We start from the raw sequence: 57,400 nt of genomic DNA, 5'->3' as shown, positions 1-57,400 counted from the left end.
AGCGTTCGTCCTCTGCGGCCAGGATCGCCTGCTTCAGTGACGCCGGCACGTCCTCAATCTTCACGACCGAGCGGCGCTCCTCGCCAAACTCGCCCAGTAGATATCCATCCGACGTGTATACTCGCAGCGGCACCTTGGGACGGTAGTCGGTCAGAACATCAAGCGGGGGAAGGTTCGGCCAGGCCAACGCGGAAACCGCCGCGAGCGTGGCCGCGCCGGCGATGATCAGTCCGATCAGGCCGGCAATCGGGTAAAAAACCCAGCGCATCTAGAATCCAAAAATGGGGAACGGGGAGGGGATTATACGATCCGGGGTCGAGGCCCTCCAATGCCGTTTGTCAAGCCCGCCGCTTTACAGTGCAACAGCTTGTTGCTAGCATCTCACAAGCTTATTCAGTATTGGCGCATAACATGAAGAAATTTAAGGATTTTCTTTGTGATTGATTTCTCCCTGTTTCGACCAAAGACGCGCCAGCTTGTCGGGCTCGATATTTCATCTTCATCAGTGAAGATGCTCGAGCTTGTGGGGGGCGACAAGGATTCCTACCGGATCGAACGGTACGCCATCGAACCCCTGCCGCGCGACGCCGTTGTCGACGGCAATATCGCCAATCTCGAGGGCGTCAGCGAAGCGATCCGTCGTGCATTGCGCCGTATGGGCGGCGGCATCAAGAATGCCGCGGTGGCCCTCCCAGCGTCGGCGGTCATCACCAAGAAGATGATCCTGCAAGGCGGCTTGCGCGACCAGGAGATGGAGCTTCAGGTCGAGTCCGAGGCGAGCCAATACATCCCGTTTGCGCTCGAAGAGGTCAATCTCGATTTTCAGGTCGTCGGTCCCGCTCCCGGTAGCCCGGAGGAAGTCGAAGTTCTGATCGCTGCGTCGCGCAAGGAAAAGGTCGAAGACCGTGTGGCCGTCGCCGAGTCTGCCGGACTGAAGGCCGTCGTGATGGACGTCGAGTCCTTCGCGGCCGAAGCGGCGTTCGAACTCGTTGCCCAGCGCCTGCCGGGCGGCAGCGCCAACAAGATCGTGGCGGTTATCGATGTCGGCGCCAACGTCATGAACGTCAGCGTCTTGCGCAACGGCCAGCAGCTGTATGCGCGCGAGCAGGCGTTCGGCGGCAACCAGCTGACGCAGGAGATCGCGCGCCAGTACGGCATGAGCGTCGAGGATGCCGAAGCCGCGAAGCGCGGCGGCGGCCTCCCGGAAGACTACGAGCGCGACCTGCTGCGTCCCTTCATGGACAGCCTGGCACTCGAAGTCTCACGCGCGCTGCAGTTCTTCTTCACTTCGACGCAGTACAACCAGGTCGACCATATCGTCCTTGCCGGCGGCTGTGCCGTGATGCCCGGTCTGTCCGACGTCGTGGGCGGTCGCACCCAGGTGCCCACCGTTGTCGCCAATCCTTTTGCCGGCATGGCGCTGTCGTCGCGTGTCAGGCCGAAAAACCTCCTGGCCGATGCTCCGTCGCTGATGGTCGCGTGTGGCTTGGCCTTGCGGAGATTCGATTCATGATTCGAATCAATCTATTGCCTCACCGGGAATTGAAGCGCCGCGAACGGCGCCAGCAATTCTTCGTTATATCCGGTGCCATGGCCCTCGTCGGTGTCGTGATCGGTGTCGCCGTACATGGCGTCTATGCTGGATATATCGAGCATCAAGAGCGCCGGAACGCTTTTCTGAAAACCGAAATCACCAAGGTCGATTCACAGATCGCCGAGATCAAGCGGCTCCGCGAACAGATCGACGCTTTGCTCGCCCGTAAACAGGTCATCGAGTCGCTGCAGGAAACCCGTTCGCAGTCGGTGCAGATCTTGAACGAGCTCGCCAAACGGGTACCCGACGGTATCTACCTCAAGTCGATCAAGCAGACCGGGCAGAAGGTCGCACTGGCCGGCTATGCCCAATCCAATTCGCGCGTATCGACGCTCATGCGGGCGCTGGATGAATCGCCATTCCTGCAGCAGCCGGGGTTGGTCGAAGTCAAAGCGGCCACGCTCAATAATCGCCGAGTCAGCGAATTCGCATTGAACGTGAATATCGAACGGCCGAAGGCCGAAGATATGGCGGGGGCAAAAAAATGAAGCTGGGCAAATCAAGCAACATCGATTTTGCGCAGCTTGCGCAGGACTTCAAGGGGCTCGATCCAAATGACCCGGGCGCCTGGCCTTTGGCGCCGCGAATCGCGGTGTTCATCGCTCTGCTCGTGGCGGTCGTAGCCTTGGCTTGGTGGTTCGACTGGAGCGACCGGGCCGTGGTCCTCGAGCAACGCCAGGCAGAAGAGGAGCAGCTGCGCCAGGACTGGCTCACCAAGAAGAAATTGGCGGTCAATCTTGAAGCCTACAAGATGCAGCTGGAGGAAATCGACAGACAGTTCGGTGCGCTGCTGAAACAGCTGCCGAATAAGGCAGAAATGGACTCGTTGCTCGCCGACATCAACCAGGCGGGACTCGGTCGCGGGTTGCAGTTCGATCTGTTCAAGCCCGGAACCGAAGGGGTGAAGGATTTCTACGCGGAGATGCCGATTGATGTCAAGATTTCCGGGCGATATGCCGATTTCGGGGCTTTCGCTGAGGATGTGGCCGGGATGCCGCGGATCGTTACATTGAGCGACTTGGCCATCGAAGGGCAGAAGGACGGCACGCTCAAGATGGACGCGAAGGCAATCACGTATCGCTATCTTGACGAAGAAGAATTGGCCCGGAAGCGGCAGCAAGAAAAGGCTGCGAAGGCCGCGAAGGGAGGCAAGTGATCACGTCATGAAGCGCCTTCTTATAATCATGTTTGCCCTTTTGCTGGGTGCCTGCTCGAGCGACCAGGAAGATATCGAAGCCTGGATGCATGAGCAGGAAAAGGGGATGGCAGGCTCGGTGAAGCCCTTGCCCGAAATGAAACCGTACGTGGCGGCGAAGTATGACGGCTCCGTGGGCTCGGATCCGTTCCAGGCGACCAGAATCGAGCCCGAAACGAAGACTGCCAGCCGGGGCGGACCGGATCTTGATCGTCGCAGGGAGCCCCTGGAGGCGTTTCCGCTCGAGTCCCTGCAATTGGTCGGCGTCATGATGCAGAACAAGAAAGTCCACGCGTTGGTGCGAGCGGACAAGAATCTGTATCAGGTTCGTGTCGGAAATTACATGGGGCAAAATTTCGGTCTTGTGACCGCGATCTCAGATTCCGAAGTCACCGTCAAGGAACTCGTCGAAGATCTGAACGGCGATTGGGTTGAGCGCAACAGCAAGCTGCTGTTGCAGGAGGCAAAAAAATGAGAAGTGCAAGCTTGATTGCGCTGCTTTTCGCAGCGATCACCCTGACGGTGCCGGCCTCCGCGGCGCTGGCGCAAAGCAACGCGACTGCCAGCAAGGAGGCGAACAACCGGATCGAGAATCTGGAGGTATCCCAGCGGGGCGGGACCGTCTATCTCAAGCTGACGCTCAAGGAGCCGCTGGCGAATCCTCCCGCCGGTTTCAGCGTCGCCAATCCGGCTCGCATCGCCTTCGATTTTCCGGGTACCGCCAACGGCCTCGGTCGGAGTCAGCAGGACATCGGTCAGGGGGACGTGCGCAGCGCGAACATCGTGCAGGCGGGGGATAGAACGCGTCTCGTCCTGAATATGACGAGAGTGTCGCCCTTCGAGTCACGTGTAGATGGGCGCGACGTCATCATCACGCTTGCTCCGGCCGGACGCGACGTTGCCGACACGACGCAAGTGTCGCAAGCCATGGCCAATTTCGCCGCACCCAAGTCGCCCGGGGTCGCTGCAGCGGGAGCCATTCGCGACATCAACTTCCGTCGCGGCAAGGACGGAGAAGGGCGTGTGGTCGTGCAGTTGGCGAATCCTGAAACCGGGATCGATATTCGCCAGCAGGGCGGGAATCTCGTCGTCGAATTCCTCAAGGCATCGCTTCCCGAGCATCTCCAGCGCCGCTCCGATGTCACTGACTTCGCCACGCCAGTCACTTCGTTTAGTGCCCATGCTCAGGGCGAGAACGTCCGGCTTGTGGTGACGCCAAATGGGAAATGGGAGCACAACGCCTATCAGAGCGATTCGCAATTCGTACTGGAAGTGCGCCGAGTCGTCGAAGATCCGAACAAGCTCGTCCAAGGCACACGTGGCAAATTCGGCGGAGAGAAGCTGTCACTGAATTTCCAGAACATCGACGTGCGCTCGGTGCTGCAAGTCATTGCGGACTTCACGAACTTCAACATCATCACGAGCGATTCGGTACAGGGCAACCTGACCCTGCGCCTGAAGGATGTGCCGTGGGACCAAGCGCTGGACATCATCCTCCAGTCGAAGGGCCTCGACATGCGCAAGTCGGGCAACGTGATCTGGATTGCCCCGGCGGAAGAGCTGGCGACGCGTGAAAAATTGCAGTTGGAAGCCAAGGCGCAGATCGGGGATCTGGAGCCCCTGCAGACAGAAAGCTTCCAGATCAACTACCACAACGCGAAGGAAATCTTCGAGTTCCTCAAGAGCAAAGACCAGACCGTTCTGTCGAAGCGTGGCAGCGTCGTCGTGGATGAGCGTTCCAACCGTCTGTTCGTTACCGATGTCTCGACTCGGCTTGCGGCAGTGGCCAACCTGATTAAGGAAATCGACATCGTGCCGCGCCAGGTGATGATCGAAGCCCGGGTGGTCGAGGCGAACAAGGACTTTGCGCGTGATCTTGGAGTCAGGCTAGGTTATGGTGCATCCGGGGCGCTTAGCTTCGGAAAGGGCGGGCGAATTGGCCTTGGATCTAGCGAGTTTGCCACCGTTAGTAGCGACGGAAAAATTACGACCGATGCTGGCCAGATGATCAATTCAACCATTCACCGAATTGGTGAGTCGGCGACGAGCGGTGGAAGCTTCCTGCCAACGACACCGTACGGGTCGCTTAACTTGACGCTTTTCAACTCAAGCTTGACGCGCTTCCTGAACCTCGAACTGGCTGCCCTTGAATCGGATGGCCGTGGTCGAGTCGTGTCAAGTCCGCGCATCCTGACGGCAAACCAAGTTGAAGCGACGATCAAGCAGGGCCAGGAAATTCCTTACGTGACGCCGTCCAGCGGCACCGAGCCGCCGACCGTGAAGTTCAAGGACGCCGTGCTGATGTTGAAGGTACGCCCGCAGATTACGCCGGACGGGCGGGTGCAGTTGAAGGTTGAGGTTAACAAGGACCGTGCGGACTTCAGCCGCAGCATCAACGGCAACCCGCCGATCGACAAGAAGAGTGTCACAACAGAAGTAATGGTCGAAAATGGTGGTACTGTTGTGATCGGTGGAGTGTTCGAAGAGGAAGAAACCGCAAACGTGGACCGCGTTCCAGTACTCGGCGAGTTGCCGTTCATCGGTGCGTTGTTCCGCTCGACGAATACGAGTAGTGCCCGTCGCGAACTGCTGGTCTTCCTCACCCCCAAGATCGTTTCGGAGGCACTGACCCTCAAGTGAGGCGCGTGCCGCCCGCTTGAACTGCTGTTTGAGTACAGCGAAAAGTAACGGATGCTTGTTTGGTGTTAGTGATTCTGGTTGGCATGATGGGTGCCGGGAAGACCACGGTTGGCCGTGAGTATGCCCGGCGTCATCATTTGCGTTTTGTCGATTGCGACCACGAAATCGAGGCGCGCACGGGAGTCAAGGTCCCGACCATTTTCGAAATCGAAGGTGAGGCCGGGTTTCGTCGGCGTGAAAGCCAGCTGATCGACGAGCTGACCCAGGAGTCGGGGCTCGTTCTCGCCACTGGCGGCGGTGCAGTGTTGAACCCGGATAATCGCGCGGTGATGTCCGAGCGGGGCATCGTGGTGTACCTGAACGTGCCCACCCAGATTCTTTGGGAGCGCACGCGCAACGACCGAAATCGTCCCCTGCTGCAGGTTGCGAATCCGCGTGAGCGGATCGAGACACTCTACCGCGAGCGCGATCCCCTTTACCGGGCGGTTGCCCATGTGATCGTCGACGGAGGGCGCGGCAATCCTGGTGGGATGATTCGCCTGATCGACAAGGCGATTGAAAATTGCAAGAAGACAAATGCGCACACTGAATGTCGCCCTCGGTAGCCGGTCCTACCCGATCCAGATTGGCCGGGATGTCCTCGCCGATACCTCGCTGATCTTGCCGTTCCTGAAGACCAAGCGAGTCGCGATCGTCACGAACGACGTCGTCGGACCGCTTTATCTGAAGCGCTTGGAAGAGGCGCTGGATGCGGCGAACGTTCGGACTTCGGTCGCGGTGCTTCCCGACGGGGAGGCGCACAAGGACTGGCAGACGCTCAATCTGATCTTCGACAAGCTACTCGCCGAACGCTGCGAACGTTCGACAACGCTGATCGCACTGGGGGGCGGTGTGGTCGGGGACATGGCAGGATTTGCCGCGGCGACCTATCAGCGCGGGATGCCGTTCATCCAGATTCCTACGACCTTGTTGTCCCAGGTCGACTCCTCGGTCGGGGGCAAGACCGCGATCAATCATCCGCTCGGCAAGAACATGATCGGTGCGTTCTATCAGCCGAAGCTCGTACTCGCCGATATCCGGACGCTCGACACCTTGCCGGATCGGGAGTTGCGGGCAGGACTGGCCGAAGTGATCAAGTATGGCCTGATTCGCGATCCGGCGTTCTTCGAGTGGCTGGAAGGAAATCTGGAAAAGCTGCTGCAGCGGGATGCGGACGCACTCGCTTTTGCGGTCGAGCGCTCGTGCGCGAACAAGGCTGAGGTCGTGGCCGCGGACGAGACCGAGCAGGGCGAGCGCGCCCTGTTGAATCTCGGGCACACCTTCGGCCATGCGATCGAGACCGGCATGGGTTACGGGAACTGGCTGCACGGCGAGGCGGTCGCAGCCGGGACGATGATGGCGGCAGAACTGTCACGTTTGCTGGGTTGGCTGTCATCCGCCGACGTTGCGCGCATCGAGGCCCTGTTTGCTCGTGCGGGACTTCCGGTGGTGGGCGCGAAGATGCCCGTGGAGCAGTACCTCGATCTCATGGCGCATGACAAGAAGGTCGAAGCTGGGCGGTTGCGGCTCGTGCTCTTGAGGCAGATCGGGCGCGCAGTCATCCACGGGGGCTCGGCAGCTCCCATGATCGCCAGTGCGATCACGGCACGCATCTGAGCATCTCAGCGAGGCCGGATTCGCGCAGGACTTGGCCGACGGACCAGCATGCACTCGGCCAGTTATCGGCGCATTTGAGAAGGCAGTGCATCTTGTTCTGAGCATAGGGGACAGGTAATGACCACATCCGCTGCCAGGGCCGTCAGCGACGTCAATTCACGTGGGCGGATTCATCCTGAGCCGTCTCCCGGCATCAGGACCGAGTTCCAGCGCGACCGCGACCGAATCGTTCATTCGACCGCCTTTCGGCGCCTCGAATACAAGACCCAGGTCTTCGTCAATCACGAGGGCGACCTGTTTCGTACCCGTCTGACGCACAGCATCGAAGTGGCGCAGATCTCGCGCGGGATCGCCCGTGCCCTTGGGTTGAACGAAGACCTCGTTGAAGCCGTCGCGCTTGCGCATGACCTGGGTCACACGCCCTTCGGGCACGCGGGGCAGGAGGCGCTCAATGGGTGCATGAAGGCCTATGGTGGGTTCGAGCACAATTTGCAGTCCCTCCGGACGGTCGATGTGCTCGAGGAGCACTATGCGGCGTTCGATGGACTGAACCTCTGCTATGAGACTCGTGAAGGCATCCTGAAGCATTGTTCGCGGGAGAACGCCACACAACTCGGCGAACTTGGAAAGCGCTTCCTCGAGGGAACGCAGCCTTCGCTTGAGGCCCAACTGACCAATCTCGCCGACGAGATCGCCTACAACAATCACGACGTGGACGACGGCCTGCGATCGGGGCTGGTGTCGCTCGAGCAACTCGATGATGTGGCCGTATTTCGCGACGCGCGCCAGGAGGTGGATGCGCTGTGGCCCGGTTTGGGCGGGCGGCGGCTGATCCACGAGACGAACCGACGCATGATCAACGAGATGGCGCTCGATCTGATAGCGACGACGCGCGCCAATATTGCCGCCGCCGGAATCGAGACGCTGGCGGACGTGCATCGCGCGCCGCGACTCGTCGCGTATTCGGAAGCCATGCAGCCGCGGCTGCGCGAGCTGAAGGCCTTCTTGCGCCACAACCTTTATTACCACTATCAGGTCTTGCGCATGACGGACAAGGCGCGCCGGATCATCGAGGACCTGTTCGGCGCCTTCATGAACGACCCTCGCCTGCTTCCTCCGCAGTATCAGTTGCGGGCCAAGACCGACACGCCGCGGGCGATCGCCGACTACATCGCGGGGATGACCGACCGCTACGCGATGAGGGAGCATCGGCGCCTCTTCGCCGTCGGTGAAATCTACTGAGGCATCATAGGCTTACCGCAGCGCAAAAAACTCTTGAATCGGCGGTTTTGCACGGGTATATTCTGAGATCCGCCCAAAAGGTAGCAATGGCCCTGCGCGCGCGCAACGGCCGGACAGAGCCGGAGCGCGTGCGCGCCCGGCTTTTTTGACGCCCGCACAATCTTGGTGCGTCTTGAGCAAAGCGGCGCTCCCGTCGCCCGATCAACGCCGATGTGTGTCGGCAAACGTGTTGTGTCGAGGAAGAACGAGATGGATCTCCCCCAAAAGCAGGGTCTGTATGACCCGTCCAATGAACATGACGCCTGTGGGGTAGGCTTTGTCGCCCACATCAAGGGCGTCAAGAGTCATGACATCATCAGCCAGGGGCTTGAGATTCTGAAGAATCTCGACCACCGGGGCGCGGTCGGTGCCGACGAACTCCAGGGCGATGGCGCCGGCCTGCTGATGCAGATTCCCGACGCCCTCTATCGCGAGGAGCTGGTCAAGCAAGGCATCAATCTGCCGCCGGCGGGCGAGTATGGCGTGGGCATGGTGTTCCTGCCGAAGGAACATGCTTCGCGTCTGGCCTGTGAAGAGGAAATCGGCCGCGCCGTGCGCGCCGAAGGTCAGGTCGTGCTGGGCTGGCGCGACGTGCCGGTGAGCCGCGAGATGCCGATGTCGCCCGCCGTGCGCGCGACCGAGCCGGTGATCCGCCAGGTCTTCATCGGCCGCGGTCCGAACATCATGGTGACCGACGCGCTCGAGCGCAAGCTCTACATCATCCGCCGTCGTGCTGCCAACGCGATCAACGCGCTGCACCTGAAGCACGGCCGCGAGTTCTATATGGCGTCGATGTCGGCGCGCACGATCACCTACAAGGGCCTGCTGCTGGCGCCGCAGGTGGGCGAGTACTACCTCGATCTCGCCGACCCGCGTGCCGTCTCCGCGCTCGCCCTCGTGCACCAGCGTTTCTCGACGAACACCTTCCCGAAGTGGAACCTCGCGCACCCGTTCCGCTACATCGCCCACAACGGCGAAATCAACACGCTGCGCGGCAATTACAACTGGATGCGCGCCCGCGAGAAGGGCGTCTCGTCGCCGCTGCTCGGCGACGATCTTCAGAAGATCTGGCCGCTGATCTACCCCGGCCAGTCGGACTCGGCTGCCTTCGACAACGCGCTCGAACTGCTGGTGATGAGCGGCTATTCGCTCGCCCACGCGATGATGATGATGATTCCGGAAGCCTGGGAATCGCACACGCTGATGGACGAGAAGCGCCGCGCCTTCTACGAATACCATGCGGCGATGATGGAGCCGTGGGACGGGCCGGCTGCCGTGGCCTTCACCGACGGCCGCCAGATCGGCGCGACGCTCGACCGTAACGGCCTGCGTCCCGCCCGCTACATCGTCACCGACGACGACCTCGTCGTGATGGCGTCCGAATCCGGCGTGCTCCCGATCCCCGACAGCAAGATCGTCAAGAAGTGGCGTCTGCAGCCGGGCAAGATGTTCATGATCGACATGGAGCAGGGGCGCATCATCGACGATCGCGAGCTGAAGGAATCGCTCGCGACGGCGAAGCCCTACCGTGAGTGGATCCGCCGCATCAACATCAAGTTCGACGAACTGTCGGCGCCGGTCGATGCCGATTACGTCGAGCCTTCCGCGTCGCTGCTCGACCGTCAGCAGGTCTTCGGCTATACGCAGGAAGACATCAAGTTCATCCTCGAGCCGATGGGCAAGGCGGGCGAGGAGGCGACCGGCTCGATGGGCAACGATTCGCCGCTCGCCGTGCTGTCGGGCAAGGAAAAGCCGCTCTACAACTATTTCCGTCAGCTCTTCGCGCAGGTCACGAACCCGCCGATCGACCCGATCCGCGAACAGCTCGTGATGTCGCTCGTGTCCTTCATCGGGCCGCGTCCGAACCTGCTCGAGATCAACGAGATCAACCCCCCGTACCGCCTGGAAGTCACCCAGCCGGTGCTGGACTTCGCCGACATGGCGAAGATCCGCAACATCGCGCGCTATGCCGACAGCCGCTTCCGCTCGGCCGAACTGGATGCCTGCTACCCCGTCTCCTGGGGCAAGGAAGGCGTCGAGGCCCGCCTCGCTACGCTGTGCGCCGAGGCCGAAGATGCGGTGCTGCAGGGCTACAACATCCTGATCGTGTCCGACCGCAAGGTCGATGCCGACAACGTCGCGATTCCGGCGCTGCTGGCGACCTCGGCCGTGCATCAACATCTGGTGTCGAAGGGCCTGCGTACGCGTGCAGGTCTCGTCGTCGAGACGGGTACGGCACGTGAAATCCATCACTTCGCGGTGCTTGCTGGTTACGGCGCGGAGGCGGTTCATCCGTACCTCGCGATGGAGACGCTGCACGAGCTGTCGGGTGGCGGCGAGGCTGGTGAGAAGGCGGTCAAGCACTTCGTCAAGGCGGTCGGCAAGGGCCTCATGAAGGTCATGTCCAAGATGGGTATCTCGACCTACATGTCCTACATGGGCGCGCAGATCTTCGAGGCCGTCGGCCTGAAGCAGGCGCTGTGCGACAAGTACTTTACCGGCACGACCAGTCAGGTCGAAGGCCTCAGCGTGTTCGACGTGATGGAAGAAGCCATCCGCCTGCACCGCAAGGCCTTCAGCAACGACCCGGTGCTGGTCGACATGCTCGATGCGGGCGGCGAATACGCCTTCCGCGTGCGCGGCGAAGAGCACATGTGGACGCCGGACGCGATCGCGAAGCTGCAACATGCGACGCGTTCGGGCAAGGCCGATACGTACAAGGAATACGCGAAGCTGATCAATGACCAGACCAAGCGCCACATGACGCTGCGCGGTCTGTTCGAGATCAAGCTCGCCGGTCCCCCGGTCCCGCTCGACGAAGTCGAGTCGGCGAAGGAGATCGTGAAGCGTTTCGCCACCGGTGCGATGTCGCTCGGCTCGATCTCGACCGAGGCGCATACGACGCTCGCCGTCGCGATGAACCGCATCGGCGGCAAGTCGAACACCGGCGAAGGCGGCGAAGACCCGATGCGCTTCAAGCCGATCACGCAGGCGATGCGCCTGTCGCAGATCGTCGGCGAGAACCGCATCGCGCGCGACCTCGAACTGAAGGCGGGCGACAGCCTGCGTTCGGCGATCAAGCAGGTGGCGTCGGGCCGCTTCGGCGTCACGACCGAGTACTTGGTCAACGCCGACCAGATCCAGATCAAGATGGCCCAGGGCGCGAAGCCCGGCGAGGGCGGTCAGTTGCCCGGCCACAAGGTGTCCGAATACATCGGCTTCCTGCGTCACTCGGTGCCGGGCGTCGGGCTGATCTCGCCGCCGCCGCACCATGACATCTACTCGATCGAAGACTTGGCGCAGCTGATCCACGACCTGAAGAATGCCAATCCGGTCGCCTCGATCTCGGTCAAGCTGGTATCGGAAATCGGCGTCGGCACGGTGGCCGCGGGCGTCGCGAAGGCGAAGGCCGATCACGTCGTGATCGCCGGCCACGACGGCGGCACCGGTGCTTCGCCGTGGTCGTCGATCAAGCACGCCGGCAGCCCGTGGGAGTTGGGTCTCGCCGAGACGCAGCAGACTCTGGCGCTGAACAACCTGCGCGGCCGTATCCGCGTGCAGGTCGACGGCCAGATGAAGACCGGCCGTGACGTCGTGATCGGTGCGCTGCTCGGCGCCGACGAGTTCGGCTTCGCGACCGCGCCGCTGGTCGTCGAAGGCTGCATCATGATGCGCAAGTGTCACCTGAACACCTGCCCGGTCGGCGTCGCGACGCAGGATCCGGAGCTGCGCAAGCGCTTCAGCGGTCAGCCCGAGCACGTCGTGAACTACTTCTTCTTCGTCGCCGACGAAGTGCGCGAGCTGATGGCGCAGATGGGTATCCGCAAGTTCGAGGACCTGATCGGCCGTCCGGAACTGCTCGACATGAAGAAGGGCATCGAGCATTGGAAGGCGCGCGGCCTCGACTACAGCCGCATCTTCCATCGTCCGGCGGTGGCCGCCAACCTGCCGCGCCACCACGTTGCGACGCAGGATCACGGTCTCGAGAAGGCGCTCGACAACCAGCTGATCGACCTGGCGAAGCCGGCGCTCGAGCGGGGCGAGGCGGTGCGTATCGACCTGCCGGTGCGCAACATCAACCGTACAGTCGGCGCGATGCTGTCCGGCTCGGTGGCGGCGAAGTACGGCCACAGCGGACTGCCCGACGACACGATCCATGTCGCGCTGACCGGCACTGCGGGCCAGAGCTTCGCGGCTTTCCTGGCGCGCGGCGTGACGATGGAACTGGTCGGCGAAGGCAATGACTACGTCGGCAAGGGCCTGTCGGGTGGGCGCGTGATCGTGCGTCCGCAAGCGGCGTTCCGCGGCCAGACGACCGAAAACATCATCATCGGCAACACCGTGCTGTACGGTGCGATCGAGGGTGAAGCCTATTTCGCCGGCGTCGCGGGCGAGCGCTTCGCGGTGCGTAACTCGGGTGCGACGGCCGTCGTCGAAGGTGTGGGCGACCACGGTTGCGAATACATGACGGGCGGGACGATCGTCGTGCTGGGCGAAACCGGGCGCAACTTCGCGGCGGGCATGTCGGGCGGTGTCGCGTACGTGTTCGACGAGGACGGCAGCTTCGACAAGCGCTGCAACATGGCGCAGGTCGCGCTGGAGCCGCTGCCCGACGAGATCGAAGCGCGCAAGGGCTCGGAGTCCGGCGACGAGCTGGAGTGGCCGGAGCGTGTCGACATCAACCACCTGGAGATGGGCGACGAGCTCATCCTGAAGGGGCTGATCGAGCGTCACCTGCGCTACACGGGCAGCACGCGTGCCCGCGAGATCATCGAGAACTGGAGCACCTGGCGTACGAAGTTCGTCAAGGTGATGCCGCATGAATACCGCCGCGCGCTGGCCGAGCTGGCTGCGCTGAAGCAGAAGCAACTGGAGGCCGCATAAAAATGGGCAAGCCCACTGGATTTCTTGAGTACCAGCGTCTGTCGGAGGCCTATGCGCCGGTCGCGGAGCGTCTCAAGACTTACAAGGAGTTCGTGCTGCGCCTGACCGACGAGCAGGCGGCGGTGCAAGGGGCGCGCTGCATGGATTGCGGCATCCCCTTTTGCAACAACGGCTGCCCGGTCAACAACATCATTCCGGACTGGAATGATCTGGTGTTCCGCGGCCAGTGGCGTCAGGCGCTTGAGACGCTGCATTCGACGAACAACTTCCCCGAGTTCACGGGCCGTATCTGTCCGGCGCCATGTGAAGCGGCCTGTACGCTGAACATCAATTCGGATGCGGTCGGTATTAAGTCGATCGAACACGCGATCATCGATAAGGCCTGGGAAGAGGGCTGGGTGCAGCCGCGTCCCGCCGCGGTTAAGACCGGCAAGAAGGTCGCGGTGGTCGGTTCCGGTCCTGCGGGTCTCGCCACGGCGCAGCAGCTGGCCCGTGCCGGCCATGACGTCACCGTGTTCGAGAAGAGCAGCCGTATCGGTGGCCTGCTGCGCTACGGCATTCCCGACTTCAAGATGGAGAAGGGGCTGATCGACCGTCGCGTGGCGCAGATGGAAGCCGAAGGCGTGAGCTTCCGCACCGGCGTGCTGGTGGGCTCGGAGACGGTGCCGGCCGGCATCGTCAACGACGCGAAGGAATTCATCAGTGCCGAGGCGCTGAAGAAGGACTTCGATGCGGTGGTTCTTGCCGCCGGTTCGGAAGTGCCGCGCGATCTGCCGGTGCCGGGCCGTGAGCTTGCAGGCGTGCATTTCGCGCTGGAATTCCTGATTCCGCAGAACAAGGCGAACGCCGGCGACGGCCCGAACCCGATCTCGGCGGAAGGTAAGCATGTCGTCGTCATCGGCGGCGGCGACACGGGTTCCGACTGTGTCGGCACCTCGAACCGCCACGGTGCCGTGGGCGTGACCCAGTTCGAGCTGCTGCCGATGCCGCCCGAGCAGGAGAACAAGTCACTGACCTGGCCGTACTGGCCGGTGAAGCTGCGCACCTCGTCCTCGCACGAAGAAGGTTGCGAGCGCGATTTTGCCGTCGCGACGAAGGAGTTCATCGGCGAGAATGGGAAGGTCAAGGCGCTGAAGGCCGTCCGCCTCGAATGGAAGGACGGCAAGATGGTCGAAGTGCCGGGCTCGGAGTTCGAAGTGAAGGCCGATCTGGTGCTGTTCGCGATGGGCTTCACCAATCCGCTCGGCAGCCTGCTCGATGCGTTCGGCGTTACGAAGGATGCGCGCGGCAACGCGAAGGCGACGACCGACGGTGTCGGTTGCTACGCGACGAGCGCGGAGAAGGTCTTCGCCGCGGGTGACGTCCGCCGCGGCCAGTCGCTGGTGGTTTGGGCGATCCGCGAGGGTCGCCAGTGCGCCCGTGAGGTTGACCAGTTCCTGATGGGTTCGACCGTTCTTCCACGATAAGCGGGTCGGCTTGAAGCAAAAAAGGGCGACCCGCGGGTCGCCCTTTTTGTTGTTGTCGGCTGACGAGTCAGGCGGCGTTTGCGAGCAGGTCCACGGTGTAACGGGCGATCATGCCTTCCTCATTGGTCGGCACGACCGCCACCGCGACGCGGCTCTGCGGCGTGTCGATGCGCTGGGCGTGGCGGGCATTGGCTTCCGCATCGATCTCGATCCCGAGCCAGGCCGACAGTTCTGCGACGCGCTGGCGCACCTCGGCGGCGTGTTCGCCGATGCCACCGGTGAAGACTAGTGCGTCGAGGCCGCCTGCGGCAGCGGCCAGCGAGCCGATCTCGCGCGCGATGCGATAGCAGAAGAGCTCGACCGCCTCGCGCGCTTCCCGGGCGTCGGAGGCGAGCAGCGTGCGCATGTCCTGGCTGATGCCGGAGACGCCGAGCAGGCCCGACTGCTTGTACAGCAGGTTCGTCAGCGCCTTGGCGTCCATCCCTTTCTGCTCCATCAGATACAGGAGCACGCCGGGATCGAGACTGCCGGTGCGCGTGCCCATCATCAGGCCCTCGACGGCGGTGAAACCCATCGTCGAGGCGACGCTCTTGCCGTCGCGCAGTGCGCACATCGATGCACCGTTGCCGAGGTGGGCGATCAGCACCGCGCCACGTGCTCGCTCGTGGACGACGTCGGGCAACTGGCGCGCGACGTAATCGTAGGACAGGCCGTGGAAGCCATAGCGCTTCACCCCTTCGGCGCTGATCGCGCGCGGCAGCGCAAAGGCTTGCGCGACGGCCGGCTGGGTGCGGTGGAAGGCGGTGTCGAAGCAGCCGACCTGGGGGATCTCGGGCAGCAGTGCGGCGACGGCGCGCACGGCGCGCAGGTTGTGCGGCTGGTGCAGCGGCGCGAGCGGAATGAAGCTGTCGAGATCGCGCAGGACTGATTCGTTGAGCAGCACGGGCGCACTGTGAAGTTCGCCGCCATGCACAATGCGATGGCCCGCCGCGACGATGTCGAGATTCGGGTTGTGGCCGCTGAGCCAACGGAAGAGATGGTTCAGCGAGTCGCGGTGTTGCTCGCTCTGGCTGCCGGCCGTGATCACGGGCTCGTCGTAGCGCTCGCCGCTGGCGTCCTTCGCGCTGAGATGCGGCGTTGCGCCGATGCCTTCGATCTGCCCGGACAGCGGGGCGGTGGTCGCCAGCTCGGGTTCGGTCGGAAACAGCGCGAACTTCAGACTGCTCGAGCCCGCGTTGATGACGAGGACTGCCTTCATACCAGCTTCGCCTCGCGCTTCTTGTGGGCCATCAGCTGCGCGATGGCGCAGGAGGCGGCACGGGTTTCAGCGGTGTCGGCGCGGCTGGTGAGCACGATCGGCACGCGTGCGCCGAGCACGACGCCGGCCATCAGTGCGTTGGCGAGGTATTCGAGCTGCTTGGCGACCATGTTGCCGGATTCGAGGTCGGGCACGACGAGGATGTCGGCGTTGCCGGCGACCGCCGAGCGGATGCCCTTGGTCTTGGCCGCGACGAGCGAGACGGCGTTGTCGAAGGCGAGCGGGCCGTCGAGGAGGCCGCCCTTGATCTGGCCGCGGTCGGCCATCTTGCACAGCGCGGCGGCGTCGATCGTCGAGCGGATCTTGGAGGTGACGGTTTCGACGGCAGACAGGATCGCGACTTTCGGCTCCGGCAAGCCGAGCACGTGGGCGAGGTCGATCGCGTTCTGAATGATGTCGACCTTGTCTTCGAGGGTCGGCTCGATGTTGATCGCGGCGTCGGTGATCAGCAGCGGATGCGGGTAGGTCGGGACGTCAGCCATGAACACGTGGCTGATGCGGCGCGAGGTGCGCAGGCCGCCGACCTTGGAGATGACGGCGCTCATCAACTCGTCAGTGTGGAGCGAGCCTTTCATCAGCGCCTCGACGACACCGTCGCGGGCGAGTGCGACGGCCGTTTCGGCGGCCTCATGGCTGTGCGCGACGTCGACGATGCGAAAGCCGTGCAGGTCGATGTCGTATTGTTCCGCCACGGCGCGGATCTTGGCCTCGGGGCCGACGAGCACCGGCACGACGAGGCCGGCTTCGGCGGCCTGAATCGGACCGCGCAGCGATTCGACATCGCAGGGGTGTGCGACGGCGATCGGGATCGGCGCCTTGCCCGAGGTGATCGACAGGAGGTGCCCGTAGCGCAGTTCGCGGTCGGAGATCGTCACTTCCGGCAGATGGATGCGCGCGCGCTTGATCTTTTCGGTCGGCGCCTGGACTTCGGCGGCGCCGTCGATGACCTTCAGACCGTCCTGATTCACCGCGAGGCAGTCGAAAATGATGTGGTGGTTGTGCTCGAACTTCTCGCGGCAGGTGACGGTGATCGTCAGCGTGTCGCCGATGGTGATCGGGCGATGAAAGTTGAGCCCTTGCGACACGTAAACGGTGCCGGGGCCGGGGAATTCGGTGCCGAGGACGGTCGAGATCAGCGTGCTGCCCCACATGCTGTGGCCGACGACTTCGCGGAACTGGCTGGAGCGCGCGTACTCGGTATCCACGTGGGTCGGGTTGACGTCGCCCGACATCACGGCGAAGAGATGGATGTCGTCCGGCCGCAGGGTACGAAGCAGCTGGGCATGGTCGCCCACCTGGATTTCGTCGAAGACGCGGTTCTCGATGAATTGATTGACGGCATGGTCCATGATGGGTCTCGCCTGGTTGCGTTGCAAAATCCGCATTTTAGCCGCGGCTATTGGCTTTTCGGTTGTCGGAACGCAAACTTGTGTGCATCGCCGCAAGCGAAAGTTGTTTCATTGTCGAAGACGGCGCACCGGGCAGGGGCCTCGGCCTCGCATGCTAGAATCGGCGCCGAATTCATACCTTACAGGACCCTCATGGAAGTCGTCATTCTCGCCGCCGGGCAGGGCAAACGCATGCGTTCGGTGTTGCCGAAGGTGCTCCAGCCGATCGCCGGCCAGCCGATGCTTGGACATGTTGTCTCGACCGCTCGTGCGCTGCAGGCCTCGCGCATCTGCGTCGTCTACGGACATGCCGGGGAGGCGGTGCGGGCGCGGTTCGGCGACGAAGAGGTGGCGTGGGCCTTGCAGGAGCCGCAGCTCGGCACGGGCCATGCGGTGCAGCAGGCGTTGCCGCATCTGAGCGACGGCGAGACGGCGCTGGTGCTCTATGGCGACGTGCCGCTGATCGGCGCGGCGACGCTGCGCCGGCTGCAGGATGCGGCCGGGAATGGGCGTCTGGCGCTGCTGACGGTGGAGCTCGCCGATCCGACCGGCTACGGCCGGATCCTGCGCAACGCGGATGGCAAGGTGGTGCGCATCGTCGAGCAGAGGGACGCGAGCGTCGAGGAGCGCCGCGTGCGCGAGGTCAATACCGGAATTCTCGTCGCGCCCGTGGCACGGCTGCGCGACTGGCTGGGCCGCATCGGCAACGATAACGCGCAGGGCGAGTACTACCTGACGGACATCATCGGGCTCGCCGTGGCGGATGGTGTCGAAGTCGTCACGGTACAGCCGGACGCCGTGTGGGAGACTCTGGGGGTCAATAGCAAGCCGCAGCTCGCGGAGCTTGAGCGTATCCACCAGCGCAACCTCGCGCAGCGGCTGATGGAGGAAGGCGTGACCGTAATCGATCCGGCGCGCATCGATGTGCGTGGCGAGCTGGTGTGCGGCCGCGACGTCGAGATCGACGTCAATTGCGTGTTCGAGGGCCGTGTCGAGCTCGCGGACGACGTGCGCATCGGCGCGAACTGCGTGATCCGCAATGCGCGCATTGGCGCCGGGACGCGGCTCGCGCCCTTCTCGCATGTCGAGGACACGGTGACCGGCCGCGAGTGCGTGATCGGCCCCTATGCGCGCACGCGCCCCGGCACGACGCTGGGCGACGACGTGCATCTGGGCAACTTCGTCGAGGTCAAGAACAGCGCGATCGCCGACCATTCGAAGGCCAATCACCTCGCCTACGTCGGCGACGCGGATGTGGGCCAGCGCGTCAATATCGGTGCCGGCACGATCACCTGCAACTACGATGGTGCGAACAAATTCCGCACCGTGATCGAGGACGATGTCTTCATCGGGTCCGACACGCAGCTCGTCGCGCCGGTGCGCGTGGGGCGCGGGGCGACGCTCGGTGCGGGCACGACCTTGACGAAGGACGCACCGCCCGAGCAGCTCACGGTGTCGCGGGCGCGCCAGCTCAGCATTGCCGGCTGGAAGCGGCCGGTGAAGAAGAAGTAAGTCGGAGAGAACATCATGTGTGGCATCGTCACTGCGATTGCGAAGGACAACGTCGTTTCGGTTCTCCTCGAAGGTCTGCGCAAACTGGAATACCGCGGCTACGACTCGGCGGGCATCGCCGTGCTCAACGGCGGGCTGCAGCGGCTGCGCTCGACGGGGCGCGTGGCGGAGCTTGCGACGCTCGCGGCGTCGAAGGAGCTTTCGGCCAAGGTCGGCATTGCGCATACGCGCTGGGCGACGCACGGCGTGCCCTCGGAGCGCAATGCGCATCCGCACGTTTCGGGCGGGCTCGCGGTGGTGCATAACGGCATCATCGAGAACTTCAACGTGCTCAAGGAGCGGCTCATCGCGCGCGGTTACGAGTTCACGTCCGAGACCGATACCGAGGTCATCGCCCACCTGATTCACAGCAAGCTCGCGACCGAACCGGATCTCTTCACGGCGGTGCGGCTCGCGACCAACGAGCTCGTCGGCGCGTACGCGATCGGGGTGATCAGCGAGAGCGATCCGTCGCGCCTGATCGTTTCGCGGCACGGCGCGCCGCTGCTGCTGGGCGTCGGCGAGGACGGCATGTATGCCGCGTCCGACACCGCGGCGCTGCTGCAGGTGACGCGCAAGGTGATCTACCTCGAAGAGGGCGACGTCGCCGAACTGCGCGTCGACGGCTATCGGATCGTGCGGCCCGACGGGACAGCGGTCGAGCGTGCGATCAACGTCTCCAGCCTGTCGGCGGACGCGGTCGAGCTGGGCCAGTACCGTCACTACATGCAGAAGGAGATTTTCGAGCAGCCGCAGGCGCTGGCGAATACGCTCGAAATCATCGCGGGCGGCGGTTCGGTGTCGCCGCAGCTTTTCGGCAGCCAGGCGGCGGACGTCCTCGGCGGCGTGCGCAACGTGCTGGTGATCGCGTGCGGCACGAGTTACCACGCGGGCCTCGTCGCGCGGTACTGGATCGAATCGGTGGCGCATGTGCCGTGCACGGTCGAGATCGCGAGCGAATACCGCTATCGCGACTCGGTCGCCGACCCCGACACGCTCGTCGTCGCGATTTCGCAGTCGGGCGAGACGGCCGATACGCTCGCGGCGCTCAAGTATGCCCGTGAGCGCGGCATGACGCGCACCCTCGCGATCTGCAACGTGCCGGAGTCCGCGATCGTGCGCGAGGCGGCGTTGCGCTTCATCACGCGTGCAGGTCCCGAGATCGGGGTTGCGTCGACCAAGGCCTTTACGACCCAGCTCGCCGCGCTGGCGTTGTTGACGCTCGCGCTGGCGAAGCAGTCGGGCCGCTTGTCCGAAGCCGACGAGGCGAAGCATCTGACGGCGCTGCGCCACCTGCCGGTCGCCGTGAAGAAGGTGCTCGACCTCGAGCCCGAGATCGAGCGCTGGGCACAGCGTTTTGCGGCGAAGCAGCACGCGCTTTTCCTTGGCCGCGGCCAGCACTGGCCTATTGCGATGGAAGGCGCGTTGAAGCTGAAGGAAATCTCCTACATCCACGCCGAAGCTTATGCGGCGGGCGAGCTCAAGCACGGTCCGCTGGCGCTCGTCGATCGCGAAATGCCGGTGATCGCGGTGGCGCCCGCCGACGAGTTGCTCGAAAAGCTGAAGTCGAACCTGCAGGAAGTGCGCGCGCGCGGCGGCGAGTTGTATGTGTTCGCCGACGCCGGCAGCGAGATCCCGGAGTCGGAAGGCGTGCATATCCTGCAGCTGCCCGAGCATTACGGCATGCTTTCGCCGGTGCTGCACGTCGTGCCGCTGCAGCTGCTGTCGTATCATGCGGCGCTGGTGAAGGGGACGGACGTCGATAAGCCGCGGAACCTGGCCAAGTCGGTCACGGTGGAGTGATCGGGGCGCTGCAGCGCGAAAGCCGTCCTGACGTGTCCAAATCAAAGAAACGCCCGACGACCATCGGGCGTTTTTGTTTCTACCCTTGAAGCTGCCATGTCGCGAACGCCGGAGTTGGATGTTCCAGTCCAGATCGTTCTGAACCGTGATGCGGGCGCACCGACGCTGGCGGACCAGATCGCTGCGCAGTTGCGCGCGAGCATATGCGGTGGAGCGTTGCGGACGGGGGATCGGTTGCCGGCGATCCGGCTGCTGGCGGCGCGCCTCGCCGTGGCGCGGGCGACGGTGGATGCAGCGTATGGGCAGTTGATTGCCGAAGGCTATCTGGATGCGAAGCCGGGGGCGGGGACGCGGGTGGCGGGGCGCTTGCCGGAGGATGCGCTCTTGCTTCGGAGCCGGGGCGAGGGTTCGCAGCGCCCGCCGGAGCCAAGGGCGGCGCGGGGGCTGACGGAGCGGGCGCAGCAGGTAGCCGCAGTGGCGTCCGTGCTGCTTCCGCAGCAGCCGGTGCCGCTGGCGGTGGTGTGTCCGTCCGACGAGTTGGCGCCGGGGAAGGCGTGGACGCGGATCGCAGCGCGACTGGCGCGGACGCCGTGGCGGCATGGGGGTTATGCGCCGCCGCATGGCTTCATGCCGCTGCGGGAGGCGGTCGCGGATTATGCGCGGAGGTTTCGCGGCGTGGTGTGCGAGCCGGAGCAGGTCGTGATCACGGCCGGGACGCAGCAGGGGATCGCGCTGTGTGCGCAGCTCCTGTTCGAGCGCGGCGATCCGGTGTGGATCGAGGATCCGTGTTATTCGCTGCTCGCGGCGAGCGTTGCGTTCAACGGTGTGCGTGCGATTCCCGTTCCGGTCGATGGCGAGGGGCTGGACGTTGCCGCGGGCGTCGCGATCGCCCCGGATGCGCGCGGCGCCTTCGTCAGTCCGTCGCATCAGTATCCGCTGGGGATGGCGATGCCGATGGCGCGCCGGCTGGCCTTGCTGGATTGGGCGCGCGAGGCCGACCGCTGGATCATCGAGGACGACTACGACAGCGAGCTGCGCTACGAAGGGCGGCCGTTTCCGTCGCTGCAGGGGCTGGACGCGGGCGGTGAGGCGGTGATCTATCTCGGCACTTTCAGCAAGATGCTGTTTCCGGGGCTGCGGCTCGGTTATGCGATCGTTCCGCGGGCCTTGGTGGAAGCTTTCGCCGGCGCGCGCTTGCTGGCGGACCGTCATTCGTCGGAGTCGCAGCAGGCGGTGTTGGCGGAGTACATGCGCGAAGGGCATTACGAGACCCACATCCGGCGCATCCGCACCGTGTTCCAGAAGCGTCGCGAGGTGTTGCTGGAGGAGTGCGAAGCGCAGCTTTCGGCGTTCGGCGCGGTGATTCCCGGTGACCAGGGGATGCATCTCGTGTTCCGCTTCGCGGCCGATCTGCCGGATGTCGAGATCACGCGTCGCGTGAGATCGGCCGGCGTCGAGGTGCGCCCGCTGTCGCCCTTCTATCGGCAGGCTGCGCCGCTCAAAGGCTTCATGCTCGGTTTCGGCGGATTCGCACCGGAGTCGATTCGTGCGGCGGTGGGAGCCATCCGCAGGGAGCTCGACGCGGCTGTTAAGCCGTCAGCCAAGTCCCGTTCAGGCTGAGCCAAGCCGAAGGGCTCAGGACGAACGCAGGTCGTTGATCTCCGTTGGCCTGCCCGGATAGTTTCAATCCGGCCCTGACGACGGGGGGCGGCATGTGGTCTAGTTCGTCCAGGGCCGTGCGGCCTTCGAGCGTGGAACACATCAGGGGGAACGGGGATGTACTTGCCTCAGCATTTCGAGGAAGCGCGACGCGATGAGCTGCGGCGCCTCATCGAGCACTATCCGTTTGGCGCTTTCGTCATCAACGGGCCGAACGGACTGGATGCCAATCATCTGCCGTTCGAGTTCGACGCCGAAGGGGACGGGCCGGGGCGGCTTCTCGCGCACGTGGCGCGGGCGAATCCGGTCTGGCAGGACGTGAAGGATGGCGACGAGGTGCTGGTGATCTTTCGCGCGGGGGACGCCTACATCTCGCCGAACTGGTATCCGAGCAAGCATGAGACCCACCGGCAGGTGCCGACCTGGAATTACCGGGTCGTGCATGTGCATGGCAAGGTGAGGGTCTGCGACGACGAGAAGTTCGTGCGCGGCGTCGTCGGGCGGCTGACGCGCACGCACGAGGCGAGGGCCGGCGAGGCGAAGCCGTGGAAGATGGCCGACTCCGACAAGGACTATATCGACGGGATGTTGGCGGCGATCGTCGGCATCGAGGTCGAGATCGCGCGCATCGTCGGGAAGTCGAAGCTCGGGCAGAACAAGGACGCGCGGGATCGCGTCGGGGCGGCGCAGCGGCTGCAGGGGCTCGGCGAGACGGAAATTTCGGCTGCGATGCTGAGCGTGCCCGTCCGCGAGGCATGAGGGCCGAGTTTGTCGAAGCCCCGGCGCCATCCTTCGATGGGTGCAGGGTTGTAATTCATCGCCGGGGAAATAACGAGGAGGACGTATGGCCTGGATCGAGCCGGTCGTGTTGGCCGGAGAATGTGCAATCCTGACGCCGTTGTCGCTCGCGCATGCGCCGGACTTGCGCGAGGCGGTGGTCGATGGCGAGTTGTGGAGGCTCTGGTACACCTTTGTTCCGCCGCCGGAGCAGATGACGGCGGAGATCGAGCGGCGGCTGGCCTTGCAGGAGGCCGGGAGCATGCTGCCCTTCGCCGTCGTGTCGAAGGAGACGGGGCGTGCGGTGGGCATGACGACCTTCATGCATATCGAGGCGCAGCATCGGCGGCTGGAGATCGGTTCGACGTGGTATCGGGCGGGGACGCAGCGGACGGCGATCAATACCGAATGCAAGCGTCTGATGTTGACGCATGCTTTCGAGGCCTTGTCCTGCATCGCGGTCGAGTTCCGCACCTCGGCGATGAATTTCCAGAGTCGGCGGGCGATCGAGCGGCTCGGGGCGAAGCTCGACGGTGTGTTGCGTAGCCATCAGATCGCGCCGAACGGGAGTTTGCGCGATACGCATGTCTACAGCATCCTTGCACATGAATGGCCTGCGGTGCGCGCGAACCTGGACTGGCAGCTGAGTCGGCCGCGCGCGCAGGCCTGAGCCTGGAAACCGAAAGGAGAGCAAGCATGCCGAACTTTGTCGATCCCTCGCCGCCGGGGCAGTGCATCTTCTGCCGCATCGTGTCGGGCGAGATTCCCGCCGCGAAGGTGTATGAGGACGCGCTGACGATCGCGTTCATGGACATCGGGCAGGTCAATCCGGGGCACGTGCTGGTGGCGTCGAAGCGCCACGCGGTGACGCTGCTGGATTTGACGACCGAGGAATGCGCGGCGGTGATGCAGACGGCGCAGCGCATCGCGCAGGCGATCGGGCGGGAGTTCGATCCGCCGGGGCTCACGCTACTGCAGGCGAACGGCCCGGAAGGCGGGCAGACGGTGTTCCACTTCCACATGCACGTGGTGCCGCGGTATGCCGAGGACGGCGTCGGCCTGTTGTGGCCGCGCAAGGAGCCGCCGGTTGCGGTGCTGCAGGATTATGCGGCAAGGCTGAGGGACAAGCTGGGGACTTAACCCGGCCAATGGCCCTTCGACAGGCTCAGGGCGATCGGATGTATTCAATCGCCCGGTTAGTAGCTGAGCATCCCCGGGTTCCCGTGTGACGGGCCGCAGCCGTGCAGGCGGCTGCGGCCTGCTGCCTCAGGCGACGGCGTCGGAGGAGGTGTCGGCGACGGGCGCGGCGGCGACGTCGGCGTCCCGCATCCGCGTCGCCTTGCGCCGACGCGCGGGGGTCGGAGCGGGCGTTGCGACTTCGGCGGTGCCGCGGCGCGGGAGTGCGGCGCCTTCGTCGGCGAGGAATTTCTGCGCCGAGCGGTAGCCGACGTCGAAGAGGCGGGCGAGGTTCGAGCGCGACCAGTCGAGCGAGGTTTCCCAGTCCCGGGCCGCGATGTCGAACTGCACCGGCAGCAGGTTCCACTTGCCGGCGCGGTTGTGGCGATCCTGGAAGATCTTGGTGTCGTCGCGGGCGATCTCGACCAGTGGCACGATGATCGACAGCAGCCAGGCGTCGTAGAGGTCGCGCGGCTTGCGCATCAGCTTTTCGGCGCCGAGGACGTCGAAGACGACGATGTCGCGGACCGAGCGTTCGTTATCGACCAGCGACTTGTAGTTCAGGCAGTCGTGGGCGGCGCCTTCGTAGTAGAACTTCTCTTCGCCGGTTTTCGACTTCGGGTCCTTCATCCGGTAGGGCGGGTAGAGGAAGGGGAAGGCGAGCGCGGCGCGGATGGTGTCGGCGTTGATCTCGCCGCGGGCGCTGCTGAAGTTCTGCATGTAGCGGTCGTCGATGTTGAAGGCATTGACGTAGAAGCGCGTGCGGTGCGCTTCGAGCGCGGCGAAATCGACGATGTGTTCGAGGAAGGGCACGGCAGCGCAAAGGCCGAGGCTCTTGCTGTCGAGGTTGGTCGGGCAGAGGCTCGCGAACATCAGTTGCGCGAGGTCGGCGACGAGCTTGTCGGCGGCGCCGCTGCCGGCCGATTTCTGGATCGCCTGCAGGAAGGGGTTGGCCTGCATGAGGTTGCGATAGAGATCGGCGACCGGGCCCGGTTTCTGGAACACCTTGTAGTTGACCGGGTAGCGATCGTAGATCGCGTCCGAGACGCCCATCTCGACGGTGCTGCGCAAGGCGGCCTGGGCGTCGCCGCTGGCCGGGGCCAGGTAGAGCAGGCCGATCAGCGCGCCGGCGCCGGCGGTCGAGACGACATCGAATTCGACTCCGGCCTCGTCGAAGGCGCACAGCGCGCCCGACATGAGCGTCGCGTTCGGTGCGCCGCCACCGATGATCAATGCAGTTTTTGCCATTTGCTTTCCCCTTTGGTGAAGATCGAGCGATCGGTCGCTCGGACGTGTCGTCTGCGGGTTCTCCAGGGGATGCGGCTGGCTGCGCTACGATGGTCCCGTCACCACTCCATCGGATGGCGCGCCCGCTTCGGATCCTCGGGCTGCTCGGCTGGGCTTTCGCGTGTGCCGTCTTGAGGGGACGGCGCGGAAATATCTTGGACGGAGGGCGCGCGGCTGTCGTAGGAGCCGCTGGCGGGCGGGGCCGCGTTCGGGCGCTGGCTCGTGTGCTCGATCCTCGTGAACGAGGCGTCCGCGGGGGATGCGCCGAACAGGCACCAGCCGGCAATCGTCAGCGCGGCGACGAGGGCCGCGATGCCGACGATGGCGATCTTTGTCGTGCTGGTTGTAACAGTCGGTTGCATGACGAGGCAGTATGCGCGCGCCGTTTTTGGGGCGCAATTAGACGATAGGCATAGACGCCGATGCCGGTGGAAAGCGATGCGACGCTAGGCGAAGCGGGCGATTTCGCCCGCGATTGCGCCGAGCGGCACGCTGCGATTGACGGCGCCGAGCTTGACGGCTTCGCGCGGCATGCCGTAGACGACGCTGCTCGCTTCGTCCTGCGCGAGGGTCACGCCGCCGACGTCGTGGATGTCCTTGAGGCCGCGCGCGCCGTCGTCGCCCATGCCGGTCATGATGACGCCGAGCGCGTTGCGGCCGGCACCCTTGGCGACCGAGCGGAAGAGGACGTCGACGGAGGGGCGGTGGCGATTGACGAGGGGGCCGTCGCTGACTTCGACGACGTATTGCGCGCCGCTGCGCCGGAGTTGCATGTGGCGTCCGCCGGGGGCGATGAGCGCGCGGCCGGGGATCACGCGGTCGTTGCTGCGGGCTTCACGGACCTCGATCTCGCACAGCGCATCGAGACGCGCGGCGAAGGACGCGGTGAATCGTTCCGGCATGTGCTGGACGATGACGATGCCGGGGGCGGTGCGCGGCAGCGCGGTGAGCACGGCTTCGAGCGCCTGGGTGCCGCCGGTCGAGGTGCCGAGGGCGACGATGCGTTCGGTGGTCTGCTGCATCGCGGCCAAGGCGCGGGGGGCGAGTGCTTCGGCTGCGGGCTTCAGGGCGGGGGCCGGCAGGCTCGCCGCGCGCGGAGGCAGGCGGTTGAGGCGCGCGCCGGCGGCGGCCTTCACGGAGTGGATGAGTTCGGCCGCGGCCTCTTCGATCAGGAAGCGGCGCACGCCGATGCCGGGCTTGGTGACGATGCCGATGGCGCCGGCGGCGAGCGCTTCGATGCTCGTCGCCGCGCCCTTCTCGGTGAGCGAGGAGCAGATCACGACCGGGGTCGGGCGTTCGGCCATGATCTTCTTGAGGAAGGTGATGCCGTCCATGCGCGGCATTTCGATGTCGAGCACGATGACGTCGGGCCACTGGCGGTTCATCTTGTCGAGCGCGAAGAGCGGGTCGATCGCTGAGCCGATGACTTCGATGCCCGGGTCCGCGGCGAGTACGCCGGTGACGACCTGGCGCACGACGGCGGAATCGTCGACGACGAAGACTTTTATCCGTTCAGGCATAGGGTGTTTCCTTCGCAGTTATCGCACTGGGCAGGGGCGGCGGGCAGCGCGACGTGCTTGACCCAGACGTTGCCGGTCCACAGGTCGAAGACGACGTTGCGGTGGCCGACGCCTTCGAGATCCTCGCGCGAGGTGTGCAGGCCGTGCTGCTGCATCAGTTGTCGCCCGGCCTCGACGTTCTTGCGGCCGACGTGGTCCGCGGTGGAGCGTCCGGGGCGGGGCTGGCGGTCGGGAAACATGTTGCCGCCGCCGAACATCTTGATCTCGTAGTCCTGCAGGCGGGTGCCGGCGCGCGTGAGCTCGCCGATCAGCAGGCGCAGCGCCTCGTCGGCGTATTTGCCGTCGAGTTCCCCGGTTTCGCCGCGCCGGCGCGAGGGCAGCAGGTAGTGGCACATGCCGCCGATCAGGCGTTGCCGATGCCACAGCGAGATCGCGACGCAGGAACCGAGCAGCGTGCGGATGCGGGTGTGGCGGTCGCCGAAGTAGTGCTCGCCGGGGGCGAGGAAGATCTCGACGACGCCGGGCGGCGTTTTCATGGTTTGCGGTAGACGGACGGCGCGACCGGCTGGACGTGGTCGCTGATGCCGTTGAGGCTTTCGGAGTGGCCGACGATCAGGTGGCCGCCGGGGCGCAGCGCGCCGAGGAGGCGTTGCACGACCTCGCGCTTGGTGGCGACGTCGAAGTAGATCATCACGTTGCGCAGGAAGATCACGTCGAAGCTGCCGAGCTGGGGTAGGCGCTCGTTGAGGTTGACCTGGCGGAAGTCGATCCGCGACCGCAGGCTGCGCTCGATGAGGAAGCTGCCGTCCTGTGGCCCGACGCCCTTCAGGCAGAAGGCCTTGAGGTAGGGGCCGGGGATGTTGTCGGCGCGCTCGATTGCGTAATGGCCGGTGCGCGCCTGCGCGAGCACGCGGGTGCTGATGTCGGAGGCGACGATGTCCCAGGGCGCGTCGCCGAGGCAGTCGGCGAGCAGCATCGCGAGGCTGTAGGGCTCCTCGCCGCTCGAGCAGGCGGCGCTCCAGATGCGGAAGGGGGCGCCTGCGCGCCGCGCGGGCAGGATGCGGTCGCGCAGCAGCGCAAAGTGCTTGGGTTCGCGGAAGAAGTAGGTTTCGTTGGTCGTCAGCAGGTCGACGGCCGTCTGCACTTCCTGCGCTTCGCGGCCGCTGGCGAGCAGGCGCAGGTATTCGCCGTAGCTCGCGAGGCCGTAGTGCCTGAGGCGTTTGTTGAGGCGGCCGCACACGAGCGCCTTCTTCTCCGGCGCGAGATGGATGCCCGCGAGCCGGTGCAGCAGCTTCTGGAACTGCGTGAATTCGGCGTCGCTGAGGCCGCGGGCAGCGGGGGGTTCGAGGAGGGCGGCGTTCATGAGGTCTGCGTGATCGTGGGCGACATCGTCAGGCCGCGACGGCGCGCGTGTCCCAGGCGTCGTTGCCGCCGGAGGGGGCGAGCGTGGCGAGCTCGTCCATCGACAGGACGCGGTCGACGTTGAGGATGATCACGAAGCGGCCGTCGAGCTTCCCCATGCCGGCGATGAAGTCGGCGCGGATGTGGGCGCCGAAGGCGGGCGGCGGCTCGATCTGGTCGGGCGGGATTTCGAGCACCGCGCTGACGGCATCGACGATGATCCCGACGTCCTGGCGGTTGCTGCCGTCATGGGTGTCGGCGGCGGTCTCGATGATGACGATGCAGCTGCGGCGGTTGATCTGTGTCGCCGGGCCGGCGAAGCGGCGCGCGAGGTCGATCACCGGGACGACGGCGCCGCGCAGGTTGATCACGCCCTTGATGCAGTCGGGCATCATCGGCACGGTGGTGAGGCTGCCGTATTCGATGATTTCCTTCACGCCGAGGATGCCGACGGCGAACATTTCGCCGCCCAGCATGAAGGTGAGGTGTTGTTGCTGGCCGCTGTCCGCGACCGGGTCTGTGAGCTTGAGGCGTGCATTCATCGCGGTCTCCTGGAGGCGGGCTCAGAACTTGACGAAATCGGCTTCGGCGAGCGCGGGGACGGCTTGGCCGGCGCGCCACCCGGCGCTTTCGCGCAGGCGCACGACGCTGCCCCGCGCCTGACCGGACGGCTTTGCGGCAGGAGTCGCAGCCTGCGGCCTGGCCTTCGTGGCGGGCGGGGTGGCGGTGCGGAAGAAGGCCATCAGCTGCTGCAGTTGTTCGGCCTGGCCGCCCATTTCCTCGGCGGTCGCGGCGAGCTCTTCGGAGGCCGACGCGCTGTGCTGCGTCGTCTCGCTCAACTGGGTCATCGCGTTGTTGATCTGGCTGACGCCGGCGGACTGCTCCTCCGATGCGGCGGCGATCTCCTGCACGAGGTCCGAGGTCTTGCGGATCGAGGGCACGATCTCGTCGAGGAGCTTGCCGGCCTTCTCGGCGAGCGAGACGCTGTTCTTGGCGACTTCGCCGATCTCCTGGGCGGCGACTTGGCTGCGCTCGGCGAGCTTGCGGACTTCGGCGGCGACGACCGCGAAGCCCTTGCCGTGCTCGCCGGCGCGGGCCGCTTCGATCGCGGCGTTGAGCGCGAGCATGTTGGTCTGGTAGGCGATGTCGTCGATGATGCCGATCTTCTCGGCGATGCTGTTCATCGCGGCGACGGTCCGGCCCACGGCCTCGCCGCCTTCGCCGGCTTCGCGCGCGGCCTTGGCGGCCATGCCGTCGGTGACCTTGGCGTTTTCGGCGTTCTGGTTGATCGATGCGGACATCTGCTCGACCGAGGCGCTCGTCTCCTCGACGCCGGCGGCCTGTTCGCTGGAGCCCTGGGCGAGCGACTGGGCGGTCGCGCTGACCTGCTCGGAGGCGCTCGTTAGGTTGTCGGCGGCGGCGCGCACTTCGGTGACGGTGTCGGCGAGCTTCGCGATTGAGCTGTTGACGGCGTGCTTGAGTTCGTCGAAGGCGCCGCGGTAGTCGTGGTCGATGCTCTGCGTCATGTCGCCGTTGGCCATCGCGGCGAGCACGCGCTTGACGTCGGTGAGCGGGGCGACGATGGCGTCGAGCGTGCTGTTGATGCCGCCGACGATCAGGCGGAAGTCGCCCTGGTGGCGGGCGGCGTCGGCGCGGGTGTCGAGACGGCCGGCGAGCGCGGCATCGGTGAGGCCGTTGACGTCCTTGATGACCGCTTTGAGGTTGCCCCGCACTTGCTCGATGGTCTCGTTGATGAAGGCCTTCTTGCCCGGGAACTGTTCGAGCGGCGCATCGAAGTCGCCTTCGCCGAAGGCCTTCACGCAGGCCATCGCCTTTTTCTTCACGGCGATGTGGCCGGCGACCATGTTGTTCACGCCTTCGGCCATGGTCTTGTAGGCGCCGCGGAAGCTGTCGGCGTCGATCTTTGCATCGATGTCGCCCGCGTCGTGTTCGCGCGACATGCGGTCCATTTCGGCGATCGTGCGGCGCAGATTGTCGATCATGCCTTGGAGGCCGGTGCCGAGGCGCCCGACTGCATCGTCGCCACTGACGCCGACGTCGGCCGTCAGGTCGCCCGCCGCGGCCGCGTCGACGACCGTCAGGAGCTGCCTGACTTTGGCTTCGAGTTCTTCGCGGCGGCGCTCGGTTTCGCGCTGCTCGGCTTCGATCTGCTGCGTGAGCTTGCCGATGTAGGCGTCGATCGCGAGTCCCATGTCGAAGAAGATGACTTTGGTGAGCGATTGCAGCGCGTCGCAGAACTCGCGCTGGCGGTCGCGCCGGCTGAAGACGTCGCCCAGGCCGCCTCCCTTGCCGCCGCCGACCTTGTCGAGCAGCACTTCGGTGACTTCGCGCAGGAAGCAGTTGTAGGTGCCGAGGTACCACTGCGGCTTGAGGTCGACGCGCACGTGGGTGAGGCCCACCGTGACGCGGCCGGTGACGTAGCTTTCGTCGTAGTTGCCCGACAGCAGCTGGCCGAAGTAGCGCGTCTGCATGCCCTTGAGGCGGTTGATGTTCGTTTCGTCGCCGAGCTTCTGGCGCGAGTGCTCGAACTTCAGCAGGTGGGCGTAGAGCTTGTCGACGGTGGCGCTCATCGTCTGCTGCAGGACGGGGGCGACGGCGAGGATGCGTTCGGCGTCGCGCTCGTCGATGTCGAGGAACTGCTTGCGCTCCTGGATGCGGCCGTGGTCGAGGCCGATGATGCGCATGATGTCTTGCAGTTCGTTGCTTTGGCCGTGGCCGTGGCCGTGGCCATGGGCGTGAGGATTCATCGAAATCTCCTTCGACGTCGGGGGCTATGAGGGGCGGCTTAGAAGCGGACGAAGTCGGCTTCGCCGAGCGCCGGTTCGGCGGTGCTGCCAGGGCGGGCGCCTTTTTCGATGACGCGCGCGAGCCGCGTGCGGGCATCGGTCGCGCGGGCGGGGGCGGGGGCGGCGGTCGACATGGCGGTGGCGCTCGTCTTGAAGAAGGCCATCGTGTGTTGCAGCTGTTCGGCCTGGCTGCCCATTTCTTCGGCGGTCGCGGCCAGCTCTTCGGAGGCCGAGGCGCCTTGCTGGGTGGTCTGGCTGAGCTGGTTCATCGCCGCGTTGATCTGGCTGACGCCGGCGGACTGCTCTTCGGAGGCGGCGGCGATTTCCTGGACGAGGTCCGAGGTCTTGCGGATCGAAGGCACGATCTCGTCGAGGAGCTTGCCGGCGCGCTCGGCGAGCGAGACGCTGTTCTTGGCGACTTCGCCGATCTCCTGCGCGGCAATCTGGCTGCGCTCGGCGAGCTTCCGGACTTCGGCGGCGACGACCGCGAAGCCCTTGCCATGCTCGCCGGCACGCGCCGCTTCGATCGCGGCGTTGAGCGCAAGCATGTTGGTCTGGTAGGCGATGTCGTCGATGATGCCGATCTTGTCGGCGATGCTGTTCATCGCCGTGACCGTGTGCGTCACAGCTGAACCGCCTTCGTCGGCTTCGCGCGCGGCCTTTGCGGCCATGCCGTCGGTGACCTTGGCATTTTCGGCGTTCTGGTTGATCGACGCCGACATCTGTTCGATTGACGCGCTCGTCTCCTCGACGCTCGACGCCTGTTCGCTGGAGCCTTGGGCGAGCGACTGGGCGGTCGCGCTGACCTGCTCGGAGGCGCTCGACAGGCTGTCGGCGGCGCCGCGGACTTCGGTGATGATGGTCGACAGCTTTTCGACCATGTGCTTCATCGCGCCGAGCAGCCGGCCGGTCTCGTCGTTCGACGTCACGTCGATGCGCGCCGTCAGGTCGCCCGCGGCGAGTTGGTTGGCAACTGCGACGGCCTGCGCCAGCGGGCGGGTGATGCCGCGCGTGATCCACAATGCGACCGCCAGCGCGAGGATCAGGGCCGCCGAGGCGAGCCCCATCATCAGATTGCGCGCGGCCTCGTACTGGCGGTTCGCCTCCGCGCCGGCGGCAATCATCAGTTCAGCCTGGTAGTCGACGAGGTTCTGCACCGCGTCGGTGTAGCCGCGCAGGATGCCGATCAGGTCGGCATTGAGGTATTCGATCGCCTCGGCCTTCTTGCGCTCGGTGGTGAGCTTCATGATGTGGTCGCTGCCGCTGAAGTACTTCGCGCGCTGGTCGCGGATGTTCTTCAGCAGGGCGACGCCGCGCTCGGTCTTGACGATGGCGTCGAGCTTCTCGAGGTTGGCGCGGATGCGGCCGCGGGCGTCTTCGACTGCGTTCTGCTCGGCCTGCCAGCGCGCCGGGTCGTCGGTGAGCAGCATGTTGCGCAGGTGACGGGCGATCGCTCCGACGTCGCTGCTGATGGCGTTGGCCATCACCGTCTTCGGGTAACGGTCGTTGAGCATCAGGTTCATGTCCTCGTCGAGACTATTCATGCGGCTGATGCCGACGTAGGCGATGGCGAGCAGCAGCACGACGACGAAGCCGAAGCCGAGCGACAGGCGCATGCCGATTTTCATGTTCCGGAACATTTTGGGAACTCCTGGATCAGTGGATGGCGGATGAGGGGGTGGCCGGAACAGGGCCGGATTTGCGGGCCGACGTTTCCTGCCGTGCGCCGGCTTCGCGGCTCGCCGCCTGCTGCACGGTGGCCGGGACGTCGAGGATCAGCGCGACGTCGCCGCTGCCGAGGATGGTCGAGCCGGAGATGCCGCGCAGGTGACGGAAGACCGCGCCGAGCGGCTTGATGACGGTCTGGAATTCGCCGAGGAGGCGATCGACGACGAGGCCCGCCTTCTGCCCGGCGAAGCTGACGACGACGACGTTTTCGCGCCGCGCGGCATCGCCTTCGATACCGAAGAGCTCACGCAGGCGCACGAAGGGCAGCACCTCGCCGCGCAGGTTGAGGTAGTGGCGGTTGCTGCCGGTGTCGCGGCCGGATTCGGGCAGTTCGAGGCATTCGACGACCATGTCGAGCGGTACGACGAAGGACGAGCCGGCGACTTCGATCAGGAAGCCGTCGATGATCGCGAGCGTCAGTGGCAGGCGGATGCGCATCATGGTGCCGACGCCGGCCGTGCTGTCGATCTCGATGCTGCCGCGCAGCGCCTCGATGTTTCGGCGGACGACGTCCATGCCGACGCCGCGGCCGGAGAGGTTGGTGACCTGTTCGGCGGTCGAGAAGCCGGGCTCGAAGATCAGGTTGAAGATCTCGTGGTCGGCGAGGTTCTGGCCGGCCGCGACGAGGCCGCGTTCGATGCCTTTCTGCAGCAGCTTGTCGCGCGGCAGTCCGCCGCCGTCGTCGGAGACTTCGATGATGATGCTGCCGGACTCGTGATAGGCGTTGAGGCGTACCGTCGCCCGCGCCGGCTTGCCGCGGGCGAGGCGCACCGCGGCGGGTTCGATGCCGTGGTCCATCGCGTTGCGCACGAGGTGCATCAGCGGGTCGTTGATCTTCTCGACGACCATCTTGTCGAGCTCGGTGTCGTCGCCCGAGGTGACGAGCTCGATGTCCTTGCCGAGCTCGCGGCTGACGTCGCGCACGACGCGGTGGAAGCGGCTGAAGGTCTCGCCGATCTCGACCATGCGCAGGCTCAGCGCGCTGTCGCGCAGCTCCTCGATCTGGCGACCCATCAGCGACATCGCCTCGTTGAGCAGGCCGTCGCCGGCGCGGCGCGCGTGCAGCGCGGCCGAGGCGCCGGCGATGACCATCTCGCCGACCTGATTGATCAGCGCTTCGAGCTTGGCGGCGTCGACGCGCACGAACTTGGCTTCCTGGCCGCGGCGCGGGACGGTGGACGACCGCGACTGCGGTACCACTGAGGGTGCCGGGGCGAGGATGGGGGCGACAACCGGGGCGGTCACGGGGGCGGCGGGCGCAGTCGGTGCCGGTTCGTCCGCCATCGCCGTGACGAGCTCGACCGCATCGAGCGTGCCGCAGGCGAGCAGCAGCTCGGCGGCGCGTTCACGGCCCTCGGGCATCGCCGCGATAAGCTCGCGGTAATCTGCGAGCGGGCTATGTGGCGGCAGGATGACGATGCGGCAGTCGTCGCGGACGAAGTCGAAGGCGCCTTCGATCGCGTCGCGTTCGGCGGTGCTGCGCAGCGCGATCTCGAAGCCGAGGTAGCAGCGCTCGGGGTCCATCGCATCGGCGGCGGGCATGCCGTCCCACAGCGCGACGGTGCGTTCGATTTCGCCGAGCGTTGCGAGATAGCGCAAGAAGGCGGCCGGGTCCATGCCGTTGGCGAGCACGTCGGGGCCGAAGCGCAGCGAGAGGTGCCAGGTATCGCTCGCGACGCCGCCTTGCGCGGGCGACTCGTCGTGGCGCGGGCAGGGGGCGAGTCCGCAGTCGGCGGCGCGGCAGGTGGTCGCGCGGCAGGGGCCCTCGGTCGCAGGCGCAAGCTCGTGCGACAGCAAGCGACGCAGCCTTTCGAGCAGGATTTCGCCGCGCGGGGCGAGCGCGTTGGCGGCGGACAGGTTGTCGCCGGAGACGGTGGCGACGAGGTCGCCGATGTGGTCGCGGCATTCGAGGAGCAGCGCGGTCAGCTGGTCGTCGATCGGTAGTTCGCCGTCGCGCGCGCGGTCGAGCACGCTCTCGGCGACATGGGCGAAGCGCACGATGCAGTCCAGGCCGAAGAGCCCGGCCGAGCCCTTGATGGTGTGGATCGCGCGGAAGGTGGCGGCAATCGCGTCCGCGTTGTCCGGCTCGCGTTCGAGCAGGAGCAGGCAGTCGTCCATGCTCGCGAGCAGTTCGTTGCTCTCGGCGATGAAGGTCGGCAGGGCGGCGTCGATGTTCATGCTGGCTGATCCATGCCGACTTCGACGCTGTCAGGGGCAGCGAGCGGGGCGGCGACCGGCGGGTAGCCGAAGAAGGCGCCGAGTCCGAAGAGATCGAGCAGGTCGGCGACCGCAGGGCTGATCGCGGTCAGGCCGAAGGCCTTTCCGACCGCCGCCGCGTAGTGTTGGGCGAGGATCAGCAACTGCAGGCCGGCGCTGTCGATCTCGGCGACCGCCGAGAGGTCGATCGCGATCTCGCCGCATTCGTCGAAGCGGGCGAGGAACTGGCCGTGCAGCTCGCGCGCCGCGTAGACCGTCATCTCGCCGCCGATCCGCAGGCAGCCGGGGGTCGCGTCCGTGTCGAAGGTGATTTCCATGCTCTTCTCCTCGTCCTTGCGGCTCAGGGCAACACGAGCTTGGAGACGGCCGCGAGCATCTGCGCCGGCAGGAAGGGCTTCACGACCCAGGCTTTCGCGCCCGCGGCCTGGCCTTCGAGCTTCTTCGCCTCCTGCGATTCGGTCGTGAGCATGATCACCGGCGTAAAACGGTGCTCCGGCAGCTTCTTCACTTCCTTGACGAAGCTGATGCCGTCCATGACCGGCATGTTGACGTCGCTGATGATCAGATGGACCTTGCGTCCGCCGATCTTGCCCAGTGCGTCCTTGCCGTCGCAGGCTTCGATGGTGTCGTAGCCCGCGCCCTTCAGCGCGATGCTGACGACCTGGCGCAGCGAGCTGGAGTCATCGACAACGAGAATGGTCTTGGTCATGGTGGCGTCCTCCTAGAAGAAAGTGATTTCGCTGGTGGCGGGGCGGGCTGTCCCGCCGCCGTGATGGACGGCGCGCTGCTCGTCGGTCGTGTAGCTGCGCGCGAGATCGTCGAGCCAGGCGGCGACATCGACCGCGCCGGGGGCGCTGCTCCCCGCCTGGGCGGCGAGCTTCTGCATATCGTCGTCGATGTGGCCCAGCATCTGGCTCACCCGGTCCTGGAACTGCAGTGACACGAGCACGTCGGCGACTTCGCCGCGGATGCCGCCGCTCTCGCGCTGCAGGATCTCGGCCGAGGCTTCGAGGCCCGCGATGCCGCTGTGGAAACGCTCGAGGATCGCGGCGACCGCAGCGTCGGCGTCGGCCATGCTCTGCTCGTCGGCGTGGGCCTGCTGGTTGGCGGCCTGCAAGGTCGTGTCGATCGCGCTGGTGACGGCGGCGATGTTGGTGCTGATGTGCTTGCCGGTCTCGCTCGACTGGCGCGAGAGTTCGCGCACCGCATCGGCGACGACCGCGAAGCCGCGTCCCGCTTCGCCCGCCCGTGCTGCCTCGATTGCGGCGTTGAGCGCGAGGAGGTTGGTCTGGCCGGCGATCTTGCCGACCTCGTTGGCCATGGTGCGCAGTTCGTCGGCGAAGGCGGCGAGGCGGGCCACTTCGTCGAGCAGATGGATCTTGCTGTCGAAGGCGGTGCGCAAGGACGCGAGGATGGCGCCGAGCTCGTTGCGGCTCGCTTCGAGCATGCCGACGATGCCGCCGTCGTGGCCGCTGTTGCCGGCCGCTTCGTGCGAGGCGCGGACCGCCGTGTCGAGCTTGTCCGAGATGCCGGCGAAGCGCGCGGACAGCGCGGCGATCGCATCCTCGGTCTGTATCCGCACCGTCTGCAGATGACCGCTCCACACCGGCAGGATGCCGCCGCACAAGGCTGCGAACCGGCCGGCGTCCTGCTCGCCGCGCGCCGTTCCGGCGCTCGCCTCGGATTCGATCAGCGCCGCCGCTTCGCGCACATGGCGTTCGGCGGCGCGGCGGCACGCGAAGACGGTGCCCCAGGCGGCCAGTACGCCGCCAACGAGCAGGATGGCGACGAGGACGAGGTTACGCGGCGCAATGCCGCCCAGCGCGAGGGCCAGTCCTGCGCCGGCGGCGGTGCCGAGAAGCGGCGCGAGCCAGACGGCGGCGGGCACGCCGCAGGGGCGAATCGATCGATCGTTCACGAGTTCGCCTCCGCGAGGGATTGGACGGTGCAGGCGAGCACTTCGAACTCGCCGGACTTGTCGAAGAAGTAGTCGGCGCCTTCGGCCGCGCAGCGCTGGCGGTAGATCTCGTGGTTGCTGAACATCAGCACGCGAGTGGCCGGGCGTTCGCGCTTGATCGTCTGCAGCAGGTCGAGCCCACTGCCGTCGGGCAGTTCGATGTCGAGCAGCACCAGTTGCGGATGCGACGCGCGGAATCGGACAAGGCCCTGACCGAACGTATCGGCGATCTCGGTCTCGAGCGCCGGCAGCTTGCCGAAAGCGCGCTGCAGACGCGTGCTGACGGGCTGTGAATCTTCGACAATGAGCAGCTTCATCGGGCGTCCCGCTGGCTGGTTCTGGATGGAGCCATTTAAGAGGAAGACGGCCGCGGGCACCGTCGGGGAAGGCGGAATCGCGTGTCAGGAAGGGCTGCTTTTGCCGTCAGGAAATCCCTACCCCGGCATTGCAGCCCGCCGGCTGCTGCGGAGCTTTCGGGTGCGCCTCCGGTCAAAAAGTCGGTGCGCGCGAGCCCACAGCGTTGGGCGAAGGAGAAAGTCATGGCTGCGAGCGAGCCCCTGATCGACGCCGCGGACGGGCCGGGCGGGCCGGACGAAGGCATGCGGCAACTGACGGCGGCGTTCGCCCGCCTGTCGCGGACCTACGAATTGATCCTGCACGCGACGAGCGAAGGCGTTCTCGGCCTCGATCGGGAAGGGCGCATCAACTACGCGAATGCCGCGGCGGCGCGGATGCTCGGGTGGCAGGTGGAAGACATGCTCGGGCAGACGGTCGACGAGGTGATCGGCCGACGCAGTGAAGACGCAGTCGGTGCCGACGCGATGCCTCCGTGGCGGCCTCCCTTCGTCGGCGAGCAGTCGCGGCGTCGCAGTCAATTCCGCACACAGGGCGGCGCTGACTTCGCCGTCGAATACAGCCTGGCGCTGATCGTCGAGGACGAGAGCTGCGAAGGCGCGGTGCTGGTGTTCAGCGACATCAGCGAACGCGACCGCGCCGAACGCGCCCTGCAGGAGAGCCTCGTCGAACTGCGCGAAACCAACCAGCGCCTATCCGACGCGCGCGACCAGCTGCTGCAGTCCGAAAAGATGGCGGCCATCGGCCAGCTCGCGGCGGGCGTCGCGCACGAGATCAACACGCCGATCGGCTACGTGAAAGCCAACGTCGGCACGCTGGAGCGCAATTTCGGCGACCTGCTGAAGGTGATCGAAGCCTACGAGGAGGCCACGCCGCATCTCGATCCCGCGCACCAGTCGATCATTCGCCGCGAGCGGGACGCGTGCGACGTCGATTTTGTGCGCGAGGATACGCCAGCGCTGCTGAAGGAAACCCAGGCGGGGCTTGCGAGCATCGCGCGCATCGTGCGGGAGCTGATGGATTTTTCCGCGACCGGCGAGCAGGGCGACTGGCAATCGAGCGACCTGCACCCACTGCTCGACGCTGCCGTCGCAGCCTCGGCAAGCCGCACGGGGAGCAAGGCGACGATCGTGCGCGACTACGGCGAGTTGCCGCCGGTCTTCTGCCTCGCCTCCGGCATGCGTCAGGTGTTCGGCAACCTGCTGACCAATGCGATGCAGGCCGTCGCGCCCGAGGGCCGCATCATCATCCGCAGCGCACGCGACGACGGCGGGCGTGTGCGTATCGAGATCGAGGACGACGGTAAAGGCATCGCGCCCGAAAATCTTCCCCGCGTCTTCAACCCTTTCTTCACGACGCGCCCCGTCGGCACCGGCACCGGGATGGGGCTGTCGGTCGCCGACACCCTCGTCCGCCGCCACGGCGGCCGCATCGAGATCGCCAGCGCTTGCGGGCGCGGCACGATGGTGCGCGTCACGCTGCCGCTGGCACAAGAAGGGGCACAGGAAGGGGGGGCGGCGCGCACGGCTTGAGGGACGCGTCCGCCGTCAGCGGCAGATCGAGCGTGAACACGGCGCCGCGGCCCGGCCCGTCACTGTGCGCGTTCAGCGTGCCACCCATCTCGCGCGCCGCCAGCGCGCAGCTGTGCAATCCGAAGCCATGGCCATTCTTGCGCGTCGTGAAGCCGTGGCTGAAGATGCGCGTCAGGTTCTCGGGCGCGATGCCTTCGCCCTCGTCCTCGACGCAGAGGCGCAGCCGCGACGCGGCGGTGCCCTCGTCGACGAGCTCCGCGCGCACCGTCATGCGATGCGTCCGCCCCCCCGTCGCGTCCATCGCCTGCTTGGCGTTGCTGATCAGGTTCACGAGGATCTGCAGCACGCGATGGCGGTCGAGCGGCAATTCCGGCAGATCGGGGATCTCCCTCACGACCGTCACGTCGTGGCGCGCGAGCGATCCTGCGTTCATCCGCAGCGCGTCGTCGACGAGATCGCGGATGCGCACGGGCTCCACGATGCGCGAGGCGCCCGCGTAGGACTGCTGGGTCGCGACCACCTCCTTGATGTGATCGATGCTGTTCGTCAGCCGCCCGAGTTCGTCCAGGATCTCCGCCTGCTCGGCGACGAGCGCCTCCGAGAGCTTCGCCAGATAGCCCGGCAGCAGCCTGCCTTTTTCGTCCTGCGTCAGGAATTCGCCGAGCTCGGCGGCGTGTTCGTTCATCATCGCGACCGCCCGCGCGAGTCCGGCGGCCTTGGATGCGCGCACGCGCCCGCTCACGTGGCCCGCCGAGACATTCACGCTGTTGAGCACGTTGCCGACGTTGTGCAGCACGTTGGTCGCGATCTCCGCCATGCCGGCGTGCCGCGCCGCGTCGACGAGCTCCGCCTGCGCCGCGTGCAACTCGCGTGTGCGTTCTCGGACCCGCTGTTCCAGGGTTTCGTTCGCGTCCTGCAACTGGCGGTTGATGCGCTTGACGACGCCATGGTTGCGGATCGCGCTGTACGCGGCGGGCACGAGCAGGCCGGTCAGCAGCGCCGCGAAGGCGAGCAGGTAGCTCCCGTAGCGATGGCGTTCGATGCTGGCCTGCCCGAATTGGTCGGACAGCAGCGCTTCGATGTCGTCGATGTGGCGATGGATGGAGACGGCCGAGATCTCGTTGAGCAGGCCGATGACGATCCGGTGTTCGCGCAGCACGGTGCGGATGTGAGCCGCGAACAGATCGAGCGGCTCGCGCACCTCCGCCGGCAGCTCGTGCGTGTCGGCGTCGATGCGGCTGAGGGCCGCCTCGACCTTGTCGGCCCTGTCCTCCGAGCCGTCATGGCCGTAGATGAAGGCCGCGAGCAGCAGGTCGTCCGTGTCTTCCGGAACGCGCCGCATTCCCCCCGCCGGCCGTTTGGCCGTCTTCGCCAGTGCCGCATCGACGAGTCCCAGCACGTCGTCCGCGGCGGTCGGAAGAAAGGCCATCGAGTTGCGCAGGATCGAATTGTGGGACTTGAAGTGTTCGATCAGATCCGCCTTTTGCTCGATCGAGCGGTCGAGCGCTTCGATGCTTTGTTCCAGGGCCGAAGGCGCGTCGGTGAGGCCCTCGGCGACCATCGCCCTGAGCTCCGCCACCAGTCGGTGAAACTCGGGTGACGCGGCCACCAGCGCGTCGTAATGCGTATTGATGCCGACGCGCGACTTCAGCGCATCGAGTTCCCAATGCGTGTCGAGGTGTTCGATTTCGCGCAGGTTGGCGAGGTTCTCGAAATGCCGCGACTCGTCGTAGGCGCGGGTCTTCGCATAGAGAAACGCCAGTGCCGACGTCAGTACCGCAACCATCGCGGCGACCGCGAAGTAGATGCGCCGTTTCGGGTGGTTCATTTCGGCCTCCGTGGCCATTCACCCGTGAGGGTTTCGAGGAATTTGACGATCGCGCCCTTGTCGCCGGGCGTTGCGGCGCGGCCGAGCTGATAGCGGAACATGATGTCCACCGCCTCGCCCAGCGTGCGCGCCGAGCCGTCGTGGAAGTAGGGGGCGGTGAGCGCCACGTTGCGCAGGCTCGGCACCTTGAAGACGTTCTTGTCGTCCGCGTCGCCGGTGACCGCGAAGCGGCCGAGATCGGCTTCGGTCGGATTGCCGCGCCGGGCGAAGTAATCGGCCATCACGCCGAACTTCTGGAACATGTTGCCGCCGACGTTCACGCCCTGATGGCAGGTCACGCAGCCGTATTGCTTGAACTTCGTGTATCCGGCCTTCTCCTCGTCGGTGAGCGCGTCGGCGTCCCCGCGCAGGTAGCGGTCGAAGCGCGAATCGGGGGTGATCAGCGTGCGCTCGAAGCTCGCGATCGCATCGACGATGTTCGCCCGCGTGACGCCGTCGGGGTAGCTGCGGGCGAATTCGCTGCGGTAACCGGGGTCGAGCGCGAGCTTGGCGACGACGTCCTCCCACTTCGATCCCATCTCCACCGGATGCTGGATGACGGCGTCGACCTGCGCCTCGAGCGTCGGGGCGCGTCCGTTCCAGAACTGCCGGAAATTGAGCGCGGCGTTGAAGACGGTCGGCGCATTCACCCCCGTCAGGCGGCCGTCGAAGCCGATCGAGCGATCGCGTCCGTCGGTGCCGCCCTTGTCGAGACTGTGGCAGCTTGCGCATGATACTGCGCCGTTCGCCGACAGGCGCGGTTCGTGGAAGAGACGGCGGCCCAGCGCGGCGCGCAGCGGGTCCGCATTCAGGCTCGTCGGCAGCGGTTTGATCGGCTCGCTTTCGAGCGGCGCCGCGAGCGCCGGGGTGACGATGGTCACCAGCACCAGGGCGGCAAGTCTCAGCGGCTGACAGAACACAGCGTTTCCTCCACGCCGATCACGGCGCGATGGGCCTGCAACCATTTCGCCGTGACGGGCGCCGGTTGCGGTTGTGCGAACAGGAAGCCCTGCGCCGTCTCGCAGCCGCAGGACGCGAGGAAGTCCGCCTGGGCGCGGGTCTCGACCCCTTCGGCGATGACGTCCAGCTTGAGCGCCTGCGCGAGTGCCATGATGATGCGCACGATCTGCGCGTCGCCCGCGTCGCGGTCGGCGTTCCTGACGAAGGAGCGGTCGATCTTCAGCACGTCGATCGGCAGGCGGCGCAGGTAGGCGAGGCTCGAATAGCCGGTGCCGAAGTCGTCGACCGCCACCGTCACGCCGATCTCGCGCAGGCGGTCGAACACGCCCGAGATTTCCTCCGGGTTGGCCATGATCACGCTCTCGGTCAGCTCGACGGCGAGGTCCCCCGGGGCCAGTCCGTATTTGCGCGTCAGCCCGCCGATGCGCTCGGCAAGATCGCCTTCCTGCAGTTGCTTGGCCGAGATGTTGACCGCGGTGCGGATCCGTCCAAGCCCTTGCTCCCGCCACGCCTGCGACTGGCGGCACGCCTCCTCGAGCACCCAGTTGCCGAGTTCGTGGATGATTCCCGTCTCCTCGGCGAGCGGAATGAAGTCGTTCGGCGGCACCAGACCGCGCTCCGGGTGGCGCCAGCGCACCAGGGCCTCGACGCCGCAGGGGACGCCAGTCGCGAGCGAGACCCCGGGTTGGTAGAAGACTTCCAGCTCCCCCTTGCGCACGGCGCTGCGCAATTCCATCTCCAGCCGCAGGCGCTGTCCGGCCTTCTCGGTCATCTCCGCTTGGAAGAAGCGGTAGGTGCCGCGGCCAGCCGACTTCGCCGCGTACATCGCTGCGTCCGCGTGCTTCATCAGCGTCACCGTATCGGAGCCGTCGTCCGGGAAGCACGCGATGCCGATCGACGCGCAGACCTGCAGCGTATGGCCATCGAGCTCCATCGGCGCGTTGAGACGGGTGAGGATCTTCTTCGCGAGTCCGGCGCAGACTTCCGGTTCGCCGACCTGTTCGAGCAGGATCACGAACTCGTCGCCCCCCATCCGCGCGACGGTGTCCGACTGGCGCACGCTCTCCCTCAGGCGACGCGCGACCTCCTGCAGCAGCGCGTCGCCGATGTCGTGGCCGAGCGAGTCGTTGATGTGCTTGAAGCGGTCGAGGTCGATGAACATCAGCCCGAGCCGTTCTCCCGCGCGTCGCGCGCCGGCCAGGCCGTGTTCGAGTCGGTCGAGGAGCAGCGCGCGGTTGGGCAGGCCGGTCAGCGGATCGTGGAAGGCGAGGTGGCGGATGTGCTCGTCCTTCCTGCGCAACTCAGTGATGTCGTTGAAGACGCCGACGTAGCGCAGCGCCCGCCCGTCGTCGCCTGCGACCATGCCGATGCTGAGCCATTCGAGGTAGGCCTCGCCGCTCTTCCTGCGGTTCCAGATCTCGCCTTCCCAGCGGCCCTCGCGCAGCAGCGTCTCCCACAGCTCGCGGTAGAACCCCACGGGGTGGCGGTCGGAGCGCAACAGGTTCGGGCTGCGGCCGATCGCTTCCTCGGCCACGTAACCGGTGATCGCGGTGAAAGCCGGATTCACCGACAGGATGGTGCCGGCCGTGTCGGTGATCAGCACGCCGTCCATCGTGTTCTCGAAGACGCTGGCGGCGAGCTTGAGCGCGGCTTCGGCGCGTGCGTGCTCGTCGATTTCCGCCTTCAAGGCATCGTTCGCCTGCTTCAGTTCGTCGGTGCGGCGTTCGATCGCGGCGTCGAGGTCGGCCATCTTGAGCGCCGCGCGCTCGGTCATCTGCCATTTCGCGGTCAGCGCGTCGGCGAGTTGGCGCACCTCGATCGTATCGAAGGGCTTCTTCAGGATCAGCAACCGGTCGCCGACGTCGAGCCGGTTCAGCACCTCATCCCACGCGTAGTCGGAATAGGCGGTGCAGATCACGATCTGCAGCCGTGGATCGGCCTGCCACAGCCGCTCGATGGTCTCGACGCCGTCCCACCCCGGTGGCATGCGCATGTCGACGAAGGCCATCGCGTACGGCCGACCGGCACCCAGCGCCTGGCTGACCTTCGCGAAGCCTTCGTGGCCCTGGTAGGCGGAGTCGAGTTCGAAGGCGAGTTCGGGCTTGCACGCCGGCGCGCCGAAGAGCGCCGCCTCGACCTCGTCCAGCTCCGAGTCGGCCGGCGCATCCACGAGGATCTTGCGGAAATCCTCATGGATGGCCGGCGTGTCGTCGATCACCAGGATGCGACGGTTCTGTAAGCTGTGCATGGATTTTGCCTTCCCCATCGATGCCTGCCGGCGAACCGGCGCTGAATGGCATTAAGCCCCACGCGTGCCGGGGCTGCCGTCGGGAAAGGCGGATTAGCGCGTAGGGGAAGGCTGTTTTCGGGGTCAGGAAATCCCTACAACGAATGGCGACCAGCCGGGACGTTACTGATCGAGCAGACCGTGGCGCATCGCATAGCGCACGAGCTCCGCGTTGTTGTCGATGCCGAGCTTCTGCATCAACCGCGCCTTGTGCGTGCTCACCGTCTTCGCGCTGACATTGAGGCGCTCGCCGATCTCGTTGAGGCTTTGGCCGCGCGCAACGAGCTGCAGCACCTGGTATTCGCGGTCGGAGAGGAGGTCGAGCGGGGGCGCATCGACGTCGGCCGGGCCGCTATCGAAGACCATCGCGTCGACCAGCGCCGGGTCGAGAAAGCGCCCGCCGCCGGCGACCTTGCGCATCGCCGCGAGCAGGATGTCGGGCTCGCAATCCTTCGCGACATAGCCCGCAGCGCCGGCCTTCAGCGCGCGCGACACGACCTGTCCCTCGTTGTGCATCGACAGCACGAGGATCGGCAGGGTGGGGCGCTCCGTGCGCACGCGGCGGATCAGATCGACGCCCGACAGCCCCGGCATCGTCATGTCCATCACCAGCAGATCGCAGCCGCCGCCGCGCACCGCCGCGAGCACCGCTGCGCCGTCGCCGGCTTCGGCGACGACCTGCAGGTCGGACGTGGTCGCGATGATCTGGCGCAGGCCGCTGCGCACGATCGCGTGGTCGTCGGCGATGAGGAGCCGGATCATCGTTCGCCTCCCGCGAGCGGCAGCCAGATGCGCACCTGCGTGCCGCGCCCCGGCTCAGAGACGACGCTCGCCCGTCCCCCCAAGTTGCGCGCCCGCTCGCGGATGCCGAAGAGTCCGAAGGCGCTGCCGCCCACTTCCGCCGCGTCGAAGCCGCACCCGTCGTCAGCGACGGTGAGCTCCATCGCGTCGCCGCTGCAGTTCAGCGTCACGTGTACGTTGCGCGCCTCGGCGTGCCGCGTGACGTTGGTGAGCGATTCCTGCACGATGCGGAAGGCGGCCGTCGCCTGCGCGTCGTCCATCGCGATCTCGGTTTCGGCCTCGAAGCTGCAGTCCAGGCCGGTGCGCCGGCGGAAATCGTCGACCAGCCACTCGAGCGCCGGCACCAGCCCCAGGTTCAGCGCCGCCGGCCGCAACTGCGTCGCCACCTGGCGCACCATGCGGATCGTGCGCTCGATCAGCTCGCGCATCTCGCCGATGCGCTCCTGCGCCGCGTTGTCCGTCGGCAACTCCATGCGCAGCAGCGAGACGTCCATCTTCAGTGCCGTGAGCAGCGAGCCCAACTCGTCGTGGATCTCGCCCGCGATGCGCTTCCTCTCCTCCTCGCGCACGGCGTCGCGGTGCGCCGCGAGCTCGCGCAGCGCGGCTTCCGCCTCCTTGCGCGCGCTGATATCGCGGATCGTGCTGATCACGAGCAGGCCCTCGGGCGTCTCGAGCGGGCTCAGCGACACCGCGACGGGGAATTCCCGCCCATCCCGCCGCCGGCCGAAGAGGGCCAGATCCTCGCCCATCGCCCGCGTGCGCGGCGCCGCGACGTAGGTGCCGGCCGCGCGCATGTGCACGGGGCGAGTGCGCTCGGGCACCAGCATCTCGACCGGCTGCCCCAGAAGCTCCTCGCGCACATAGCCGAACATCTCCTCGGCGCGCGAATTGACGAGCGCGATCTCGCGCTGCGCATTCACGATCACCATCGCCTCGGGCGCCGATTCGAGCACGCCGCGGAACTTGTCCTCCGCCTGCCGGCGCTCGGTGATCTCGCGCTGCAATTGCGCGTTGGCGACCGCGAGCTCCGCGGTGCGCGAAGCCACGCGCTTTTCAAGGCTGCGCTGCAAAGCATGCACGGTGAGGTGAGTCGCCACCCGCATTAACACCTCGCCGTCGAAGAAGGGCTTGGTGATGTAGTCGACGCCGCCGCATTCGAAGGCTTCGACCTTCGCACCGACATCGCCTTCGCCGCTGATGAAGATGACCGGGACGTAGCGGTCGGCCGCTTCCGCCTTGAGGCGGCGACAGGTCTCATAGCCGCTCATGCCCGGCATCATCACGTCGAGCAGCACGAGGTCCGGGTGTTCGCTGCGCGCGACCGCCAGTGCCGTCTCGCCGTCGCCGGCAGTATGTACCCGATATCCCTTGCGGCCGAGCAGGCGCTTCAGGACCGCCTGGTATTGGGGCTGGTCGTCGACCACGAGAATGCTGCTGCCCGCCGCGAGCTGTTCGCGCATCTTGTCCAAGCCACGTCTCCCCGCTCCATGATATCTATATAGACCGGTGCGACCCGGCTGCCGACATTTTCAGCCCGGCGGCCGCAACACGCCCCGCCGTCGTCGCTCACATCCCGTCCCGCTCGAGCGCCTCGCCTGTCGTAAAGAGTTACGGGAACCCGGCGTGACAGCGCCATATCAGATGATGGCGATGCAGCTCCTCGCCGGTCTGTCCGGCGGACCTGCCGGAGTGCCGGGGCTTCACTGATCCGGCATCCGACCGCCGACCACGGCCTGCCGCTCGACGACGGGCCGTGGTCGGCGAGCCGCATCCGCGACTGGCTCGACCGGCGCTGAGCGCATCGCACGACCCGCCGCTTTCTGCGGCGGCGTCGGAGTAGCGCGCGATGTCATCGAAGCGTCTCACCGCTGTCATCTTCGCGTCGCATATTGTCGGATCGTCAATTTGCAGCGAGGATGTCTTGCGCACTGGGATCGGCTTCATCGCATTCGAGCGGCTGCTGTCGGCCCTCGTCCTGGCTTTCATCGCGTGCGCCCTAGTGGGGGGCGCGTGGCACATCCTCGAACGCCCCGTCACCCCGCCCGACTGGGATGGCCAGGTCTCCGGCCTCACCTACAGCGGCTACCGCCCCGGCCAGGGCCCCGCGCAGCACCGCTACCCGAGCCCGGATGAAATCGCGCAGGACATGGCGCTCCTCGCCCCGCACACGCACCGCATCCGCACCTACACCTCGACCGAAGGCCCCGACGTGCCGGCGCTCGCCGCCCGCTACGGGCTCGACGTGATGGCGGGCGCCTGGCTCGGCAAGGACAAGGCCGCCAACGAGCGGGAGCTGAAGGGCCTGATCCGGCAGGCGCGCGGCTACCCCAACGTCTCGCGCCTGATCGTCGGCAACGAAGTCATGCTGCGCGAGGAGATGACCGAGGCGGAGCTGATCGCCGCCGTCGACCGCGTGCGCCGCCACACCCGTCAGCCCGTGTCGGTGGCCGACACCTGGGGCATCTGGCTCGAGCATCCCAAGCTCGCCGCTCACGTCGATTTCATCGCGATCCACATCCTGCCCTACTGGGAAGGCGTCGCGATCGAGGACGCCGCGGCCTACACCCTGAAGCAGCTCCAGCTCCTGCGCACCGCCTACCCGAAGAAGCCGATCGTCATCACCGAGACCGGCTGGCCGAGCCGCGGGCACGTCGAGAACGAGGCCCATCCCACGCCGCAGGCGCAGGCCCGCTACCTGCGCGAATTCCTCCCCCAGGCGCGCGCGCTCGGCATCGACTACTACGTCATCGAAGCCTTCGACGGTCAATGGAAACGCGACGAGGAAGGCCGGCCGGGCCCGTACTGGGGCCTCTTCGACGCCTTCCGCGAGTGGAAGATCCCGCTGACGGGGCCGCTGTGGGTCGACCAGGGCTGGCAGGATCGCGTCGCGCCCGCGCTCGTCGTCGCACTGGCCCTCGGCACGCTGTGGAACTGGGTCTTCGCGCACTGGCGCTGGTGGGCGCGCCTGCTCGCGGTGCTGGCGATGGCCGCCGGCGCGAGCTTCGTCGTCTGGCGCGACATGGCGGACGCGGGCAGCTACGCGCCGATCCAGTCCGCCTTCATCGATCTGGTGCTCCACGGCCTGCTCGGCGTGTCGTTGCTGGTGTTCGCGGTGCAGCTCATCGAGGCGCTCGATGTGCTCGGCACGCGCCGCTGGCGTCGTGCCTTCGGCGTCAGCCCGTGGCCCGCGGAGCAGCCGCTGCCGCTCGTGAGCCTGCACGTCGCGATTTGCAACGAGCCGCCCGAGATGGTGATCGCGACGCTGGAGAGCCTCGAGCGCCTCGACTGGCCCGCGCTCGAAGTGCTCGTCGTCGACAACAACACCCACGACGACCGCCTCTGGCGCCCCGTCGAGGCCTGGATCGCCGAGCGCCCGCAGCGCTTCCGCTTCTGGAGCCTGCCCGTGTGCGAAGGCTTCAAGGCCGGCGCGCTCAACTTCGCGTTGTCGCACACCGACCCGCGCGCCGAAGTGTTGGGCGTCATCGATGCCGACTACCGGGTCGAGCTGAACTGGCTGCGCGAGCTGGTGGGCCACTTCACCGAGCCGCAAGTCGCCGTCGTGCAGGCACCGCAGGCGCACCGGGAGTTCGAGTCGGATCTCCTCGCGCGCAGCGCGAACTGGGAATTCGAAGGCTTCTTCCGTGCCGGCATGCACCACCGCAACGAACGCAACGCCATCATCCAGCACGGCACGATGTGCCTCGTGCGCGCTGCCGCCTTGCGTGAAGCGGGCGGCTGGGCGCAATGGACGATCTGCGAGGACGCCGAACTCGGCCTGCGCCTGATGACGCGCGGCTGGGAGCTGCGCTACGTCGACCGCGTCTACGGCCGCGGTCTGACGCCCGAGCACTTCGCCGCGCTGCGCAGCCAGCGCCGCCGCTGGGCGCTCGGCGCGATGCAGATCCTCAAGGGTCACGCCGGCGCGCTCTTCGCCCGCAGCCCGCTCAGTTGGGGCCAGCGCTACCACTTCATCGCCGGCTGGCTGCCGTGGCTGCAGGAAGCGCTGCAGGTCGCCGTGATGCTGATGTGCGTCGGCTGGACCGCTGGCATGTTGATCGCACCACGCTACGTCGAGCCGCCGATCCCCGGCACGCTTGCGCTGATGCTCGCCATCGTCCTCGCCCGAGCCGCGATCGGCGCCGCCGTCTACGCCACCCGCGTGCGCTGCACCTGGCGCGAATCCTTCGAGGCTGCGATCGCAGCGATGGCGCTCAACTACGCCGTCGCCTGCGGCATCTGGGCGGGCCTGCTGGGCCGCCACGCGCGCTTCATCGTCACCGCCAAAGCCGGCAGCCGCAGCGGCCGCCAGCCGCTGCCGCCGGAAACGAAATGGGCCGTCGCACTGCTCGCCGCCGCCGTCGCGACGCTCGTCCAGAACGGCTTCGGCGGCCGCGAGCCGCTGTGCTGGGCCGCCGCGCTCGTGGTCATGGCGCTGCCGCACTGCGCCGCCCTGTGGTTGAGCCGCGCCTCGCGTCCGGGACGTCCATCGATACAGCCCGTGCCGGCCTCCGGCGTCGACGCCGTGCCCGGTTTGACGTCCCCCGCTTGACGGGCCGCAGTCCGCCAGCTAGTATTCGCGCCCTTCGCCTGCTGCGCTCAAAGGCGCGAATGCGACGAAGCCTTGGTGGTGAAATTGGTAGACACGCTATCTTGAGGGGGTAGTGTCGAAAGACGTGCGAGTTCGAGTCTCGCCCAAGGCACCAGAATTCAGATGAAAAAGGCCAGAAGCCCGAGCAGTAGCGGGATCTGGCCTTTTTCGCATTCCTGCCCAGCACGTTCGGGTGCCGCCTCGAAGGCTCCCGGCCCAGGAGCTGCAGCCGATGCTGACCCTGCACCACGCGCGCAAGCTTGCCGGAAAACTCGGCCCGGGACTCATCACCGGCGCGGCTGACGACGATCCCAGCGGGCTCGCGACCTATTCCCAGGCGGGCGCCCAGTTCGGCGCGGGGCTGCTGTGGACGCTCGCGCTGACGACGCCCTTGATGATTGCGATCCAGATGGTCAGCGCCCGCATCGGCTGGCTGACCGGTCGGGGCCTCGCCGCGAACATCCGCGACCTGCTGCCGCGATGGATGACCGTGAGCCTCGTCGCGCTCCTCGTCTTCGCCAACACGCTCAACATCGCCGCCGACATCGCCGCGATGGGCGAGGCGCTGCAGCTGATCGTCGGCGGGCCCGAGCACGGCCACGCGCTCGTCTTCGGCGCCTTGTGCACGATCTTGCCGCTGTGGCTCAGCTACGAATCGATGGTCAGGGTGCTGAAATGGCTGACCCTCGCGCTGCTGTCCTACGTCGCCGTCGTGTTCATGCTGCACGTGGATTGGGATCACGTTCTCGTCCAGACGCTGATCCCGAACTTCGAGGCGACCGGCGATTACTGGATGGTCGTCGTCGCGGTGCTGGGCACGACGATCAGCCCCTACCTCTTCTTCTGGCAGGCCTCGCAGGAGGCCGAGCAGCGGCGTCAGATCGACCAAGATGCGGCCGTCGCGCCGCTCCTCCGCCAGGGCGCGTTCGCGCGCGAGCACCTCTACCGGATCAAGCTCGACACGGTCGTCGGCATGGTCTTCTCGAACGCCATCGCGTTCTGCGTCATGCTGACCACCGCGATCACGCTCAATCAGCACGGCGTCACCGACGTCCAGACGACCCGCCAGGCCGCGGAAGCGCTGCGCCCGCTGGCGGGCGACTTCACCTTCGCGCTGTTTGCGCTCGGCATCATCGGCACCGGAATGCTGGCCGTGCCCGTCCTCGCCGGATCGGCGGCCTATGCCGTCGCCGACGCCTTCGAGTGGCGGGCGGGTTTCGACCACGACGTAATGGAGGCCAAGGGCTTCTTCGGCGTCGTCGCCGCGTCGACGATCATCGGCACGCTGGTGGACTTCACTCCGCTCGATCCGATCAAGGCACTGATCTGGAGCGCGGTCGCGAACGGCGTGATCGCCGTGCCGATCATGGCGGTCATGATGTGGCTCGGCAGCCGCGTCGAAGTGCTCGGCGACTTCACGCTGTCGCGGCGCCACCGTGTCCTCGGCTGGCTCGCGACGGCCGTGATGGCGGCCGCAGTCGTCGGGATGCTCGTGTCGGCCTGAGCGCGCGTCAGACCGGCCGACGATAGCCGCCGGGCAGCCCGTCGCGCGACATCACCCACTGCCACAACTGGATGTCGCGCGCCCGGAACGCGCCCGCGCAGGACAGCAGGTAGTAGCGCCACATGCGGTGGAAGCGCTCGCCGAGCCGCTCGCGGAAGCGCGGCCACGCGGCCTCGAAGTTCGCGTGCCAGGCCATCAGCGTCTTGTCGTAGTCGACGCCGAAATTGTGCACATCCTCGATCACGAAGAGCCCGTCGGCGGCGTCGCCGATCTGGCCGGCGGACGGCAGGTCGCCGTTCGGGAAAATGTACTTGTCGACCCACGGGTCCGGCGTCAGGTCGCGGCGGTTCTTGCCGATCGTGTGCAGCAGGAACAGGCCGCCGTCCCCGAGGCAGCGGTGCGCCACTTCCATGAAAGTGCGGTGGTTCTTGCGCCCGACGTGCTCGAACATGCCGACGCTGACCACGCGGTCGAAGCGCTCATCGATCGTGCGGTAGTCCTGCAGCCGGAAGTCGAGCGGCAGGCCGGCGTAGCGCTGCTGCGCCCATTCGACCTGCTCGCGCGAGATCGTCACGCCGACGCAGGAGACGCCGTAGCGCTCGGCCGCGAAGCCCATGAAGCTGCCCCAGCCGCAGCCGATGTCGAGCACCCGCATCCCGCGTTCCAGGCCGATCTTGCGGCAGATCAGGTCGAGCTTCGCCTCCTGGGCTTCGGCAAGCGTCTGCGCGCCGCCCGACCAATACCCGCAGGTGTAGGTCATGCGCGGATCGAGCATCGCTTCGTAGAAGTCGTTGCCCAGATCGTAATGCGCCTCGCCGACCTTCCACGCTCGCCGCAGGCTCTGCCGATTCAGCAAGCGCGTGCGCAAGGCATGGAAGGCGAGGCGCAGCGGCTTTACGCGCTGGTCGATATGCGCGCGCAGCAAGCGCTCGAAGAACTGGTCGAGCCGCTCGGCCTCCCAGTGGCCATCGAGATAGGCTTCGCCCAGTCCCAGGCTGCCGAGCGTGAACACGCGCTCCGGCACGCGGTCGTCGAGCAGGCGCAGGTCCCAGGGGCGGCTGCCGTTCAGATGGATACCTGCCGCATCGAGGATTTCGAGCATCAAGCGATGAAGGCTGGATTCTTCCTCAGCCTTCGCCAGCGACTCGTGAGCGTTTTCGTGCGTCATGGATGTTGGCCCCGCGCGCTTGGGGGCGCGGGGCCGCGTCGGCGATTCTGATGATTGATCATAGTCGCCCGTGGATTCGAGTTGCAGCGCGGTAACGCGTCGCAACAAGTCCTGTCAGTCGAGCAAGGTCGACGGCTCGCGATGCTCGTAGCCCAGCGTTTCAGCCACTTCCTTGCAGGTGACCTTCCCGAACGCGACATTCAGGCCCTTCGCGAGATGGGGATTCGCGGCGAGCGCCTCCTTCCAGCCCTTGTTCGCGAGCTGCAGCACGAAGGGCAGCGTCGCGTTGTTCAGCGCGTGCGTTGAAGTCTTCGGGACCGCCCCGGGCATGTTCGCGACGCAGTAATGCAGCACGTGGCCGACCATGTAGGTTGGCTCCGCGTGCGTGGTCGGGCGCGCCGTCTCGCAACAGCCGCCCTGGTCGATTGCGACGTCCACGATCACCGCGCCCGGCTTCATCGCCTTGACCATCTCGGCCGTCACGAGCTTCGGCGCCGCCGCGCCCGGAATCAGGATGCCGCCGATCACGAGATCCGCCCCGAGCACATGGCGCTCGATGTTGTCGCGGTTCGAGAAGACGGTCATCACGCGTGCGCCGAGCTGCGCGTCGAGACGCCGCAACGCGTCGATCTTGCGGTCGATGACGACGACCTGCGCCCCGGTCCCCACCGCGATCTGCGCCGCGTTCGAGCCCACGACGCCGGCGCCGAGGATGACGATCCGGGCCGGTTCCACGCCTGCCACGCCGCCGAGCAGGATGCCCATTCCGCCCTGTTCCTTCTCCAAGCAGTGGGCGCCGGCCTGCACCGCCATGCGGCCCGCGACCTCCGACATCGGCGCAAGCAGCGGCAGGCCGCCTTCCGGCTGCGTCACCGTCTCGTAAGCGATGCACACCGCGCCGCTTGCGACGAGGTCCGCACACTGGGCCGGATCGGGCGCGAGGTGGAGGTAAGTGAAGAGGATCTGCCCGTCGCGCAGCATCGCGCGCTCGGCCGCCTGCGGCTCCTTGACCTTCACGATCATATCCGCGCTCGCGAAGATCTCCGCGGCGGAGTCGACGACGGCGGCGCCGGCCGCGTGGTAATCCGCGTCGCTCGCCCCGATCCCGGTACCGGCGCCGCTTTGTACGACTACCGCGTGCCCGTGCGCCACCACTTCACGCACCGACGACGGCGTCAGTCCGACGCGGTATTCATGGACCTTGATTTCCTTGGGCACACCGATCTTCATGGCCGTCTCCTCATGCGGAAGGCGCAGCGCTTCGGTTGGCGGACGGGGGAACCCTGCGGCGGCCGCCCCGGTCATCCAGTGAACGGGCCGACGTCACGCCGGGCGGGAACGCATGTCGTCACAAGTGCACACAATACGCCTTGTCGCTCCGAATGCACGTGATGTCGTCCGCGGGAATGCGGCAAAGCGATTGCTCTTGCATGCTGAAGGATGGCAGATTCGGGGGCTAATCCGAAGAAGAGAGACAGGACATTGACCATTGAATCCACAAGCCCGCGCGGGTATGCGGGAACCCAGCCCTCGCGCGCCGAAATCGACGCGCTCGACGGGCTCGCAGTGATCGACTTCGGCACCGACTGGTGCGGCATCTGCCGCGGCGCGCGACCGGCGATCGAGGAGGCGCTCGCGCAATACCCGGACGTGCGCCACATCCGCGTCGAGGACGGCCCCGGACGCGCGCTCGGCCGTTCGTTCCGCGTCAAGCTCTGGCCGACGCTGATCTTCCTGCGACAGGGCCGCGAGGTCGAGCGCGTGGTGCGGCCCGCCGGAGCCGGCAACGTTGCCGCAGCGCTCGCACGGCTGGAGGAGGCGGCATGAGGGGCGCCGATTTCAGCGCCCTCGACGATGCTGGACTCAATCTGCAGGCGGTCTTCGATATCGCCGCGCTGCCCGCCGACATCCGCGACAAGCTACGCAGCCGCTTCGATCCCGAAGCCCGTTACCCGCAACTGATCCTCATCGGTCACGCCGGCCGCAGGATGTGGGAACACGTGCGCGCGACGCGCGGCGATTCGGCCCATCCCGTCGACGAGTACAGCGTTGCCACCGTCCAACGCTGGTTCGCCGACGTCTTCCCCGACCGCGACCAGCGCGTGATCTATCCCGGCGACACGGTGCTCGACCTGCTCGCGCTCGGTCGTCTCGCCGGCTGGCATAACCCATCGCCCTTCATGATCGGGATCCAGCAGGACTGGGGCACGTGGTTCGCCTACCGCGTCGTGATGCTCGCAGATAGCGACCTCGCCCCGACCCCGCCGCTCGCCGCCGCCTCCCCCTGTGCGAGCTGCCTGGAACAAGCTTGTGTCGCCGCCTGTCCGGGTGCGGCCGTGTCGAGCGACGGATTCGCTCTCGACAAGTGCATCACCTATCGCTGCCAGCCGTCCTCCGCGTGCAGGCACACCTGCCTCGCGCGCGTCAGCTGTCCGGTCGGCGTGCGTCACCGCTATGACGCAGACCAGCTCCGCCACACCTACACCCTGTCCTTGCAGGCCATCGAGGCCTATTGCCGCCCGGAACGGGGAGGAGGAGCGAAGTGACCGTCCACGGGCGCGCCCTCCATCAACGCGAAGCGCAGATTCCGGCATAGAATGCCGATTGCCTTTTTCGATCCCTTCCAGACCCTGACATGAACGCCGCACTGACTGACGACAAGACCGGACAGGCGCTGAACTCCCAGCGTTTCCAGATGCTGGAGGACATTGCAAAGGAACTGTCCGGGGACCTGATCTTCCCGACCCACTTCGACATCACGCTGCGTCTGCGCGACCTGCTGCGTGACAGCGACGCCTCGGTCCAGCAAATTTCCGCCGCCGTCAGCGTCGAACCGCTCATTTCGAGCAAGTTGATCAGCGTCGCCAACTCCGCGCTCTACGACCGCGGCGCTCCCCCGGTGCGCGACGTGAAGGGCGCGATCCAGCGGCTGGGCATGAAGGTCGTGCGCTCGACGGCGTTCGGCGTCGCGATGAAGCAGTTGCTGCTTGCGAAGGACGTCGCCGACTTCGGCGACCTCAGTCAGCGGCTGTGGCAGCATTCGATCAGCAGCGCCGCCGCCTGCGCCGTCATCGCACGCCATTTCAAGCGTTTCAAGGAAGACGAGGCGATGCTCGCCGGGCTCGTCCACGACCTCGGCGCGAGCTATATGCTCTACCGCGCCTCGCAGTACGAAGAGCTGCGCGCCCGCCCGGAAACCGCGCGCTACCTGATCTGGAAGTGGCACGAGAGCATCGGCGAGTCGCTGCTGCATGCGCTCGGCCTGCCCGACGAAATCGCCGCCGCGTCGCGCGACCACGACCACCCGCGGCCGATCCCCGAGGCGCCGCGCACGCTCGCCGACGTCGTGTTCGTCGGTAACCTGATGGCCGGCGGCCATTTCGAGTGGTTCAACAAGGACTTCGACGCCACGGACGTCAAGAAGGCCGAATTGGGCGAACCCTACGTGTCGATGCAGGATGAAGTGACCGCCTGCACGAAGGAGCTGCAGGCGGTCTTCGGCTGATTGCGCTCGATCAAAGCGCCAGATCGAACACCGTCTCGACGCCTTCGTCCCAGCCGTCCCACAGGAAGTCGTTGGCCTTGCCGTCCGCGATGAGGCGGAAGGCGTAGCGCGTCTGTTCCTCGTAGAAGCCGCAGAAGGCGCCGACCTTGTCCATGCCGCCGTTCATCTCGTGTGCCTCGGCCGGACAGGGCGAGCCGCAGAAGTGGCGGATCGCGCAGCTGTTGCACGGCGCGAAACGGTCGACGTTGCGCTCGGTCACGGTGCGGAACGCGGGCGTCTGCAGCACGTCCTCGACGCGGTCGGTGAAGAGATTGCCGCCGCGGAAGTGGTCCAGTCCGATGAACTCGCTGCACGGGAAGAGCCCGCCGTCCGGCGCCAGCGCGAAGAACGCGCGGCCGCCGCCACAGGGCGAGATGTCGCACATCAGCCGGCGCGCGGTCGGGGCGAGGATCGCGAGCAGGATGTTGGCGAAGTTCGCGACCACCATCTTGCGGCCCGTCTCGCGGTAGAGCTCGTGCGTGCGTTCGAGCGCGCCGATGAAGCTCTTCGCCAGCGCGTCGTCGTCCGGCCTTACCGTGCGGGCGCCGGGCAAGGTGCAGCGCACGGCATTCAACATGCAGGTCGGCACATTGCGCGAGTGGAAAAGTTCGACGAGCGGCACGAGCTGATCGAGGTTCTTCTCGGTACAGGTCGCGATCACGCTCCACGACGAGTAGCCCTGCAAGGCGTCCATCGCGCGCAGCACCTTGTCGTGCACGCTGCTGCCGCTGAAGGTCAGGCGCGTCGCATCGGTCGTCTGCGCCAGCGGGCCGTCGAGCGACAGGCCGATGCTGACGTTGCGCTCGGCGAGGAACTGAATCGCCTTGTCGTCGAGCAGCGTCGCGTTGGTCTGCACGCCGAAGACGTAATCGTCCTTGAACTGGTCGATCGCTTCGAAGAGCGCCGACTGGTTCATCAGCGGCTCGGCGCCGTGGAAGATGATGCGCGGCTTGCGGTCCGCGGGCATCACGGTCGCGAAGTAGTCCTTGAGGCGTGCGAGTGCATCGACCAGGCGGTCGGTCGCCATGTGCTGGCCCGAGCGGCGCATGCCTTCCGGAATGTAGCAGTAGGTGCAGTTGAGGTTGCAGCGCTCGGTCGGGTTCACGTAGACCGCCGAAGGCTTCAGCTCGAAGCGCAGCGCGTGCAGTTCGCGTGCGAAGTCGTCGGCGCGTTCGCGGTAGTTGCGAAGCAGCTCGCCGTCGCCGAGGCTCGCGGCGAGCTGATCCTTGCGCACGAGCGCCCAGAAGGCGGTCGCCGGATCGGTCACTGCCACGTAGTCGGCGTGGCCGATGTCGAGCGGCACGAGACTCGGGCCGCAGCCCGAGTTGGCGTGGCGGCCCGCGGAGGGCGCCAGGGGTTTGTCGAGGACTGCGGCGCTCATCACTTTGCCTTGCGATCCATCAGGATGTAGTGCGACAGACCCACGCCGTCGGCTTCGCAGCGGCGGCGGGTGGCGATGATCGCGGGCTTGGCGGTGTCGGCGGCGGATT

General features: G+C 66.2%; 47 protein-coding genes and 1 tRNA gene (1 of these 48 cut by a window edge). 23 read left to right on the top strand and 25 right to left on the bottom strand.

The window, feature by feature from the left end:
- On the bottom strand, positions 1-268 hold the start of the coding sequence (locus VJ673_RS01840) for a penicillin-binding protein 1A (protein ID WP_324124308.1). Its footprint begins 2,084 nt before the window's first position; 268 of the gene's 2,352 nt are visible here — the first part of the coding sequence; it begins with the start codon at positions 266-268; the stop codon falls past the left edge of the window.
- A gap of 168 nt (positions 269-436) precedes the next feature.
- On the opposite strand from VJ673_RS01840, the gene VJ673_RS01835 reads away from it, so the two are divergent.
- The 10 genes from VJ673_RS01835 (at position 437) to VJ673_RS01790 (ending at position 14,716) form a co-directional block, all read left to right on the top strand.
- Positions 437-1,513 carry a pilus assembly protein PilM gene (locus VJ673_RS01835; protein WP_324124307.1) on the top strand — a complete coding sequence of 359 codons (1,077 nt, stop codon included), beginning with the start codon at positions 437-439 and terminating at the stop codon, positions 1,511-1,513.
- A complete protein-coding gene (locus tag VJ673_RS01830) occupies positions 1,510-2,082 on the top strand; it encodes a PilN domain-containing protein (protein WP_324124305.1) in 573 nt (190 codons plus the stop codon). Before VJ673_RS01835 ends, VJ673_RS01830 begins: the two co-directional genes overlap by 4 nt.
- Positions 2,079-2,750 (top strand): type IV pilus inner membrane component PilO, encoded by a 672-nt coding sequence (locus VJ673_RS01825; protein WP_324124304.1) that lies wholly within the window; start codon positions 2,079-2,081, stop codon positions 2,748-2,750. Before VJ673_RS01830 ends, VJ673_RS01825 begins: the two co-directional genes overlap by 4 nt.
- A 7-nt stretch (positions 2,751-2,757) precedes the next feature.
- A complete protein-coding gene (locus tag VJ673_RS01820) occupies positions 2,758-3,264 on the top strand; it encodes a pilus assembly protein PilP (RefSeq protein WP_324124303.1) in 507 nt (168 codons plus the stop codon).
- Positions 3,261-5,429, top strand: coding sequence for a type IV pilus secretin PilQ (locus VJ673_RS01815; protein ID WP_324124302.1), 2,169 nt, complete (start codon positions 3,261-3,263; stop codon positions 5,427-5,429). The genes VJ673_RS01820 and VJ673_RS01815 overlap by 4 nt, the downstream gene beginning before the upstream one ends.
- A 59-nt stretch (positions 5,430-5,488) precedes the next feature.
- Positions 5,489-6,034, top strand: a complete 546-nt coding sequence (locus tag VJ673_RS01810; RefSeq protein ID WP_324124301.1) for a shikimate kinase — start codon at positions 5,489-5,491, stop codon at positions 6,032-6,034.
- Positions 6,006-7,085 carry a 3-dehydroquinate synthase gene (gene aroB, locus VJ673_RS01805; RefSeq protein WP_324124300.1) on the top strand — a complete coding sequence of 360 codons (1,080 nt, stop codon included), beginning with the start codon at positions 6,006-6,008 and terminating at the stop codon, positions 7,083-7,085. The genes VJ673_RS01810 and aroB overlap by 29 nt, the downstream gene beginning before the upstream one ends.
- Before the next feature lie 117 nt (positions 7,086-7,202).
- Positions 7,203-8,327, top strand: a complete 1,125-nt coding sequence (locus VJ673_RS01800) for a deoxyguanosinetriphosphate triphosphohydrolase (RefSeq protein ID WP_324124299.1) — start codon at positions 7,203-7,205, stop codon at positions 8,325-8,327.
- 249 nt (positions 8,328-8,576) lie between these two features.
- Entirely contained in the window at positions 8,577-13,250 is a 4,674-nt protein-coding gene (locus tag VJ673_RS01795) for a glutamate synthase-related protein (RefSeq protein WP_324124298.1), read from the top strand.
- A 2-nt stretch (positions 13,251-13,252) separates the two neighbouring features.
- The gene (locus tag VJ673_RS01790; RefSeq protein ID WP_324124297.1) at positions 13,253-14,716 is read left to right on the top strand and encodes a glutamate synthase subunit beta; all 1,464 of its coding nucleotides are present in this window, start codon (positions 13,253-13,255) and stop codon (positions 14,714-14,716) included.
- 67 nt (positions 14,717-14,783) lie between these two features.
- Here VJ673_RS01790 and VJ673_RS01785 read toward each other — a convergent pair whose 3' ends face one another.
- Both VJ673_RS01785 and VJ673_RS01780 read right to left on the bottom strand, forming a co-directional pair.
- Positions 14,784-15,974, bottom strand: coding sequence for an acetate/propionate family kinase (locus VJ673_RS01785; protein ID WP_324124296.1), 1,191 nt, complete (start codon positions 15,972-15,974; stop codon positions 14,784-14,786).
- Positions 15,971-17,383, bottom strand: a complete 1,413-nt coding sequence (locus VJ673_RS01780) for a bifunctional enoyl-CoA hydratase/phosphate acetyltransferase (protein ID WP_324124295.1) — start codon at positions 17,381-17,383, stop codon at positions 15,971-15,973. The genes VJ673_RS01785 and VJ673_RS01780 overlap by 4 nt, the downstream gene beginning before the upstream one ends.
- Positions 17,384-17,575: 192 nt before the next feature.
- On the opposite strand from VJ673_RS01780, the gene glmU reads away from it, so the two are divergent.
- The 6 genes from glmU to VJ673_RS01750 all read left to right on the top strand — a co-directional run bounded on the left by glmU (position 17,576) and on the right by VJ673_RS01750 (position 24,352).
- Complete coding sequence (gene glmU / locus VJ673_RS01775; RefSeq protein WP_324124294.1) at positions 17,576-18,934, top strand: bifunctional UDP-N-acetylglucosamine diphosphorylase/glucosamine-1-phosphate N-acetyltransferase GlmU; 1,359 nt, start codon at positions 17,576-17,578, stop codon at positions 18,932-18,934.
- A gap of 15 nt (positions 18,935-18,949) precedes the next feature.
- The gene (gene glmS, locus VJ673_RS01770) at positions 18,950-20,776 is read left to right on the top strand and encodes a glutamine--fructose-6-phosphate transaminase (isomerizing) (RefSeq protein WP_324124293.1); all 1,827 of its coding nucleotides are present in this window, start codon (positions 18,950-18,952) and stop codon (positions 20,774-20,776) included.
- Between the two features lie 96 nt (positions 20,777-20,872).
- Positions 20,873-22,396, top strand: coding sequence for a MocR-like pyridoxine biosynthesis transcription factor PdxR (gene pdxR, locus VJ673_RS01765; protein ID WP_324124292.1), 1,524 nt, complete (start codon positions 20,873-20,875; stop codon positions 22,394-22,396).
- Positions 22,397-22,552: 156 nt separating this feature from the next.
- Entirely contained in the window at positions 22,553-23,194 is a 642-nt protein-coding gene (locus VJ673_RS01760) for an FMN-binding negative transcriptional regulator (RefSeq protein WP_324124291.1), read from the top strand.
- An 85-nt stretch (positions 23,195-23,279) separates the two neighbouring features.
- Positions 23,280-23,882 (top strand): GNAT family N-acetyltransferase, encoded by a 603-nt coding sequence (locus VJ673_RS01755; RefSeq protein ID WP_324124290.1) that lies wholly within the window; start codon positions 23,280-23,282, stop codon positions 23,880-23,882.
- 26 nt (positions 23,883-23,908) lie between these two features.
- Positions 23,909-24,352 carry an HIT family protein gene (locus tag VJ673_RS01750; RefSeq protein WP_324124289.1) on the top strand — a complete coding sequence of 148 codons (444 nt, stop codon included), beginning with the start codon at positions 23,909-23,911 and terminating at the stop codon, positions 24,350-24,352.
- Positions 24,353-24,478: 126 nt separating this feature from the next.
- On the opposite strand, the gene VJ673_RS01745 is transcribed toward VJ673_RS01750, so the two are convergent.
- From VJ673_RS01745 to VJ673_RS01685, 13 genes are all read right to left on the bottom strand, one after another.
- The gene (locus VJ673_RS01745; RefSeq protein ID WP_324124288.1) at positions 24,479-25,636 is read right to left on the bottom strand and encodes a patatin-like phospholipase family protein; all 1,158 of its coding nucleotides are present in this window, start codon (positions 25,634-25,636) and stop codon (positions 24,479-24,481) included.
- Between the two features lie 98 nt (positions 25,637-25,734).
- Positions 25,735-26,037, bottom strand: a complete 303-nt coding sequence (locus tag VJ673_RS01740; RefSeq protein WP_324124287.1) for a hypothetical protein — start codon at positions 26,035-26,037, stop codon at positions 25,735-25,737.
- Positions 26,038-26,121: 84 nt separating this feature from the next.
- Complete coding sequence (locus tag VJ673_RS01735) at positions 26,122-27,195, bottom strand: protein-glutamate methylesterase/protein-glutamine glutaminase (protein ID WP_324124286.1); 1,074 nt, start codon at positions 27,193-27,195, stop codon at positions 26,122-26,124.
- Positions 27,180-27,731 (bottom strand): chemotaxis protein CheD, encoded by a 552-nt coding sequence (locus tag VJ673_RS01730; RefSeq protein WP_324124285.1) that lies wholly within the window; start codon positions 27,729-27,731, stop codon positions 27,180-27,182. The genes VJ673_RS01735 and VJ673_RS01730 overlap by 16 nt, the downstream gene beginning before the upstream one ends.
- Positions 27,728-28,558 carry a CheR family methyltransferase gene (locus VJ673_RS01725; RefSeq protein WP_324124284.1) on the bottom strand — a complete coding sequence of 277 codons (831 nt, stop codon included), beginning with the start codon at positions 28,556-28,558 and terminating at the stop codon, positions 27,728-27,730. The genes VJ673_RS01730 and VJ673_RS01725 overlap by 4 nt, the downstream gene beginning before the upstream one ends.
- 28 nt (positions 28,559-28,586) lie before the next feature.
- Entirely contained in the window at positions 28,587-29,138 is a 552-nt protein-coding gene (locus tag VJ673_RS01720) for a chemotaxis protein CheW (protein WP_324124283.1), read from the bottom strand.
- A 21-nt stretch (positions 29,139-29,159) separates the two neighbouring features.
- On the bottom strand, positions 29,160-31,364 hold the full coding sequence (locus VJ673_RS01715; RefSeq protein WP_324124282.1) for a methyl-accepting chemotaxis protein: 2,205 nt from the start codon (positions 31,362-31,364) through the stop codon (positions 29,160-29,162).
- Positions 31,365-31,402: 38 nt separating this feature from the next.
- Complete coding sequence (locus VJ673_RS01710; RefSeq protein ID WP_324124281.1) at positions 31,403-33,043, bottom strand: methyl-accepting chemotaxis protein; 1,641 nt, start codon at positions 33,041-33,043, stop codon at positions 31,403-31,405.
- A 16-nt stretch (positions 33,044-33,059) separates the two neighbouring features.
- Positions 33,060-35,309, bottom strand: a complete 2,250-nt coding sequence (locus VJ673_RS01705) for a chemotaxis protein CheA (protein ID WP_324124280.1) — start codon at positions 35,307-35,309, stop codon at positions 33,060-33,062.
- Complete coding sequence (locus VJ673_RS01700) at positions 35,306-35,665, bottom strand: STAS domain-containing protein (protein WP_324124279.1); 360 nt, start codon at positions 35,663-35,665, stop codon at positions 35,306-35,308. The genes VJ673_RS01705 and VJ673_RS01700 overlap by 4 nt, the downstream gene beginning before the upstream one ends.
- 23 nt (positions 35,666-35,688) lie before the next feature.
- Positions 35,689-36,057 (bottom strand): response regulator, encoded by a 369-nt coding sequence (locus VJ673_RS01695; protein ID WP_324124278.1) that lies wholly within the window; start codon positions 36,055-36,057, stop codon positions 35,689-35,691.
- A 12-nt stretch (positions 36,058-36,069) separates the two neighbouring features.
- Positions 36,070-37,266, bottom strand: coding sequence for a methyl-accepting chemotaxis protein (locus VJ673_RS01690; protein ID WP_324124277.1), 1,197 nt, complete (start codon positions 37,264-37,266; stop codon positions 36,070-36,072).
- Positions 37,263-37,622: a response regulator gene (locus VJ673_RS01685; RefSeq protein WP_324124276.1), complete on the bottom strand. Its 360-nt coding sequence runs from the start codon at positions 37,620-37,622 to the stop codon at positions 37,263-37,265. Before VJ673_RS01685 ends, VJ673_RS01690 begins: the two co-directional genes overlap by 4 nt.
- A 222-nt stretch (positions 37,623-37,844) precedes the next feature.
- On the opposite strand from VJ673_RS01685, the gene VJ673_RS01680 reads away from it, so the two are divergent.
- Complete coding sequence (locus VJ673_RS01680; protein WP_324124275.1) at positions 37,845-39,191, top strand: two-component system sensor histidine kinase NtrB; 1,347 nt, start codon at positions 37,845-37,847, stop codon at positions 39,189-39,191.
- On the opposite strand, the gene VJ673_RS01675 is transcribed toward VJ673_RS01680, so the two are convergent.
- The 5 genes from VJ673_RS01675 to VJ673_RS01655 form a co-directional block, all read right to left on the bottom strand.
- Positions 39,133-41,019 carry a DAHL domain-containing protein gene (locus VJ673_RS01675; protein WP_324124274.1) on the bottom strand — a complete coding sequence of 629 codons (1,887 nt, stop codon included), beginning with the start codon at positions 41,017-41,019 and terminating at the stop codon, positions 39,133-39,135. The genes VJ673_RS01680 and VJ673_RS01675 overlap by 59 nt on opposite strands.
- Positions 41,016-41,978, bottom strand: coding sequence for a cytochrome-c peroxidase (locus VJ673_RS01670; protein ID WP_324124273.1), 963 nt, complete (start codon positions 41,976-41,978; stop codon positions 41,016-41,018). The genes VJ673_RS01675 and VJ673_RS01670 overlap by 4 nt, the downstream gene beginning before the upstream one ends.
- The gene (locus VJ673_RS01665) at positions 41,960-44,266 is read right to left on the bottom strand and encodes a GGDEF/EAL domain-containing response regulator (RefSeq protein WP_324124272.1); all 2,307 of its coding nucleotides are present in this window, start codon (positions 44,264-44,266) and stop codon (positions 41,960-41,962) included. The genes VJ673_RS01670 and VJ673_RS01665 overlap by 19 nt, the downstream gene beginning before the upstream one ends.
- Before the next feature lie 162 nt (positions 44,267-44,428).
- On the bottom strand, positions 44,429-45,067 hold the full coding sequence (locus VJ673_RS01660; RefSeq protein WP_324124271.1) for a response regulator transcription factor: 639 nt from the start codon (positions 45,065-45,067) through the stop codon (positions 44,429-44,431).
- Entirely contained in the window at positions 45,064-46,566 is a 1,503-nt protein-coding gene (locus VJ673_RS01655) for a response regulator (RefSeq protein ID WP_324124344.1), read from the bottom strand. Before VJ673_RS01655 ends, VJ673_RS01660 begins: the two co-directional genes overlap by 4 nt.
- Positions 46,567-47,027: 461 nt before the next feature.
- Between VJ673_RS01655 and VJ673_RS01650 the strand changes: the two genes are divergently transcribed.
- The 3 genes from VJ673_RS01650 (at position 47,028) to VJ673_RS01640 (ending at position 51,198) form a co-directional block, all read left to right on the top strand.
- The gene (locus VJ673_RS01650) at positions 47,028-49,655 is read left to right on the top strand and encodes a glycosyltransferase family 2 protein (RefSeq protein WP_324124270.1); all 2,628 of its coding nucleotides are present in this window, start codon (positions 47,028-47,030) and stop codon (positions 49,653-49,655) included.
- 69 nt (positions 49,656-49,724) lie between these two features.
- Positions 49,725-49,809 (top strand) — tRNA-Leu (locus VJ673_RS01645).
- Positions 49,810-49,926: 117 nt separating this feature from the next.
- Complete coding sequence (locus tag VJ673_RS01640; RefSeq protein WP_324124269.1) at positions 49,927-51,198, top strand: NRAMP family divalent metal transporter; 1,272 nt, start codon at positions 49,927-49,929, stop codon at positions 51,196-51,198.
- A gap of 7 nt (positions 51,199-51,205) precedes the next feature.
- Here VJ673_RS01640 and cfa read toward each other — a convergent pair whose 3' ends face one another.
- Positions 51,206-52,366, bottom strand: a complete 1,161-nt coding sequence (gene cfa, locus VJ673_RS01635; RefSeq protein WP_324124268.1) for a cyclopropane fatty acyl phospholipid synthase — start codon at positions 52,364-52,366, stop codon at positions 51,206-51,208.
- Between the two features lie 114 nt (positions 52,367-52,480).
- Entirely contained in the window at positions 52,481-53,596 is a 1,116-nt protein-coding gene (gene ald, locus VJ673_RS01630) for an alanine dehydrogenase (protein ID WP_324124267.1), read from the bottom strand.
- A gap of 252 nt (positions 53,597-53,848) precedes the next feature.
- Here ald and VJ673_RS01625 point away from each other — a divergent pair, with 252 nt between their 5' ends.
- From VJ673_RS01625 to VJ673_RS01615, 3 genes are all read left to right on the top strand, one after another.
- Positions 53,849-54,193, top strand: coding sequence for a thioredoxin family protein (locus tag VJ673_RS01625; RefSeq protein ID WP_324124266.1), 345 nt, complete (start codon positions 53,849-53,851; stop codon positions 54,191-54,193).
- Entirely contained in the window at positions 54,190-54,912 is a 723-nt protein-coding gene (locus tag VJ673_RS01620; protein ID WP_324124265.1) for a hypothetical protein, read from the top strand. The genes VJ673_RS01625 and VJ673_RS01620 overlap by 4 nt, the downstream gene beginning before the upstream one ends.
- Before the next feature lie 89 nt (positions 54,913-55,001).
- Positions 55,002-55,871 (top strand): HDOD domain-containing protein, encoded by an 870-nt coding sequence (locus VJ673_RS01615; RefSeq protein WP_324124264.1) that lies wholly within the window; start codon positions 55,002-55,004, stop codon positions 55,869-55,871.
- A gap of 10 nt (positions 55,872-55,881) precedes the next feature.
- Here VJ673_RS01615 and cbpB read toward each other — a convergent pair whose 3' ends face one another.
- Both cbpB and cbpA read right to left on the bottom strand, forming a co-directional pair.
- Positions 55,882-57,291 (bottom strand): peptide-modifying radical SAM enzyme CbpB, encoded by a 1,410-nt coding sequence (gene cbpB, locus VJ673_RS01610; protein ID WP_324124263.1) that lies wholly within the window; start codon positions 57,289-57,291, stop codon positions 55,882-55,884.
- Complete coding sequence (gene cbpA / locus VJ673_RS01605; protein WP_324124343.1) at positions 57,291-57,368, bottom strand: modified peptide precursor CbpA; 78 nt, start codon at positions 57,366-57,368, stop codon at positions 57,291-57,293. Before cbpA ends, cbpB begins: the two co-directional genes overlap by 1 nt.
- Between the last annotated feature and the right edge of the window lie 32 nt (positions 57,369-57,400).

It is taken from the genome of Aromatoleum sp., assembly GCF_035254505.1.
In the GTDB taxonomy this organism is placed as follows: Bacteria; Pseudomonadota; Gammaproteobacteria; order Burkholderiales; family Rhodocyclaceae; genus Aromatoleum.
This window is presented reverse-complemented; position numbering and strand designations above follow the sequence as displayed.

What these genes read in the sequence shown, in the direction of transcription:
- VJ673_RS01755 (WP_324124290.1), top strand. Translation starts at nt 23,280, where the DNA reads ATGGCCTGGATCGAGCCGGTCGTGTTGGCCGGAGAATGTGCAATCCTG.
- cfa (WP_324124268.1), bottom strand. Translation starts at nt 52,366, where the DNA reads ATGACGCACGAAAACGCTCACGAGTCGCTGGCGAAGGCTGAGGAAGAA.
- VJ673_RS01705 (WP_324124280.1), bottom strand. Translation starts at nt 35,309, where the DNA reads ATGAACATCGACGCCGCCCTGCCGACCTTCATCGCCGAGAGCAACGAA.
- VJ673_RS01655 (WP_324124344.1), bottom strand. Translation starts at nt 46,566, where the DNA reads ATGCGCGAACAGCTCGCGGCGGGCAGCAGCATTCTCGTGGTCGACGAC.
- glmU (WP_324124294.1), top strand. Translation starts at nt 17,576, where the DNA reads ATGGAAGTCGTCATTCTCGCCGCCGGGCAGGGCAAACGCATGCGTTCG.
- VJ673_RS01750 (WP_324124289.1), top strand. Translation starts at nt 23,909, where the DNA reads ATGCCGAACTTTGTCGATCCCTCGCCGCCGGGGCAGTGCATCTTCTGC.
- VJ673_RS01615 (WP_324124264.1), top strand. Translation starts at nt 55,002, where the DNA reads ATGAACGCCGCACTGACTGACGACAAGACCGGACAGGCGCTGAACTCC.
- VJ673_RS01795 (WP_324124298.1), top strand. Translation starts at nt 8,577, where the DNA reads ATGGATCTCCCCCAAAAGCAGGGTCTGTATGACCCGTCCAATGAACAT.
- cbpB (WP_324124263.1), bottom strand. Translation starts at nt 57,291, where the DNA reads ATGAGCGCCGCAGTCCTCGACAAACCCCTGGCGCCCTCCGCGGGCCGC.
- VJ673_RS01735 (WP_324124286.1), bottom strand. Translation starts at nt 27,195, where the DNA reads ATGCCTGAACGGATAAAAGTCTTCGTCGTCGACGATTCCGCCGTCGTG.
- VJ673_RS01800 (WP_324124299.1), top strand. Translation starts at nt 7,203, where the DNA reads ATGACCACATCCGCTGCCAGGGCCGTCAGCGACGTCAATTCACGTGGG.
- VJ673_RS01730 (WP_324124285.1), bottom strand. Translation starts at nt 27,731, where the DNA reads ATGAAAACGCCGCCCGGCGTCGTCGAGATCTTCCTCGCCCCCGGCGAG.
- VJ673_RS01620 (WP_324124265.1), top strand. Translation starts at nt 54,190, where the DNA reads ATGAGGGGCGCCGATTTCAGCGCCCTCGACGATGCTGGACTCAATCTG.
- VJ673_RS01665 (WP_324124272.1), bottom strand. Translation starts at nt 44,266, where the DNA reads ATGCACAGCTTACAGAACCGTCGCATCCTGGTGATCGACGACACGCCG.
- pdxR (WP_324124292.1), top strand. Translation starts at nt 20,873, where the DNA reads ATGTCGCGAACGCCGGAGTTGGATGTTCCAGTCCAGATCGTTCTGAAC.
- VJ673_RS01680 (WP_324124275.1), top strand. Translation starts at nt 37,845, where the DNA reads ATGGCTGCGAGCGAGCCCCTGATCGACGCCGCGGACGGGCCGGGCGGG.
- VJ673_RS01790 (WP_324124297.1), top strand. Translation starts at nt 13,253, where the DNA reads ATGGGCAAGCCCACTGGATTTCTTGAGTACCAGCGTCTGTCGGAGGCC.
- VJ673_RS01640 (WP_324124269.1), top strand. Translation starts at nt 49,927, where the DNA reads ATGCTGACCCTGCACCACGCGCGCAAGCTTGCCGGAAAACTCGGCCCG.
- VJ673_RS01785 (WP_324124296.1), bottom strand. Translation starts at nt 15,974, where the DNA reads ATGAAGGCAGTCCTCGTCATCAACGCGGGCTCGAGCAGTCTGAAGTTC.
- VJ673_RS01740 (WP_324124287.1), bottom strand. Translation starts at nt 26,037, where the DNA reads ATGCAACCGACTGTTACAACCAGCACGACAAAGATCGCCATCGTCGGC.
- VJ673_RS01830 (WP_324124305.1), top strand. Translation starts at nt 1,510, where the DNA reads ATGATTCGAATCAATCTATTGCCTCACCGGGAATTGAAGCGCCGCGAA.
- ald (WP_324124267.1), bottom strand. Translation starts at nt 53,596, where the DNA reads ATGAAGATCGGTGTGCCCAAGGAAATCAAGGTCCATGAATACCGCGTC.
- VJ673_RS01675 (WP_324124274.1), bottom strand. Translation starts at nt 41,019, where the DNA reads ATGAACCACCCGAAACGGCGCATCTACTTCGCGGTCGCCGCGATGGTT.
- VJ673_RS01710 (WP_324124281.1), bottom strand. Translation starts at nt 33,043, where the DNA reads ATGTTCCGGAACATGAAAATCGGCATGCGCCTGTCGCTCGGCTTCGGC.
- VJ673_RS01745 (WP_324124288.1), bottom strand. Translation starts at nt 25,636, where the DNA reads ATGGCAAAAACTGCATTGATCATCGGTGGCGGCGCACCGAACGCGACG.
- VJ673_RS01725 (WP_324124284.1), bottom strand. Translation starts at nt 28,558, where the DNA reads ATGAACGCCGCCCTCCTCGAACCCCCCGCTGCCCGCGGCCTCAGCGAC.
- glmS (WP_324124293.1), top strand. Translation starts at nt 18,950, where the DNA reads ATGTGTGGCATCGTCACTGCGATTGCGAAGGACAACGTCGTTTCGGTT.
- VJ673_RS01780 (WP_324124295.1), bottom strand. Translation starts at nt 17,383, where the DNA reads ATGGACCATGCCGTCAATCAATTCATCGAGAACCGCGTCTTCGACGAA.
- VJ673_RS01695 (WP_324124278.1), bottom strand. Translation starts at nt 36,057, where the DNA reads ATGACCAAGACCATTCTCGTTGTCGATGACTCCAGCTCGCTGCGCCAG.
- aroB (WP_324124300.1), top strand. Translation starts at nt 6,006, where the DNA reads ATGCGCACACTGAATGTCGCCCTCGGTAGCCGGTCCTACCCGATCCAG.
- VJ673_RS01685 (WP_324124276.1), bottom strand. Translation starts at nt 37,622, where the DNA reads ATGAAGCTGCTCATTGTCGAAGATTCACAGCCCGTCAGCACGCGTCTG.
- VJ673_RS01760 (WP_324124291.1), top strand. Translation starts at nt 22,553, where the DNA reads ATGTACTTGCCTCAGCATTTCGAGGAAGCGCGACGCGATGAGCTGCGG.
- VJ673_RS01660 (WP_324124271.1), bottom strand. Translation starts at nt 45,067, where the DNA reads ATGATCCGGCTCCTCATCGCCGACGACCACGCGATCGTGCGCAGCGGC.
- VJ673_RS01715 (WP_324124282.1), bottom strand. Translation starts at nt 31,364, where the DNA reads ATGAATCCTCACGCCCATGGCCACGGCCACGGCCACGGCCAAAGCAAC.
- VJ673_RS01700 (WP_324124279.1), bottom strand. Translation starts at nt 35,665, where the DNA reads ATGGAAATCACCTTCGACACGGACGCGACCCCCGGCTGCCTGCGGATC.
- VJ673_RS01820 (WP_324124303.1), top strand. Translation starts at nt 2,758, where the DNA reads ATGAAGCGCCTTCTTATAATCATGTTTGCCCTTTTGCTGGGTGCCTGC.
- VJ673_RS01720 (WP_324124283.1), bottom strand. Translation starts at nt 29,138, where the DNA reads ATGAATGCACGCCTCAAGCTCACAGACCCGGTCGCGGACAGCGGCCAG.
- VJ673_RS01815 (WP_324124302.1), top strand. Translation starts at nt 3,261, where the DNA reads ATGAGAAGTGCAAGCTTGATTGCGCTGCTTTTCGCAGCGATCACCCTG.
- VJ673_RS01825 (WP_324124304.1), top strand. Translation starts at nt 2,079, where the DNA reads ATGAAGCTGGGCAAATCAAGCAACATCGATTTTGCGCAGCTTGCGCAG.